The organism is Streptococcus sp. HF-100 (genome assembly GCF_015594635.1).
In the GTDB taxonomy this organism is placed as follows: Bacteria; Bacillota; Bacilli; order Lactobacillales; family Streptococcaceae; genus Streptococcus; species Streptococcus vaginalis.
On record NZ_JADNQV010000004.1, the window covers coordinates 115,343 to 173,013 of the forward strand.

48 protein-coding genes, 10 pseudogenes and 1 riboswitch (1 of these 59 cut by a window edge) are annotated in these 57,671 nt (G+C 40.2%); of the genes and pseudogenes, 13 read left to right on the forward strand and 45 right to left on the reverse strand.

From position 1 onward, the window contains the following. Positions 1-69: 69 nt before the first annotated feature. Both trxA and IYQ23_RS05295 read right to left on the reverse strand, forming a co-directional pair. A complete protein-coding gene (gene trxA / locus IYQ23_RS05290; RefSeq protein ID WP_020999813.1) occupies positions 70-384 on the reverse strand; it encodes a thioredoxin in 315 nt (104 codons plus the stop codon). A gap of 15 nt (positions 385-399) precedes the next feature. After that, positions 400-621, reverse strand: a complete 222-nt coding sequence (locus IYQ23_RS05295; protein WP_003026254.1) for a DUF4649 family protein — start codon at positions 619-621, stop codon at positions 400-402. Between the two features lie 307 nt (positions 622-928). Between IYQ23_RS05295 and IYQ23_RS09580 the strand changes: the two are divergent. Beyond that, positions 929-1,310, forward strand: a pseudogene (locus tag IYQ23_RS09580) (transposase); the annotation flags it as partial. Positions 1,311-1,317: 7 nt separating this feature from the next. Beyond that, on the forward strand, positions 1,318-1,431 hold the full coding sequence (locus tag IYQ23_RS09730; RefSeq protein ID WP_162614544.1) for an IS3 family transposase: 114 nt from the start codon (positions 1,318-1,320) through the stop codon (positions 1,429-1,431). A 141-nt stretch (positions 1,432-1,572) separates the two neighbouring features. On the opposite strand, the gene argH is transcribed toward IYQ23_RS09730, so the two are convergent. The 14 genes from argH to IYQ23_RS05375 form a co-directional block, all read right to left on the reverse strand. After that, positions 1,573-2,955: an argininosuccinate lyase gene (argH, locus tag IYQ23_RS05310; protein WP_195674312.1), complete on the reverse strand. Its 1,383-nt coding sequence runs from the start codon at positions 2,953-2,955 to the stop codon at positions 1,573-1,575. A gap of 14 nt (positions 2,956-2,969) precedes the next feature. Continuing rightward, a complete protein-coding gene (locus tag IYQ23_RS05315; RefSeq protein ID WP_126467647.1) occupies positions 2,970-4,169 on the reverse strand; it encodes an argininosuccinate synthase in 1,200 nt (399 codons plus the stop codon). 741 nt (positions 4,170-4,910) lie between these two features. Further along, positions 4,911-5,180, reverse strand: a complete 270-nt coding sequence (gene rpsO / locus IYQ23_RS05320; RefSeq protein ID WP_003026255.1) for a 30S ribosomal protein S15 — start codon at positions 5,178-5,180, stop codon at positions 4,911-4,913. Positions 5,181-5,314: 134 nt separating this feature from the next. Beyond that, positions 5,315-6,043: a pseudouridine synthase gene (locus tag IYQ23_RS05325; protein WP_003030921.1), complete on the reverse strand. Its 729-nt coding sequence runs from the start codon at positions 6,041-6,043 to the stop codon at positions 5,315-5,317. Beyond that, complete coding sequence (locus IYQ23_RS05330; RefSeq protein WP_195674313.1) at positions 6,030-7,202, reverse strand: MFS transporter; 1,173 nt, start codon at positions 7,200-7,202, stop codon at positions 6,030-6,032. The genes IYQ23_RS05325 and IYQ23_RS05330 overlap by 14 nt, the downstream gene beginning before the upstream one ends. A gap of 121 nt (positions 7,203-7,323) precedes the next feature. After that, positions 7,324-8,601: a DUF4832 domain-containing protein gene (locus tag IYQ23_RS05335; RefSeq protein ID WP_324253117.1), complete on the reverse strand. Its 1,278-nt coding sequence runs from the start codon at positions 8,599-8,601 to the stop codon at positions 7,324-7,326. Between the two features lie 101 nt (positions 8,602-8,702). Continuing rightward, positions 8,703-9,374 carry a DUF4956 domain-containing protein gene (locus IYQ23_RS05340; RefSeq protein WP_195674315.1) on the reverse strand — a complete coding sequence of 224 codons (672 nt, stop codon included), beginning with the start codon at positions 9,372-9,374 and terminating at the stop codon, positions 8,703-8,705. Between the two features lie 14 nt (positions 9,375-9,388). After that, complete coding sequence (locus IYQ23_RS05345; protein WP_195674316.1) at positions 9,389-10,123, reverse strand: polyphosphate polymerase domain-containing protein; 735 nt, start codon at positions 10,121-10,123, stop codon at positions 9,389-9,391. Continuing rightward, complete coding sequence (locus tag IYQ23_RS05350) at positions 10,110-11,885, reverse strand: CotH kinase family protein (RefSeq protein WP_195674317.1); 1,776 nt, start codon at positions 11,883-11,885, stop codon at positions 10,110-10,112. The genes IYQ23_RS05345 and IYQ23_RS05350 overlap by 14 nt, the downstream gene beginning before the upstream one ends. Next, the gene (pelG, locus tag IYQ23_RS05355; protein WP_195674318.1) at positions 11,878-13,323 is read right to left on the reverse strand and encodes an exopolysaccharide Pel transporter PelG; all 1,446 of its coding nucleotides are present in this window, start codon (positions 13,321-13,323) and stop codon (positions 11,878-11,880) included. The genes IYQ23_RS05350 and pelG overlap by 8 nt, the downstream gene beginning before the upstream one ends. After that, positions 13,323-14,729, reverse strand: a complete 1,407-nt coding sequence (gene pelF, locus IYQ23_RS05360; RefSeq protein ID WP_195674319.1) for a GT4 family glycosyltransferase PelF — start codon at positions 14,727-14,729, stop codon at positions 13,323-13,325. The genes pelG and pelF overlap by 1 nt, the downstream gene beginning before the upstream one ends. 20 nt (positions 14,730-14,749) lie before the next feature. Further along, entirely contained in the window at positions 14,750-16,582 is a 1,833-nt protein-coding gene (locus IYQ23_RS05365; RefSeq protein WP_195674320.1) for a DUF2194 domain-containing protein, read from the reverse strand. A gap of 12 nt (positions 16,583-16,594) precedes the next feature. Next, positions 16,595-17,494 carry a hypothetical protein gene (locus IYQ23_RS05370; RefSeq protein ID WP_195674321.1) on the reverse strand — a complete coding sequence of 300 codons (900 nt, stop codon included), beginning with the start codon at positions 17,492-17,494 and terminating at the stop codon, positions 16,595-16,597. Positions 17,495-17,497: 3 nt separating this feature from the next. Then, positions 17,498-19,279 carry a hypothetical protein gene (locus IYQ23_RS05375; protein ID WP_195674322.1) on the reverse strand — a complete coding sequence of 594 codons (1,782 nt, stop codon included), beginning with the start codon at positions 19,277-19,279 and terminating at the stop codon, positions 17,498-17,500. A gap of 256 nt (positions 19,280-19,535) precedes the next feature. Between IYQ23_RS05375 and def the strand changes: the two genes are divergently transcribed. After that, positions 19,536-20,150, forward strand: a complete 615-nt coding sequence (gene def / locus IYQ23_RS05380; RefSeq protein ID WP_143876703.1) for a peptide deformylase — start codon at positions 19,536-19,538, stop codon at positions 20,148-20,150. 498 nt (positions 20,151-20,648) lie between these two features. On the opposite strand, the gene IYQ23_RS05385 is transcribed toward def, so the two are convergent. The 3 genes from IYQ23_RS05385 to IYQ23_RS05395 all read right to left on the reverse strand — a co-directional run bounded on the left by IYQ23_RS05385 (position 20,649) and on the right by IYQ23_RS05395 (position 25,752). Further along, positions 20,649-20,879 carry a GlsB/YeaQ/YmgE family stress response membrane protein gene (locus tag IYQ23_RS05385; RefSeq protein ID WP_003039588.1) on the reverse strand — a complete coding sequence of 77 codons (231 nt, stop codon included), beginning with the start codon at positions 20,877-20,879 and terminating at the stop codon, positions 20,649-20,651. A gap of 17 nt (positions 20,880-20,896) precedes the next feature. Next, complete coding sequence (locus IYQ23_RS05390; RefSeq protein WP_037590389.1) at positions 20,897-21,094, reverse strand: hypothetical protein; 198 nt, start codon at positions 21,092-21,094, stop codon at positions 20,897-20,899. A gap of 263 nt (positions 21,095-21,357) precedes the next feature. Continuing rightward, complete coding sequence (locus IYQ23_RS05395; protein ID WP_195674323.1) at positions 21,358-25,752, reverse strand: PolC-type DNA polymerase III; 4,395 nt, start codon at positions 25,750-25,752, stop codon at positions 21,358-21,360. Between the two features lie 99 nt (positions 25,753-25,851). Here IYQ23_RS05395 and IYQ23_RS05400 point away from each other — a divergent pair. Next, positions 25,852-25,984, forward strand: a pseudogene (locus IYQ23_RS05400) (ISL3 family transposase); the annotation flags it as partial. Positions 25,985-26,028: 44 nt separating this feature from the next. Here the strand turns inward: IYQ23_RS05400 and IYQ23_RS05405 are convergent. The 15 genes and pseudogenes from IYQ23_RS05405 to IYQ23_RS05465 form a co-directional block, all read right to left on the reverse strand. After that, entirely contained in the window at positions 26,029-26,886 is an 858-nt protein-coding gene (locus IYQ23_RS05405) for a 5'-nucleotidase, lipoprotein e(P4) family (RefSeq protein WP_195674324.1), read from the reverse strand. A gap of 176 nt (positions 26,887-27,062) precedes the next feature. Further along, a pseudogene (locus tag IYQ23_RS05410) lies at positions 27,063-30,362 on the reverse strand (pullulanase); the annotation flags it as partial. 383 nt (positions 30,363-30,745) lie between these two features. Then, positions 30,746-30,875 (reverse strand): annotated as a pseudogene (locus tag IYQ23_RS09735) (YSIRK-type signal peptide-containing protein); the annotation flags it as partial. Between the two features lie 187 nt (positions 30,876-31,062). After that, a complete protein-coding gene (locus IYQ23_RS05415; RefSeq protein WP_195674326.1) occupies positions 31,063-31,998 on the reverse strand; it encodes an IS30 family transposase in 936 nt (311 codons plus the stop codon). Between the two features lie 183 nt (positions 31,999-32,181). Then, complete coding sequence (locus IYQ23_RS05420) at positions 32,182-32,550, reverse strand: EXLDI protein (protein ID WP_195674327.1); 369 nt, start codon at positions 32,548-32,550, stop codon at positions 32,182-32,184. A gap of 136 nt (positions 32,551-32,686) precedes the next feature. Continuing rightward, positions 32,687-33,253, reverse strand: a complete 567-nt coding sequence (locus IYQ23_RS05425) for an NAD(P)H-dependent oxidoreductase (RefSeq protein WP_174721433.1) — start codon at positions 33,251-33,253, stop codon at positions 32,687-32,689. Further along, positions 33,250-33,846, reverse strand: a complete 597-nt coding sequence (locus IYQ23_RS05430; protein ID WP_195674328.1) for a TetR/AcrR family transcriptional regulator — start codon at positions 33,844-33,846, stop codon at positions 33,250-33,252. Before IYQ23_RS05430 ends, IYQ23_RS05425 begins: the two co-directional genes overlap by 4 nt. A 143-nt stretch (positions 33,847-33,989) precedes the next feature. Then, positions 33,990-34,298 (reverse strand): hypothetical protein, encoded by a 309-nt coding sequence (locus IYQ23_RS09585; protein WP_229311946.1) that lies wholly within the window; start codon positions 34,296-34,298, stop codon positions 33,990-33,992. After that, a complete protein-coding gene (locus tag IYQ23_RS09590) occupies positions 34,295-34,879 on the reverse strand; it encodes a LacI family DNA-binding transcriptional regulator (RefSeq protein ID WP_324253120.1) in 585 nt (194 codons plus the stop codon). The genes IYQ23_RS09585 and IYQ23_RS09590 overlap by 4 nt, the downstream gene beginning before the upstream one ends. A gap of 66 nt (positions 34,880-34,945) precedes the next feature. Next, positions 34,946-35,765: pseudogene (locus IYQ23_RS05440) on the reverse strand (HAD family hydrolase). Positions 35,766-35,957: 192 nt separating this feature from the next. Next, a complete protein-coding gene (locus IYQ23_RS05445; protein WP_195674329.1) occupies positions 35,958-36,431 on the reverse strand; it encodes a sigma-70 family RNA polymerase sigma factor in 474 nt (157 codons plus the stop codon). A gap of 216 nt (positions 36,432-36,647) precedes the next feature. Then, positions 36,648-37,073 carry a transcription antitermination factor NusB gene (nusB, locus tag IYQ23_RS05450; RefSeq protein WP_003037723.1) on the reverse strand — a complete coding sequence of 142 codons (426 nt, stop codon included), beginning with the start codon at positions 37,071-37,073 and terminating at the stop codon, positions 36,648-36,650. After that, positions 37,066-37,455 carry an Asp23/Gls24 family envelope stress response protein gene (locus tag IYQ23_RS05455; RefSeq protein WP_003037725.1) on the reverse strand — a complete coding sequence of 130 codons (390 nt, stop codon included), beginning with the start codon at positions 37,453-37,455 and terminating at the stop codon, positions 37,066-37,068. The genes nusB and IYQ23_RS05455 overlap by 8 nt, the downstream gene beginning before the upstream one ends. A 109-nt stretch (positions 37,456-37,564) precedes the next feature. Beyond that, positions 37,565-38,125 (reverse strand): elongation factor P, encoded by a 561-nt coding sequence (efp, locus tag IYQ23_RS05460; RefSeq protein WP_003026309.1) that lies wholly within the window; start codon positions 38,123-38,125, stop codon positions 37,565-37,567. 58 nt (positions 38,126-38,183) lie between these two features. Continuing rightward, entirely contained in the window at positions 38,184-39,245 is a 1,062-nt protein-coding gene (locus IYQ23_RS05465; protein ID WP_195673320.1) for a M24 family metallopeptidase, read from the reverse strand. A 147-nt stretch (positions 39,246-39,392) separates the two neighbouring features. Here IYQ23_RS05465 and IYQ23_RS05470 point away from each other — a divergent pair. After that, positions 39,393-40,148 (forward strand): annotated as a pseudogene (locus tag IYQ23_RS05470) (hypothetical protein). Between the two features lie 37 nt (positions 40,149-40,185). On the opposite strand, the gene uvrA reads toward IYQ23_RS05470, so the two are convergent. Next, on the reverse strand, positions 40,186-43,011 hold the full coding sequence (uvrA, locus tag IYQ23_RS05475) for an excinuclease ABC subunit UvrA (RefSeq protein WP_195674330.1): 2,826 nt from the start codon (positions 43,009-43,011) through the stop codon (positions 40,186-40,188). A gap of 122 nt (positions 43,012-43,133) precedes the next feature. On the opposite strand from uvrA, the gene IYQ23_RS05480 reads away from it, so the two are divergent. Next, positions 43,134-44,078 (forward strand): magnesium transporter CorA family protein, encoded by a 945-nt coding sequence (locus IYQ23_RS05480; RefSeq protein WP_195674331.1) that lies wholly within the window; start codon positions 43,134-43,136, stop codon positions 44,076-44,078. Positions 44,079-44,093: 15 nt separating this feature from the next. Further along, complete coding sequence (locus IYQ23_RS05485; protein WP_117644765.1) at positions 44,094-44,771, forward strand: DUF1129 domain-containing protein; 678 nt, start codon at positions 44,094-44,096, stop codon at positions 44,769-44,771. 179 nt (positions 44,772-44,950) lie between these two features. Here the strand turns inward: IYQ23_RS05485 and rpsR are convergent, their stop codons facing one another. The 3 genes from rpsR to rpsF are packed head-to-tail and all read right to left on the reverse strand — an operon-like array spanning position 44,951 to position 46,021. After that, entirely contained in the window at positions 44,951-45,190 is a 240-nt protein-coding gene (gene rpsR / locus IYQ23_RS05490) for a 30S ribosomal protein S18 (protein ID WP_000068664.1), read from the reverse strand. Between the two features lie 36 nt (positions 45,191-45,226). Continuing rightward, positions 45,227-45,718 (reverse strand): single-stranded DNA-binding protein, encoded by a 492-nt coding sequence (locus tag IYQ23_RS05495; RefSeq protein WP_003026323.1) that lies wholly within the window; start codon positions 45,716-45,718, stop codon positions 45,227-45,229. Positions 45,719-45,730: 12 nt separating this feature from the next. Next, positions 45,731-46,021, reverse strand: coding sequence for a 30S ribosomal protein S6 (rpsF, locus tag IYQ23_RS05500; protein WP_003026325.1), 291 nt, complete (start codon positions 46,019-46,021; stop codon positions 45,731-45,733). A 267-nt stretch (positions 46,022-46,288) separates the two neighbouring features. Between rpsF and IYQ23_RS05505 the strand changes: the two are divergent. The 3 genes and pseudogenes from IYQ23_RS05505 to IYQ23_RS05515 all read left to right on the forward strand — a co-directional run bounded on the left by IYQ23_RS05505 (position 46,289) and on the right by IYQ23_RS05515 (position 48,468). After that, a pseudogene (locus IYQ23_RS05505) lies at positions 46,289-47,331 on the forward strand (GtrA family protein). Next, positions 47,328-48,050 (forward strand): annotated as a pseudogene (locus IYQ23_RS05510) (phosphodiester glycosidase family protein); the annotation flags it as partial. The pseudogenes IYQ23_RS05505 and IYQ23_RS05510, both read left to right, overlap by 4 nt. 7 nt (positions 48,051-48,057) lie before the next feature. Further along, a complete protein-coding gene (locus IYQ23_RS05515) occupies positions 48,058-48,468 on the forward strand; it encodes a hypothetical protein (RefSeq protein ID WP_195674333.1) in 411 nt (136 codons plus the stop codon). Between the two features lie 235 nt (positions 48,469-48,703). Here IYQ23_RS05515 and IYQ23_RS05520 read toward each other — a convergent pair whose 3' ends face one another. From IYQ23_RS05520 to metE, 7 genes and pseudogenes are all read right to left on the reverse strand, one after another. Further along, the gene (locus IYQ23_RS05520) at positions 48,704-49,306 is read right to left on the reverse strand and encodes a histidine phosphatase family protein (RefSeq protein ID WP_195674334.1); all 603 of its coding nucleotides are present in this window, start codon (positions 49,304-49,306) and stop codon (positions 48,704-48,706) included. Further along, positions 49,303-49,896 carry a histidine phosphatase family protein gene (locus IYQ23_RS05525; protein WP_195674335.1) on the reverse strand — a complete coding sequence of 198 codons (594 nt, stop codon included), beginning with the start codon at positions 49,894-49,896 and terminating at the stop codon, positions 49,303-49,305. Before IYQ23_RS05525 ends, IYQ23_RS05520 begins: the two co-directional genes overlap by 4 nt. An 11-nt stretch (positions 49,897-49,907) precedes the next feature. Then, positions 49,908-50,750 carry a Cof-type HAD-IIB family hydrolase gene (locus tag IYQ23_RS05530; RefSeq protein ID WP_195674336.1) on the reverse strand — a complete coding sequence of 281 codons (843 nt, stop codon included), beginning with the start codon at positions 50,748-50,750 and terminating at the stop codon, positions 49,908-49,910. 12 nt (positions 50,751-50,762) lie between these two features. Beyond that, positions 50,763-50,873: a hypothetical protein gene (locus IYQ23_RS09740; RefSeq protein ID WP_195674337.1), complete on the reverse strand. Its 111-nt coding sequence runs from the start codon at positions 50,871-50,873 to the stop codon at positions 50,763-50,765. 23 nt (positions 50,874-50,896) lie between these two features. Further along, positions 50,897-51,396, reverse strand: a pseudogene (locus IYQ23_RS09700) (family 1 glycosylhydrolase); the annotation flags it as partial. Between the two features lie 307 nt (positions 51,397-51,703). Next, the gene (gene metF, locus IYQ23_RS05545) at positions 51,704-52,570 is read right to left on the reverse strand and encodes a methylenetetrahydrofolate reductase [NAD(P)H] (protein ID WP_070812333.1); all 867 of its coding nucleotides are present in this window, start codon (positions 52,568-52,570) and stop codon (positions 51,704-51,706) included. A 202-nt stretch (positions 52,571-52,772) separates the two neighbouring features. Continuing rightward, positions 52,773-55,024: pseudogene (metE, locus tag IYQ23_RS05550) on the reverse strand (5-methyltetrahydropteroyltriglutamate--homocysteine S-methyltransferase). 265 nt (positions 55,025-55,289) lie between these two features. Beyond that, positions 55,290-55,377, forward strand: a riboswitch (TPP riboswitch). 82 nt (positions 55,378-55,459) lie between these two features. Between metE and IYQ23_RS05555 the strand changes: the two are divergent. The 3 genes in view from IYQ23_RS05555 to IYQ23_RS05565 are tightly spaced (at most 1 nt apart) and all read left to right on the forward strand, a layout consistent with a single transcriptional unit that may run on beyond the window. Beyond that, positions 55,460-56,020: an ECF transporter S component gene (locus tag IYQ23_RS05555; RefSeq protein ID WP_195674338.1), complete on the forward strand. Its 561-nt coding sequence runs from the start codon at positions 55,460-55,462 to the stop codon at positions 56,018-56,020. 1 nt (position 56,021) lies between these two features. Continuing rightward, a complete protein-coding gene (locus tag IYQ23_RS05560; protein ID WP_195674339.1) occupies positions 56,022-57,356 on the forward strand; it encodes an ATP-binding cassette domain-containing protein in 1,335 nt (444 codons plus the stop codon). Then, a protein-coding gene (locus tag IYQ23_RS05565) for an energy-coupling factor transporter transmembrane component T (RefSeq protein ID WP_195674340.1) crosses the window boundary here: on the forward strand, positions 57,353-57,671 show its 5' end (the start). 335 nt of this gene lie beyond the right edge of the window; 319 of the gene's 654 nt are visible here — the first part of the coding sequence; its start codon is at positions 57,353-57,355; its stop codon lies beyond the right edge, outside the window. The genes IYQ23_RS05560 and IYQ23_RS05565 overlap by 4 nt, the downstream gene beginning before the upstream one ends.

The following is a 57,671-nucleotide window of genomic DNA, read 5'->3' on the forward strand; positions in this document are numbered from 1 at the left end:
AAGTATCCTAGTGACTAAAAGTTTTCAGGCACCTAAAAATCCGCTTAAAAACTAAGCGGATTTTATGCTTTATCCTAATTCTGTCATGATTTGCTTGATTTGTGCTGCTGTATGTACCCCGGCGACTTGTTTCACAACCTGGCCGTCCTTTTTAAATAAGAGAGTCGGGATACTCATAATACCAAATTGTCGTGCGGTATTTGGATTTTCATCAACGTCTATCTTCACGATTTTCAATTCATCTTCTGGAATTTCTACGGAAAGTTTTTCTAGAATAGGAGCTTGCATACGACAAGGTCCACACCAAGTAGCCCAAAAGTCAATAAGAACAAGACCGTCCTTTGTTTCTGCTTCAAACGTTGCATCAGTAATAGCTTTTGTCATCATTTTACCTCACTTTTATTTGTATTGATTTAAATCTTGCTTCATTAGATAAAAGAAAACATCACCGTAAGTCCCTTGGTAATCCAATTCGTGTCCATTAACAAGCAACTTTTGAACTGGATAATAATCTGCCACATTGATCAAGCAGGCTTGCTGCGATTGCTCAAATTCTTGATAGCTTTCAAACGTTATAACCCTCTCTTGCTTACTAGCATCTAAATAAGTGATTTCAATCATGATCATTCTCCTTTTTATCATTCGATTACGTTTGTAATTTATTTTTGCAAATGTATTGTATCAATAGCTGTTACAATAGTCAAGGGATATGCTTAAGGACAATATTAGTTATCTCTCTATCTAGCCAACTAAAAAGTTAAGAACTGGAAACATGCTACCAATTGTATTAACGGTATATTCTAACAAACTTGTTAAAGAATCATGTCATTCAAAACTAGTAAGAAAAGACTATTCCAAAGTGATATACTCCCCATATAGTAGACAGTGAAAAAAACAAATTCACTAAAAACTAGAGGGGCGTTTTCCTATGTCCAAAAGAAGTCCAAAGTCAGTTGAAGAGAAATTGGAGGTTGTCCTGCTGTATCTAGAACAAGGGAAGTCAATAGCTTGTCTGTATAGGAAGTATGAGGTTCTATCATTGGATTCGTAAATACAAACAAGATGGAATTGATGGTCTAGTAAGTCGAACTTGGAAGAAACACAATCAAAAGCTGAAAGAACAGACTGTCTTAGACTATCTCAACGGTTTAGGAAGTCTGGATAACATTATCGAAAAGTATCATATTTCTGATAAAAGTGTTCTTAAACGTTAGATAAACCAATATACTGGTGGTAAAAATTTAAAAGCTACTAATAAAGAAATATCACGTATGAAAGAGAGACATAAGACAAGATTTGAAGAACGGGTGCTACGATTTGAAGAAGTACAAGACCTTTAAGGAGTTAGTCACTGATATTGATGACTACATCCATTTTTACAATCATGAACGTTTTCAAGAGTGCAACAACAGCCTTGCCCTCTTGAAATGAGGAACAAGGCCGTTGCCTAATCTTTTATGATTTCATTGTCCACTTGACAGGGAGCAAATCAACTTGATTCCAAGCCTTTTTGCGATAATCATCTTGCTTATGACTCTAATGATAATTTGATAATATCCCTTCCTGTTTGATTTATGACTGGAGTTCTTGTCTGGCTCTGTCCAGCTCCAGACGGATTTGCTCAAATCCTGTACCACCTAGGGAGTTTCGTCTTTGGACAGCTATATGGGATTCCAGAGCCTGATAGATATCTGGCTCGATTAAGACAGATACTTCTTGATAGCGTTCTAGTGGGATGTCCTGCAGATAGACGTCGGACTTGCTGCATTCCAGGACCAATTTGCCAACGACCTCATGGGCTTCTCGGAAAGGTAAGCCTTTCTTGGCCAGATAGTCTGCCAGCTCGGTCGCATTGGAGAAGTCCTGCTGGGTGGATGCCAGCATGCGCTGGCTGTTGACTGTCATACTGGCCAGCATACCCGCCATGATATCCAGAGACTTCTGGATGGTATCTACCGTGTCAAACATGCCCTCCTTGTCCTCCTGCAGATCTTTATTATAGGCCAAGGGCAGGGATTTCATGACTGTCAAAAGGCTGATAAGATGACCGTAGACTCGGCCGCTCTTCCCCCGAATCAGCTCAGCCATATCGGGATTTTTCTTTTGCGGCATGATGGAGGAGCCGGTGCTGAAGGTATCCGACAGGCTGACAAAGCCGTATTCATAGCTGCACCAGTTGATCAGCTCCTCACAGAACCGGGACAGGTGCATGATGAGAATACTGCTGTTGGACAGAAATTCCAGGATAAAGTCTCGGTCGCTGACCGCATCCAGGGAATTATGATAGATGCCCTCAAAGCCCATGAGCTCAGCTGTCCGCTCCCGATTGATAGGAAAGGTCGTGCCGGCCAAGGCCGCTGCTCCCAGGGGAGACAGGTCCGTATGCTGGAGATTAAAGGCCAGGCGCTGGCTGTCCCGGCTGAACATATGATAGTAAGCCAGGAGATGATGGGCGAAGCTAATAGGCTGGGCATGCTGCAGGTGGGTATAGCCCGGCATGACCGTCTCCACATGCTCCTCGGCCAAGTCCAGCAGGACCTGGCGCAGATGGAGGAGCTTGCCTCCGATCTGCTGGAGCTGATCCTTGAGGTAGAGGTGCATGTCAGTCGCCACCTGGTCATTACGAGAGCGGGCTGTATGGAGTTTGCCGGCCACTGGACCGATTTTTTCGGTCAGCAGGGCCTCCATGTTCATATGGATGTCTTCATTAATCACATCAAAGCTGATCTGTCCCGCCTCGTATTCCTCCAAGAGCTGGGTCAGGCCGGCCTGGATGGTCTGGGCTTCGTCTGCGTCAATAATCCCGGTCTCTCCCAGCATCTGGACATGGGCCAGACTGCCCTTGAGATCATAGGGGGCCAGGCGGTAGTCAAAGCCGATACTGGCTCCAAATTCCTCTACCCAGCCTTCCAAAGAAGCCTCAAAACGGCCGCCCCATAATTTGTGATTTGCCATAGCTGCCTCCCATTCTAGTCTTGCTTGTGGGCCTGGACTTCGGCATGCACCTTGGATGGCAGGCCCCAGAGCTTGATAAAGCCGATAGCCGCGTCCTGGTCAAAGGTATCCGCACTGGTATAGGTGGCCAGGCTTTCATCATAGAGGGAATTGTCCGACTTGCGGGCCACGACGGTGGCAGAGCCCTTATAGAGCTTGACCTTTGCCGTCCCATTGACCAGCTGCTGGGTTGATTTGAGATAGGCGATCAGGGCTTCTGTCGCTGGATTGAACCAGAGTCCATTGTAGATGAACTGGGAGAGCTCCTGCTCGATCAAGGGCTTAAAGTGAGCCAGCTCTCGGACCATGGTCAGATCTTCGATTTCCTTATGGGCAGCCAGCAGAGTCACAGCTCCCGGACACTCGTAGACTTCTCGGGACTTGATACCGACCAGACGGTTCTCCACATGGTCGATTCGGCCGACCCCGTGCTTGCCTGCCAGGTCATTGAGCTCCAAGATCAAGTCTGCCAGCTTAAAGGCCTGACCGTTGAGGGCGACTGGCACTCCTGCCTTAAAGTCAATCTCAACAAATTCTGGACTGTCAGGAGCATCTTCTGGAGCCACTGTCAGGTCGTAGGCATCTTCCGGGGCGATGTTCCAAGGATTTTCCAGCACACCACATTCATTAGCCCGGCCCCAGAGATTTTGGTCCACTGAGTAGGGACTGTCCAGATCAGCTGGAATAGGCACTCCATTTTCCTTAGCATAGGTGATTTCTTCTTCCCGAGACCACTTCCACTCTCGGACGGGTGCGATGACCTTGATCTGGGGGTCTAGCGAAGCGATAGCCACTTCAAAGCGGACCTGGTCATTGCCCTTGCCGGTACAGCCGTGGGCAATGGTGGTTGCTCCAGTCTGATGGGCAATTTCGACTAGTTTCTTGGAGATGAGCGGTCGGCTAAGGGCGGACACCAGAGGGTATTTTTGTTCGTAGAAAGTGTGTCCTTGCAGGGCAACCAAGACATAGTCTTCCGCAAATTCATCCTTGACATCAATGACGTGGGATTCGATAGCGCCGACCTTGAGGGCCTTGTCATGAATAAAATCCAGATCATTGCCTTCTCCTACATCCATACAGACCGCGATGACATCATAGTCCTTGCTCAGCCAGGTAATGGCGACAGATGTATCCAAACCACCCGAATATGCTAAAATGACTTTTTCCTTGACCATACGATTACCTCTTCCTTCTTCATATTTTTTTATTTTTATACATTCTACTGTATGAAAATGCTTATGTCAAGAGAAATTCTAATATTTATTCAAATAAAATAATTTTATCGATTTTTATTCATAAACATTATATTATAAGCTAGATATAGAGAAAACAAAAGGAGTCAATCAAGACTCTCTATTGTACTCGATAAAAAACATCTGGATGATTGGAAATACTTTGTGTAATGATAAAGCGGTCCTGACTGATATCAGTTGGATCCGTTCCATTAACAGCAAGGAATGGTCTTTTGTTTGCATATATTTAACTAAACATGACCTAAAAGTATTGAGAGTTTGAAAAAGCACCCTCAAAGCGAGAGTGCTAATTGGAGCTCGGGCTAAATCCTAGTGAAAAAGATGAAACTTATTGTGTTCATCGAACACTGCGTTATTTCTCTATTTTCATACGGATTTTTATGCCTTTAGCATCAGGATTTATCTTGTAATTTAAAACGGCTCTGTTACTAGACAGCAAGTCGCAGATTATACTTGGGTATATCAAGACGAGCTAACAACGTAGCAGACCGTTTTAAATACAAAAGACCCCCCTATAACAGAGAAGCCTTATGTATGACAAGATATGCTCAACTGAACACGACCTAAAAGCGGCGAAAAAAAGATAGATTTTCTGGTGTGCATTGCACACTGCGGCAATCTCCTATTTTCTTCTTGCTTTCTTAACGGTCTTTGTATCTTAAATTAACGACGAAGTCCGAGTGAGTTGATCAATTCACGGTAACGGTTAACATCGTTCTTACGCAAGTAGGCAAGAAGGTTACGACGGCGACCGATTTTTTTCATCAAACCACGGTAAGTAGCGTGGTCTTTTTTGTGTACCTTGATGTGTTCGTTGAGGTGATTGATTTCCCAAGTAAGAACAGCTACTTGTACTTCAACTGAACCTGTATCACCTTCGTGACGTGCATATTGTGCAATAATTTCATTTTTTTTCTCTTTTGAGATTGCCATGATAGACTCCTTTTCTTTACGCTTCATCCGAGTGTTAGGCTTGGCCCACCTAATACCAAGAAAAAGTTATTTGTCTTTAACGACATCCTTATTCTACCAAGAAGGAAAGGTTTTGTCAAATGGGACATTCCGACTTAGAGTTCTACACCAAAAATAGTGAGTTTTTCTAATTCTTCTTTTGTCAAACGACGGAAAGCCCCTAATTCCAAACGCTCATCCAGCATAAGCGGTCCCATAGAAAGGCGTTCCAAATCTGTTACCGTTTTTCCGCAAGCCTGAACCATTCGCTTCACTTGGTGAAATTTTCCTTCAGAAATTATAATCTCCACCAGAGAAGTTTGCTGCTCTTCATTCACTTCTAATATGGTCAGTTTTGCAGGCTGACAGGTAAAGTCTTTGAGCTCTATCCCTGCTTCAAAACGCTCTGCATCTTTTTCAGTCATAATCCCATCTACCTTTGCACGGTAAACTTTTGCTACATGCTTTTTAGGAGACAGCATAGCGTGAGCCAAAGCTCCATTATTGGTTAATAACAAAAGACCATGAGTATCAATATCGAGCCGTCCAACTGGAAAGACTTCTTTCTGACGTGCATTTTCATCCAGCAAATCCAAAACCGTTCGATGCTTATCATCTTCAGTAGCAGAAATGACACCTTTGGGTTTATTTAAAAGATAATAGACAAATCTTTCATAGACTAGAACTCGGTTATTGACCGAAATTTCGTCCTGATTTTCATCTATTTGCACTTTCGCAGATGTTTCTATTTTTCCATTCACCAAAACTTGCTTCTTTTTCAATAGTTGCTTGACTTCTGTTCGTGAGCCAAAGCCCATTTCTACTAAAAACTTATCTAATCGCATCTTTTTCCTCATTTTGTTGATGAGTGACAAAAACAGCTAAAATGGATACTGCTATCATGAGAACTCCTAATACACTAAAAATAAAGGTTAGAACAGAAGAAATGATTCCAATCAAGGATAGGACGAATGTTGACACCGAAGCACCACTACTGCAACCCAAGACAACAATCGCTGTTGCGCGATTGACCAAATGGGCAGGAATTTTCTCTGATACAATATGAAATACAGCTGTTAGAGATACGCTATAAGCAAAACCAGCCAACAGAGCACTTAAACTTAAGAACCAAATGTGGCTCGAAAAGCCAATCATCACTTGACTGAAACCAAAAACAATTCCCGTTACTGTCAATAAGCGATTTTTCAGTAAACTCACTAGACTAGCAAAGCTAACACCAGCTAAAATCCCGATAAGCTGCATACAGCTGAGAATCAAGCTCGCTGTTTCAGCACTTCCCATTTTATTCTGTAAGATAAGACTTGGAATACGTAAATTGATAGCGACATTGGTACATACAATCATTCCAGCTATAAAAGCCAACAATATGCTTAAACGCACTTGTTTTGTGGTCATTTTTTGAGCAGACTTGAGATACTTATGTTTATCGACTTTGCTTTTTTCATAAGGAACAAACAAAAGATACAATGCTAAAACAATAAAGCCAACTGTATAAACCAGAAAAGTAGTTGTCCAACCAAAACGCAAGAGTTGCCCGACCGCTAAAGTCAACAAAGCCATCCCAACAACTTCTGCTGACCCACGGTAGCCCAACATCTGCACACGCTCTCTCCCTTGGAATCGCTCACTAATAATCGCAATTGCTCGAGGGTTCATCATCCCTAGCCCTAAACCAAAAATAAATCGCGAAGCAAAAACGAGACCATAAGCTTGATTGAAAAATGGGATGAGGCCACAAAGAGAAAATAACAATAGCCCTAGTATAATCATTTGTCGCTCAGATAAAAAACGCTCTAAAACACTATTAAAAATCAGCAAAGACATAATCCCAATGGACGGCAAGGAGACTAATAACTCTACTTGACTAGAGGAATAATTCTTATAAAACTGAGACATTGCTGGTAAGGCGCTGGAAATTGAAAATGCCGTTGTTAACACAAATGATAAAGCCAGAATACTAGCTTTCTCCATGAATCTTTTCATCTTATCTTCTTTCTAAAATCACACTATCCCTATCATACAGTTTTTTATGAAAAGACGCAATCTAATTCTGACATAAAAAACCAACGCCGTAAATAAGAATACAACGTTGGTTTGCTTAGTCTCAATCTTCATACAAAGTCATCAATTTTTCTCTTTCCTGTCCTTTATTGGCAAATCGAACAGCTGGTTTCTTGGTGAGAGGAGAAACTATTCCCAAAGCGATTTTGTATCCATTTCCTTCACCAGTCACGTTAACAGTTGAAAGGGAAATTTGCACCTTTTGTTCTTTATCAGGTAAGATTTTTGTTAAAGCAATCGGTACGGTTTTACTTTCAATAATAGCACCCATTCTGTTGAGCACATAAATTTTCACTTTCCAATTGCGATAAAAGGGGGCAACTCCTTTATTTGCTAATGTCATCGTCAACTGAGTAGATGTCTTACCAGATGTCAAAGTCATCTGAGGAACCCATAAACGATAGCCCATGTTTTTCAAGATTTCATTATAGCCACTATTATCATTGTCTATCATTTCAGCAATTTTAGGACCCAAAAAAGTAGTATGAGATTCCTGAAGTTCTTTGATGATCTGTTTCAGCTTTTTCCCCATGAGAGTTTTCATAGTAGCTGAACTGGTTAATTCACCACCTATAGGAGCAGTTTGCCAGGCATTTGGCATAGGGACTAAACCATTTTTTGCATTTTCCTGATCATAATCTCCACCAGATTGAATCCAATTTAACCAAACTTTTTTACTTTCTTCGTCTCCAACCACATCATTATAAAGACCAAACCCATATTTTTTAGCTACTGTAAACGGACGCCGCATTAAAATATTCGCTTCTGGGAAAGCATCTATCCAAGGGGTAATATATTTTTCACGAATAGCCGCTTCTGGCAACTTCCGAATATTGGCTTCGTCATTCACATGCCACTCTCCCCAATGACCTAGTCCCCCTAGCTCAATAAAAGAAATTTGTCCTGAATCAGCCCATCTCTGCCCCATCGCCTCAACTGCTTTTTGATAATATTGAAGAAGTTTTTTATCCTCATAATTAGGAGAAAAACCTTTTCCATAGGAAGAAGTATAGCGGTCTCCCGGATCAGACATTTCTTTGATTAACCAAGAAGGAATATCCTCATGAGTGGTTTTCCGAGGATAGTCCAAAACAAAGCGAAAAACAACATGCTTTCCTTCTTTTAACCAGCGTTTAAGCTGATTTTTTGCTTCTAAGGCTTCCCAAGCATATACCCCTTTTTTAGGCTCCAATTCTTTCCAAGTTACATCCATATAAACCAACTGAACATCCTTAGTTACTTCTGATTCCTTAGCTGAAGGAGCATAGCCCATCAGAGGATTGGCTAGTGCTTTATCAGAGTAAGTAAAATTCTGCTCCACTCGTTTTCTACCTTTTTTAAAAGAAGGAGAAAAAAGCACTACACAAATAAATAGGAGGGCTAAAACACCTAAACAAATTGGTATTATTCTGTTCATTCTCATCATCCGTGATATTCACCATTGTATTGAATCAGAGTCACATCCGAAACTTGCTCAATATTCCGGATTTGCTCTACAAAAACAAAATTCTCTTTTTGACAAAAGACCTCTACTGCCATTTCGACAGTATCTCCTCGCATCGTTTTTGACTTAACAAAATATTTCATTTTTCCAAAAGCCTGAATAATTTTATCGCCCGTTTCATCACCTTTATAATGGATAACAGCAATATAGACTTTTCCTTGCCCCTGCATTTTGCTAAAAATGATTAACATTCCAAAAATGACAGTTGCCGTTACAATTGCCAAAATGTACATGCCCGCTCCAACAGTGATTCCTGTTGTAATAGCCCAGAACAGATAAAGCAAGTCCATCGGATCCTTAACCGCTGTACGATAACGAACGATAGACAGCGCCCCTACCATACCAAGTGAAATAACAATGTTGGAGCTAATAGCTAGTGTTACCATCGCTGTTAAAATAGACATTCCAACTAAGGTCATGGCAAAACTTCTAGAATAGACAACGCCGGTAAAAAATCGTTGATAAACAAAGTAAATGAAAGCTCCTAGTGCAATGGCTAATAGTAAGGTCGCAACAATTTTCCCAATATTTTGGGTTGTGAAATTTTCTGATTGTAAGACAGATTTTTTAATGATATCTTGAACACTCATCTTTTTCTCCTCTACTAGTGGTCTGTATCATACCAGTATCCGAAATCATGTAAGTAGGCTGTTTTTTCATAACACAATACATATTTGGATACGGCAAGAAACTCGGAAGCTTGTGGCGGAATGATAGTTTTTATAATTTGCGGTAGTAATTCTGTATATTTGACTTCAAAAACCAATTTACCTGGCTGCAATATCGGCAGCGTCGGCAACGATGGATCAAATATATCATAGCTACCAATAGCAGCTCGAACATTTGAATCAAACGTCAATCGAACTGTTCCTGTGTCATAAACCCAAGGTTCTCGTTCATAGTCTACTATAACACGAGGTCGCATCATATTTGCCACACATTCAACATAAAATTCTCTACACAACAAATAGGGGCTATGGAGAAGAAAATTATAGTTACCATCAAGAATTTTTTCTACCTCTTCTCGTGTTAAAGGAGCTGCTTCTTTATAAATATACTGTCCAAATTTCTTTTTGCGCTCCAATTTGATACTTCGGTCACTAAAATTATAGATCCGAATACGGTATTTTTTACGCATCAAAATTCCCGCTTCTTTTTCCTCATAAGCACTATTCCAGTAATCATCAAAGTACAGACTACGAATAGTATACCCACCATTTTGAGCATGTCTATCCAAAGATAGGATGGAGCCAAAGCGTTGCGTCAATAGTTCTTTTTCTTTCAGACCAATCAGGTATTTCCCTTCATGACGAAACTGTTCTTCTTTATTTATTTTCATAAACATCAACCTTTATCTTACCATCTTCCATCACATAAAAACTTAAAACGCCAAAAAGACTGGTAGTATCCACACGATATTGTTCAAAAGAAGCCTGAGATTTACCATCAGAATTTGTAGCAATCACGCGCATAAAATATTGACCTTTTGGAAGATGTTTTGTAGTGACACTTGTCTCTGTTAGACCTTTCTTGTCAAGGATCTTATCTTTAAAGTTAGGCTCCTTAGCTAATTCTACATGATAAGTGATTTCTTTATTGTTAAAATCGTATGATGACATCCACTTAAGAACCAGTTCCCCATTCTCAACTTTTGGCTGGTCAATATAAAATGGTTGAGGAGACTGCAAACTATTTTTATAATCTTGATAATTTTTTTCAACTTCCTTTGGTAATTCATTTAAAATCTTGTCATATTGCTCCTCTTTTATAGGCATACGCTCCACATCTGGCATACGACTTAAATATGGTTTGACAATATTCGCATATTGCTTGCTCAAGTCACCGATACTGTTAGGACTAAGTTGATTTCTATATAATTTATCAACCACTTTATCCAAACCCGTTCTAAATCTTTCAGATTTTAGCAATCGTTGAAAAAGGAGATTCCCCCAATAATTACTCACACCATAACGCCAAGAATTTTGTCCCAGCGCACCCGACCTACGAAGTTCTCTCTCGCCTTTCCGTAAAGAATCGTCCAAATCCCAAGGTAAAATATACCAACGAGTTCCATTTTGTGGGCTATAAAGGAACATATTCCGATTTTGACTGTCAATGTTTCCCATTAAAATCTGAAAAGCTAACCAATATTGGATGTTTTCGGCATCAAAATATTTTTCTAACATTTTATCGCCTGTCGTTGACTTATCATTCAATTTATCCAACATATCAATAAGTTTGGTATGATCGTGGTCCCCCTTAACTTCTAAGAGTTCTTCAAATTTTTTCTTATCGAACTTTGGGTCATTTTCCTTTCGAATCGCATCTGCCTTCCGATAAAATTCAAAGTTGTTCAACTTATAAAGTTGACCAGCTCTATCTAATCCATGCGCTTCAAGAGCTGTTTTATTCAGTTGTTCAACTTGTGTATATAGTCCATAGTCCTCAAAATTCTTTGAACCTAAACCAGTTTCATCTTTTACATACAAATGGACAAATTGAGTGCGAAGTCCAACAATTTGCGGAATGCCCTCCATCAATTTAAAAGCTAACCTATTTCGAAAACGAAGAGATTCATAAGGATGCTTATTCAAATTGATCGTTCGCTGTCCTTCCCAAGTACCTTTATTTTTTTTGATTTCTATCTTATAACTTTTCTGCTTTGAACGGCTGGAGCTTTGTCCTCGAATTTGAACGGTCGCATTTGGAACTTGCTCCTCAAATCCAAATTCACCCGCAACAGGACCTTTTTCATTTCCTACTTGCAAAAGACCCACAACCTGATAGCGTTTCACCCCCATTTTTTCATAATCATAGGCAGAATATTGATTGATTTCTCGCCAAGAATGATTGGTATTCTCCGCAGTATTCCCACGTCTTACCGTTAAATACATGGTAATTACATCTGGGTCTTTTTGGGCATACAAAGATTCTTTATCTCGAAGATGACGATCGTTGATGTTTGCCACTTTTTCTTTTTTTACATGTTTTGTAGTTGGTTGCTTCGTTTTGTTTCCACCACTATTAGAAATAGCTAAAACAATAAATGCAAGTACCATTAATCCAAAAACCAGTAAAAATTTAGTCCATTTATTATCCATCCTTCGACCTCGCTTTCAAAGTAGTGAATAACCTCGTAAAGAAGCCTTCCTCTTCACGAGAAACGACTTCTTGACTTCCTAAGATACGATAGGGGAGATCTTTTGTATATTCGCTCAATCGCGTACTCGTCGTAAGATAAAGTACAAGAGCAGCTAATAAGAAACCATATCCAATAAAAGATATATCCATAAATTGGGTAAGGATACTAAAAATAACAGAGATTCCTGCAAACCATCTCGCACATTTCTTTGCCCCTTCATAATCAACAAAGTAAAGCAGCATCAATAGATTGATATTTCCTACAGCATAAAGCCCATAACCTAAGCAAAGCGTTTGAAAATAACCTTTCATCTGACTGTTAAAGCCAAGTGGTAGAACTGTCAATAGAACAATTCCTACAAACATGGCTAATAAAGTAGCCAGAAGCTGTTTCCATGATAAATATTTTAATTCATTCCGAAGAACATTCATCATTTCCATTTCGCTCTGGTTGATTTTCTTAACGCTTCCCACCCCTTCATACATATGGTAATATTTCCTAAATTTAGGATAAAACTTCACCTCAACAGAGACAACAAAGTTTACAGTTGATACTAAAGTAACCAGATAAGCTAACATGGCAGGGACATCGTAAACAGGTGCTGTATGAAACAATCCTCCGATTCCCTTGCTGAGTGGGCCAAACCAATTGATGACGATATGAGAAAAAAGTCCTATAAACATATAAATCCCTACTTTGAAAAGATCTAAATATCGATCAAACCAAATTAAGAATTCAAAATTAGCGGCATAATTCTTTGGGAAGTGCCTGTACAAAATGCGAATCATTTGCACAAGAATGAAGCCATAAGATATACAAACACTAAGGAGCAAACCATACGAAATAGCCAATGCTAGTGCCACCAAACCAACCCCAGCAGTAATACCTATTGTTATAGCAAAAGTTTTTAGAATACTACGGTAATCTTTTACAGCCGTTAAGTAATTCACAGCATTCCAAATTAGGCATAACTCACTAAACAAGACCAAATTTAAGATGATTTCTAACAAAGGAATACCTGAAACAAAGAGGAAAATTCCATAAATCACAAATCCCAATCCTAACATGACCGCCCCAGAAGAAAAATAAGAAGATAGTACTTTTTCAAACTTTTTCTCATAAAGCATATCTGCTACATAGCGGGTAACAATCATTGAAAAGAGGTTGGTAATTGCTAAAGAGGCTAAGATAGAATACGAAATTAAGCCCAGCAAATGATCGCGTTCACCATTCCCGAAGTGGCCTAAAACACTTAGACCGACAACCGACAAGATAAGCAAGATCCCAAGAATCATCGGCCCAACATATACAACTCCTGCATAACCATAAGCTTTTTGTTTTGCAAGGAAGTTACCTTTATTATATACTTTTCGCAGTTCAAATCCCAGACCTGCCATTATCTTACATACTCCTTATATAATTGTCTATATTGTTCAATCATTTGATGATACTGGTAAAATCGCTCACTTCTCTTTTTAGCAATCTGTCCCATTTTTAGACGTTTTTCTTCTGAACTCGCCACAACAAGCATAGCATGAGCTAAACTCGTTAAATCCGTTGGCGGCACGCAGTAACCAGCTACTCCCAGTTCATCATCCTCGCGCCCCTCTAATAATTCTTTGCAACAGCCGACATCTGTTGTAACACAAGGTTTTCCAGCAGCCATTGACTCCAAAATAGACAATGGCTGACCTTCTGATATACTTGTTAGAATCATGAAATCCATCTTTTTTAAATATTCCTTGACATCTACACGTCCTGTAAAAATCAGATTTTCTAATTTTAATTTACGAGCTAAAGCGTAGCATTCTTCTGCATAAGCTTTGTCATCTACCCCACCCATGATATAAAGGCGAACATTCGGCATTTGTGCTGAAACTTCATAGAAAGCATAAATCATCGTTTTAATATCTTTAATTGGCGCCATTCTAACAGCAGCTCCGATGTTAATCCAACTATCATCATTTTTGTCAAAAGGAATGTTAGAAAAACTTTCATAATCAATACCATTTGAAATAACGCGACATTTGCTCGGCTTACAGCCAAGCTCAATCTGTGTTTCCCGAGCTTTTGAAAATAAACTTGTAATGCAGTCCGCCTTAGAATAAATCGCGTCTGATAACATATAAAAGAAATCAATCCATTGCTTACGCATAGAGGGCAAGATCCAATCTGCACGAATAATTTCTTCCTCACGTTCACGTGTATAAATACCATGCTCAGTTAGAAGTAACGGCTTTCGCATACGTGTGCTTGCTAATGTAGCTAGAATGCCACCATACCCTGTAGAAATAGCATGATACGCATCCGCAGACGGAATACTGCTTGATAAGAGGTTCAACAAAGGAAAAAGCATGGAACGAATGGTATGAAAGACATCTGACATAGGCTGTGCAACATATTTTTCTTCACATAGCTCTTGAATCATGGAAAAGAACTCTTCGCTCGCTAAAAAATCATCTCGCTGAATTTTTCCATCTTGCAACATATCAAAAATAAGTGACCAATCAGGCTTGGTACAAAAAACTAACTGTTTTAAAGCTTCATATTCTTCACCAGTTAATTCTTCAAGACCTGTATCTGTCATTTCGGAATTACCTAAGCTATCCAGAAATACTTCATGAACTTCTACGACATTTTCAGGGAATTCATAGACAAATTTTCCCTTTTTTTCTTCATTGGCTCCAATAACCCAAATGATAAATTCATGTTCTTTCATTTCTGTGATATATTGGTGCATCCAAGTGGATACACCACCATGTACATAAGGGTAAGAGCCCTCTAAAACCAAACAGATTCTCATTTTTAATTTCTTTTCTCTTTTTATTTCAATTCAATCGCTACTTTTGCAGATGTAGCATGCAATAAATAAAGATTACCAGTCAAATGCTCTAATTTCCCACCTGTCACTTTTCCTGGTTTTCCTTCATTCAACCGAAGCATCACGTAAGCATTATCATGGAAATTCTCAAGATTTAATTCCAAACCAGTATCAGTCTTCTGTTGCTGAACACTTAAAATACCATAGCGTTGAATGGCCCCCGCCATTTCCGAACCGGTCAAATCTCGGATATTTGGTGCCATTTTATCAAACCATGCAATCTCATCGCTAAAATCTTTATATAATTTTGCCCAGCCAAGTTTTGCACCTCGATCTTCATCCATCACATCATCTGGATGGAGGAAATGGGTCATTACATAATGCATATTCAGCTCTGAGAAAACAGTTAATTTAGAATAATTGTCCCATGATGCACCTGAAACAATCCGTGGTTGCTCAATCAGTCCATCATCAGCTACCTCAAATTCTTGAGAATAGGTAAATCTTCCTGGGAAATAGTTACTGGCAATGCTTTTAATCTCTGGGAATTTCGCTCTCAGCACTTCTCTTCCTTCTTTTGAAAGGACATTTGAAGGTGGAATATAGACAGACTTTTCGCCTTTTGGAAAGAGCTCCTTCGTAAATCGAATCAACTCACGAATAGAAGATTCCATTGCTTTTTTGTCTTTCCAAGTCTTGTATGTTGGAAATTCATCTCCATAATCAACATCCTTCGGAGAAAGTGGCTGATGATTATAACCGTGGTAACTAATCTCTCCGCCATTTGCTAAAAGAGATTTCCCAAAATACTTAAAGCGCTCTATATCTTTTTGTGCCGTTACATTTCCTGATGTATCATCTTCATAATTTTCAATGACACCACCAGTATACTTGATACCATACTTTTCAGATAACTTCAATAAATCCGGCCACCAAATATTTGTATAAAAATCAGAAATACTTGTATTGTAATCTCGCTTAATGTAGGTAGCATCTCCTGCTGGTACTGGTGAAGGGAAATCATCCAAATAGAACGTAGCACCATTAATTACTGGATAAGCTGTTGCTTCTGTCAACAAGCTATAAGAAGCTGCATAAATCCCACGAACTGCTCTTTCATAAATTCCAAAATTATCTACGACAAACTTCCCTTTGCCATACTTTTTCTCCCAAACGAGAGGAATACGCGCTTCATTATCTGTCCAAGCATGAACTTTGGTGTCTGATGAAAGAGAGACTGTCCAAGCCGATTCAAATCCTCCATCAATTGGATAACTTTTCCCACCACCAATCATGAAGTCTTTATCAATATACATTTTGTTTACTGCAGAATTTTCAAATTTGGAATTTGTAACACCCAATTTTTGTTCAATGGACGCAGAAGCATTATCCTTGACTAGCGTAACACCAAAGAGAACATTTCCTCCCTGCTCAACCCAGTCAACCATTTCCTGCGTTTTTTCTCCCAGAGCTTCTAAATCGCTTAAAAGTACGATAACTTTTTTATAATTTGAAAAACTAGGAAGAGAATCTTTTGAAATATCAACCAATTGATAGCCTTGCTTCATGTCTTTAAGAATCTGCGAGAATTGTTCTTTCGCTCGTCTACTGGTATCATTGCTCTCATCATAAAGTACAAGATTTTCTTTTGCCAAGCTTTCAAAAACTGTTTTAGAAGTAGGAATATTCCCTTTTAGATAGGTATTTTTACTTGTAACAACCGTATAACGCTCCCCACTTTTTTGAATCCATAAAAATGCGGCTAACAAAAGAAAAATAACCACCACTATAATGGATTCTCTTGAATAAGCCAACGTTTTCTTCTTCTTTTTCATTCCTTCCAACCTTTAAGACTGCCAAAAAGCTAATTGTTCTCGATTCTCTTTTGAGATGTAATTTGAATCTTCCTTTATAGCCTTTACTAATTCTTTTATCCTTTCCCCTTGTTTTGTTTCATAATAATATTGCAGATATAACATATAAATGTCTTCTTGTTGTGTCCACTTTTGTGAAATCAAATCTAAATAATCTTTAACTCGATCATAATGTTTGAGCAATAATTCATTTTTAATGAAGTTCAGATAATCCGACAACTCTTCTTTTTGTTGTATCTTTTTCTCCAAAAGATTTGAATAATCTGTTCTAAGTAGTTTTTCCAACCGTTTAGTGACAAGTCCCTTTTGCAAGTAACTTGCTAAGGTAGCACAATACTCTGTTAAAACTTGGAAATCATTAGGATTTTGACGATACTTTTTATTTAAATTTTGTAAATGAACATCGTACTGCCGTGACACTTCCGCAATCAGGGTCGTAGCGTAATGTACTACTTCTGTATCTTCATCTTTGCGAGCCAAAAACAACAAATCAATAAAACGATCTGGAGTCCGACTAACCATTTCCATTAACATCCACCGTGCTGTCTCCTTATCTTGCAACAACAGCGCTTCTTCTAACGGAATGAGTTCTTCGACATCCTCATATGCATTTCCTAGTTCGTTCTTGTTTTCAATTCCACTTATCTCCGTCCAAACATCTGCCTCTTTTGCCAGAAGAGACACATTTGATTTATCGTCATGTCTGGATGGATTTAAAAGCCAAAGCAAAAGATAACCTAAAAACGGTATTGCAATGGGAAAAACAATATAAAACAACGGTAGTTTGATTTTTTTATATTTGAGCAAATAGTAAGAATGAATACATAGAATCAAATCTAAAATCACACAAAACATAGAAATAATGTATTCCATTTATCAACCTCCGTGTTTGATTGAGTCAGAATTATTCTCCAAGGACATCGTCTTTTTAATGTTTGCAAATGCTTGATGATAACCCGCTTTATCTAACATGGAAGCTGCTACTCCACCAATCATTTGCAAAAAGTGGAGGCGAGAGAGCGATAAACGATTATAAGAGACATCTTCAATCCACAGGAGGTACTTTAATCCTGAAGCAGCTTTTATTTCTAATGCATAAAATGGGTAATCTGGAAGAAGATTCTTATTTATCCAAACTTCATCATTTTTTAACTCTTCTGCTAATGTCGGGTAGTTACTTAGATTGAAGTCAGAAGAATTAGATAATGAATAAATGTTGACTTTATTTGCTCCCAATTGCTCCTCAATAACTTTCTTCGTTTCATTTAAAACAGCTTCTACTGTCGGCTTATCTAATTGTTGAAAAATAGAGAATAGTTTGCTCGCACCATTTTGATTGCTAACGACTTGCTGAACGAGCTTTTCACGATCATAAACTGCATCCTCATAGGAGATAGATAAGAGTTCATTTCTTTCATTTAGCAGCTGATTTTCTTTTTCTAGCATTTCTTTCTCATCTTGGTACTTCATCTGGATAATCCCACAAATAAGAGCTACGAACATATAAGCCGCAAAGGAAATCCACCTATCGGTATTATAGACGATTGATTGCCAGTTTCCTCCCGAGAAGATATTAGCTGCAAATAACCCTAGTATCGAAAGGAGACCAGCAAAAATACCATATAAAGTTCCAAAGATTGTACTAATCAAGGTTACAAAAAATAAACGAATATCAATCATTTTGAATTGATTGAAACCATTTAATAACGTACTCAAACCTTCTGATAGTAAAAAAGCAAGCAAAATTTCAGCTACCTTTTGATAAACCTTATGAGACCGCATCAGATAAATAGCTTTTTTCAAATGCTTGAATTCCAGATGATTAGACGTCTTATTTTCTTTTACGAAATCTTTGTAAAAATCTGATAGATCATCTAGAACCGAGTAACGAATAAACCAGCCATAACGTTGTCTTAAATTATCTTCATCTGTCGAGCGATAAAGATAAGGTTCAGTTGACTTTGAATCAATCTCTATTGCACTTTTAGAGAGAGACAGTTCTTCTAATTTCGCCGCAAATTGCTGAAATGTAATCTGAAAGGGATTATAAATAGTTAAGATTTCTGTTTGGTCATCCCAGCTATCAAAAATTTTGCTGATTAGCTCTGCTAAATCTTCTGAATTGATAAAATTCGCAATTTCATCTGGATGTTCTCCAATATGAACTGTTTTATTTTGGTGAAGACTGTCAAACAACTGATACAAATAATCTTCTGGCAACTTGGAAGAATACATATAAGAACTGCGAACTATTTTTAGAGATCGCCCATTTGTCTTGGACCAATTGAGGCAAATCTCCTCTGCCGCCCTTTCTAGCTCCTGAGGATCATTAAGCACTTCTGGTCCTGTCACATAAAGAATTTTCGAATGAGATAATTCTTTGGTACGATGTAAAAAAGTTTGCAGCCGTTCTAGCTCCCCTACTCGTTGATTCTTATAAGTTAGCAAATTAGAAAGATAAAGAATTTGGTCAAATTGATAGGTTCTTAAAACTTCTACTAAAATGGTTTCTTTTGTTTTCGGAAAAACTGTCAATTTTAATTTTTTTGAACTTTTTAAATCTGTTTCTCCCAAAAGATAAACCGTATCCTTTGGAAAAGCTTCTTGTATAAACTTTTTGGTTACATATCCCGTATTTCCAAATAGTAGAATTTTCAATTTTTTGTCCCTCCTAAAAAGTAATTTATTTTGTTACTAATAATATTTTAGGTATCCAACTAAACATCATACATATTTTTGCTAAAAATATCAAGCAAAATAGACTAATTTTTTACTAATTTATTTCGTGTTTTCTCCACATATTCATTACACGCTATTTCGATTTCTTTCTTTCTCCTTTATTTTGTGTTATATTTATCATATACAAAGAATTTAATTTGGAATAGAAATCCATTTTTAGAACGAAGGAGAAAACATGTCTGTTATTGAAAAATTAACAAAACCAGCTCACTTGATTGATATGAATGACATCATTCGCGAAGGAAATCCAACGCTTCGGGCAGTCGCTAAGGATGTCACCTTTCCACTTACAGAGCAAGAAGTTATCTTGGGTGAAAAAATGCTCCAATTTTTGAGAAATTCACAAGACCCTGCAACTGCTGAAAAAATGGGACTTCGTGGTGGCGTTGGTCTAGCTGCACCTCAGCTAGATCTGTCAAAGCGGATTATTGCTGTATTGGTACCAAACCTGCCAGATAAAGAGGGCAATCCACCAAAGGAAGCCTATGCTTTGCAAACGGTTATGTACAACGCTAAAGTAGTGGCACATTCTGTTCAAGATGCTGCACTAGCTGAAGGGGAGGGCTGCTTGTCAGTTGACCGCGAAGTACCTGGCTATGTCGTGCGCCATGCGCGTGTCACTGTTGAATATTTTGACAAAGAAGGTGAAAAACACCGTATCAAACTCAAAGGATACAACTCAATCGTGGTTCAACACGAGATTGACCACACCAACGGCATCATGTTCTATGACCGCATCAATGAAAAAGAACCCTTCGCAATCAAAGACGGTATGTTAGTGATTGAATAATAAATAAAAGGGAATCTCTGATATAATAGCATTCCCAATTAAAATTTCTTTATAAAAGCACTATAACTCAAGAATACAAATAAAAAGAACAACTTTGGCTTCTGATAAACAGAGAATCAAGGTTGTTCTTTTTTGTAGTTATCGTGTGAATCTGTCTCAGACTCATGACTTTAGGATGACAAGCAATTTTAACGCAACTGCTATCGCACAAAACAAAGCACTATTTTGAGGTGGTAGATAGAACTTGTGAAGCAAGTCTCATCTTCATTCGCCTTTGAAACTCCAAAGAGCAATTTTGATGAAACCTTCGTTTTTTGCATTCACTATCTAAACAGTCTGAAAAACAGTTAAGTCGCCTTGTGGGGCGAGACTATACAGAACATTTTGTACCGAAGCCTTGAAATAAGAAAGCTGAGATTAACATTTTCAAATGTTAATTCCTTTGTGGGCGACTACACTAGCAATCGTAAGTATCGGTCTCAATCCTATTTTTAGAAGTCAGCTTCCCCTTTCCCAGAAAATAGCTAAAAGAATAATCGCTCCCAACACAGATGGAATAATCGCTGTATCTGACAGATGAGGTCCCCAGTTACCAAAGAGCATTTGCCCAAGCCAGGCTCCAAACCAACCTAGCAAGATCTTGCCAATACAGCCCATTCGTTCTCCACGATTAGTGATTGCTGCTGCAATTAGACCAATAATGAAGCCGACAAACATACTCCCAATCATTTAGTTATCCTTCCTGATTATTTTATTATTCTCACTTTTGCACTATTTTTATGCAAACAGCAGCCCTTCTTCTTTTTGGAAGAACAGGCACGACTTGCTAATACAGCCAAACTGACCAACGCCACCGAAGCAAGTACTACTTTCCCAGAAAATTCTAGTGAATAATGAAAATCTCTTAGGGATTTTTTATCTTCAGCTGAAATCATTAACTTCATAATGTATCCTTTCTAGTTGTAAATAGCTTACAAAGAACAACAAGAATCTATAAATTTTGTAAAAAACTTTATAAATAGTAAAATTTCCACTCTACTTTGAATATTTTAGTAGAACCTTTCAAAAAACAGCTAGCTACTCGCAATAAATCATTACCATGAAAGATTGCAAAATCAATAATATTTCGCAAATGAATAAGCAAAAATTCTAGTCTAGTGGCAGCTGCCTCTGATGAAAGTTTCCCACATTCATCAAAGAAGAGGTCTTAAAATAAATCATCAAAGAGACTGAGCTGATTGTCTTCTGGCATATTGCCTAGAATCCCCATTTCATCCATTTTATCGACTAGAGTAGTGGACAAGCTGCCACGCTTGCGCAATTCGGTTTTTGAAAGAAATTCTCCTTCTGCACGCGCTTTAACCAATTGTTTTGCAACGTTGTCTCCCAATCCATCCATAGCAGAAAATGGAGGAATTAAGCTATCTCCGTCAATAAGAAATTCTGTCGCATCACTCTTATACAGATTGAGTTTGCCAAATTTGAAACCTCTTTCCAGCATTTCATTGACAATTTCTAGAGTTGTATAAAGGTCAATTTCAACGTTGGAAGCTTCATTATTTTTGCGTTTTTCAGAGATTTCGTTCATCTTGCGCTTCACTGCATCCAGTCCACTACTCATGACTTTGATGTCAAAAGCTTTGGCACGGATAGAGAAATACGCACAGTAGTAATAAATCGGATGATGCACCTTGAAGTAGGCTACCCGCAGGGCCATCATTACGTAGGCAGCTGCGTGAGCTTTGGGAAACATGTACTTAATCTTTCCACAAGATTCAATGTACCACTCAGGCACATTATTTTCCTTCATAGCAGCGATGTAGCCATTTCTTTCCTCATCAGAAATTTTGAGCCACATGCCTTTCCGCACCCGTTCCATAATGGTAAAGGACATCTTGGGCTCCAGCCCCTTGTGCATCAGATAGACCATGATGTCATCCCGACAACCGATAACAGTAGACAGGTCGGCAATTCCCTGCTTAATCAAATCTTGCGCATTGCCTAGCCATACATCGGTACCGTGAGACAAACCTGACAATTGGAGCAATTCCGCGAAGGTCGTTGGATGAGTTTCATCCACCATGCCCCGCACGAAGTTGGTTCCAAACTCAGGAATCCCCAGCATACCGGTCGGCGTACCTATTTGCTCTTGTGTCACTCCGAGAACATCTGTTCCAGAAAAGAGAGCCATAACTTCTTGGTCATCCATTGGGATTTCATTTGGGTCAATGCCTGATAAATCCTGCAATTTCCGAATCATGGTCGGGTCATCATGACCGAGTACATCTAGTTTTAGGACATTTTCATCAATATCATGGAAATTAAAGTGAGTGGTTTGCCATTCGGCAGTCAAATCATCCGCCGGATACTGAACTGGTGTGAAATCATAGACATCCATATAGTTTGGAATAACCACAATTCCTCCTGGGTGCTGTCCAGTCGTTCGTTTAACACCTGCCGCACCTTGCGCCAATCGTTCTACTTCTGCATCACGATAAAATTTATTGTAATCCCGCTCATAGCCTTTCACAAAACCATAAGCTGTTTTGGCAGCGACTGTACCAACCGTACCAGCACGAAAGGCATATTCCTCACCAAAAATATCTCGGACATCCAAGTGGGCACTCGGTTGATCTTCACCAGAAAAGTTCAAGTCAATATCAGGCACTTTGTCACCATCGAAACCAAGGAAGGTTTCAAAGGGAATATCTTGTCCATTTTTACTCAATTTATGTCCACAATGTGGGCAATCTTTATCTGGCATATCAAAGCCTGAACCGTAAGAACCGTCCGTAATAAATTCTGAATACTGGCATTTGCCACAAACATAGTGAGGAGATAAAGGGTTTACCTCAGTAATCCCAATCATGGTCGCCACAAAACTAGAGCCGACCGAACCACGTGAACCCACCAGATAGCCACGCTCATTTGAACGCTGTACCAACATTTGCGAAGCCAGATAAATCACGGCAAATCCATTCCCCAAAATGGAGGATAATTCCCGCTCAATTCGTCGGTCTACAATATCCGGCAGCGGATTTCCATAAATTTCAAAAGCTTTGGCATAAGTCATCTCAGCGACTTTTTCCTCTGATTTGTCGATAAATGGTGTATAAAGGTCACCTTTCACCACCTCAATCGATTCAAAGGTTGCTGCCAATTGATTTGGATTGTCAATAACCACCTGCCGAGCTAATTCTTCACCTAAGAAGGCAAATTCATCCAACATTTCATTGGTTGTGCGGAAATGCGCTTTTGGAAGTGGAGCTGGTTGAGCTTTTTCGCCATGCCCAATGGGACGGTTAATCATCGCTCCTTGCCCTAAACTACGGACAATAATTTCTCGATAAATTTCTTCTTCAGGCTCGATATAATGCACATCACCTGTAGCAAGAACAGGCTTGTCTAATCGATTTCCAACTTCAATCAAATTTTTGATAATGGTGTGAAGCTCTTCGACATCCTTGACCTGCTCTTTGGCAATCAACGGTGCATAAATTGCTGGAGGCATGATTTCAATAAAATCGTAGTATTTTGCGACTTCCACTGCAGCATCAACGCCTTGCGAAACAACCGCGTCAAATACTTCTCCTTCCGAGCAGGCTGTTCCTAAAATCAAGCCTTCTCGGTGCGCATCCAAAACTGTTCGTGGAATCCGCGGTACGCCCTCAAAATACTTTGTATTAGACAAACTGACTAATTTAAAAATGTTCTTCAAACCCGTTTGATTTTTTACATAAATCGTAGCGTGTTTGACCCGCGCTTTTTTATAGGAGTTTTCATCCACCAAATCTGTGTTTAGCTTTTGAAGATTGGTGACACCTCGTTTTTCTGCCGCATCGTTAATGAAAATAAAGAGTAGGCGTCCTGTCGCTTCCGCGTCATAATTAGCCATGTGATGATGATCAAGCGATACTTGGAAACGCTTAGTTAGTGGCCCCAAACCGTGACGCTTATACTCTGGGTAGAGATTACGGGCAAACTCCAAGGTATCAATGACTGGTTGCGTAATCCGTGGCAACCCATGCCGTTCATAATTGACATTCATAAATCCCACGTCAAAGGTAGCATTATGGGCAACAAGTACCGTATCTTGACAGAAGTCTTGAAATTCTTGCAAGACCTGCTCGAGTGGCTTCGCATTTTTGACATGCTCGTCTGTAATCCCCGTCAAATCTGTCGTAAAAGCACTCAAAGGATGACCTGGATTGATAAACTCGTCAAACTCAGCAATGACATTCCCCTTGTACATCTTACTTGCCGCGACCTGAATCAAGTCATTGTAAATAGCAGACAAACCGGTAGTTTCCACGTCAAAGACAACATAAGTGGCTTCCTTGAGCTCCATATCCACTTCGTTATAGGTAATAGGAACTCGGTCTTCCACGATATTAGCTTCCATGCCGTAAATCAGCTGAATACCAGCTTTTTTAGCAGCTTTATAACCATGCGGAAAGCTCTGTACATTGCCGTGGTCAGTAATCGCAACTGCCTTATGTCCCCACTTAGCGGCTGTCGCAATCAATTCCTCCACTTCTGGAAGAGCATCCATGGTTGACATATTGGTGTGCGCGTGAAATTCAATCCGCTTCTCACCTTCTGGCATCAAGTCTTTCCGCTCATAATGTGTCACTTCTTGCACATCTTGGACATTCATGGTCAAGTCATGCGTGAAGTTATTCATTTCAATATTCCCACGCACACGCAACCAAGAATTTTTCCTAATGATGTCAAATTTTTTGGCTTCTTCTTCGTTTTTAAACCATTTCTGAAGGGCAAAACTAGAAGTATAATCAGTCATCTTAAAGTTAATCAGCACACGCCCTGTGCGGGTAACTTTTTGCTCAAGATCAAAGACCATACCTTCAAAGACAATGCGATTTTCCTCGGTCTGGATGTCAATCATCTGCGTAATCTCTGCCTTGTCCAGCTTTGGTCGGGCAGCCACTTTTCGTGCTTGAAAATCAGAATAGTTTGGTTTTTCCTCAGCTGGTGGTGGTGCCATTTGCTGCAGTGCTTCGATAGCTTTTAGCGCCTCGTCATTAGCCGCTTGCACAATCTTTTCTTTTTCAGCTTGGAAAGTCTCAACCTGTTGCTGAGTCAAGGCGTCACTTGCTTTGACCTGACAGTGAAAATGCGGAAACCCAAACTTCACCAATTGCTTGGCTAAATTGGGCAAATGGATTTTCCGAAAATGCTCCGTATCAATACTGGATGGTCCCTCAATCCAGAGCTGATCGCCGTCCGCATGCACCTTTAACTGTTGGTACATACTACGAAAGCCCTGACTGGCACAAGGTCCTTCTGTAAAAGCCTCTTTGTAATAAGCCTGCAACAGCTCCTCTGTAAAATCTTGATTGGCAGCCTTAATTTCAAAAATAGCTTGGTTGCCCGTCTTAGAAAATTCTTCATTTAAACGTTTTTTTAATTCTTGAAACAACTCAATGGGTAAAATTTCTCCAAAAGCAAACTGAAATTCCCAGACATGACTGACGGTATGCACTAAAACTTGCTCAATTTCTGCATGTAAAAAGGCACTTGATTGTCTCATATCAAGTGGCATATCAATTTGATTCATTAAAATTTCAAACGTAGATGACATCTTTTTTCCTTGTATTGTAATGAAACTATTTTACCACAAAACAAATGAATTTTCGATTAAAAAATAAATAAGGAATATCCCTCATTGTTTTTAATATAAACCAATCATCTCATCAAGGACGTCAAATGCTAAGCTTTTGGTTTCTCGGAACTTTGACAATTTTAAAACGAAAGTTCTCATCGCTTTGAACATCAAAAAAGAGAGAACCAATCTGATTCTCTCTCGCAGTTAGCGATAGGTTACCCACTACAGTTGACATTGAGTCTGTTTTCCCTTTTATTTTTTATATCCTTCTAATGCTTTTTGACGTTCTTCAGTTTGACCTTTCGCATCTAATTTTTTACCTTTATAAACAGTGCTTTCCCATGAACCGTACATTGGATTTGGGAAGATGATGAACTTTCCACCGAATTCGTTCTTTAATTCTTCTAATTTCTTACTACGTTCTTCTGCTGATGTTTTTGAGAAATCCGCAAAGTCAACGAGGTTATCACCTAAAAGCATGGCCAAATTCGTCGTTTCTTGTACTTTCTGACGGCGACCTTCTTTTGATTTCACACCTTTTTCTAAGAACATCAAATGGTCTTTCCCTTGTACTGGAATGCCTTCTTTTTCCAAATTCTTAATTGTCGCATCTACCTGACTCGCATCACGGTCAGAAACATAGTAGATTTGAACACCGTTTTGATGTGCATACTGGAGAAATTCTTTGGCACCAGGAACCGCCTTAGCTGAAGCCTTTTTCACCCATGCATCCCAATTTTTAGGATTAAAGGCCGTACCGTCTTTGACATTTTGAACTTGATAAGGACTGTTGTCTAATACTGTTTCATCTAAGTCAAGAACGATTGAGTAAGGCTTATCTGTCGGTTTTTGCAGCAATTCTTTCAAACGATTTGTTGCAACATTATAACCTTGCAGGTACAGCGCTTTAGCTTCATCTGACTTTTGATACCAAAGAGTGGACATGGTATTTTCCCTTGACCGCAATTGGTCATAAGTCATGGTGACTTTACTGTCAGATGTGTTACTTTGCGCAGCCTTATTGTCTGTCGTCTTCGTTCCACAGCTGGTCAATAAAATAACTGAAGCAAGAACAGAGAAAATTGTGATTGTGGCTTTAGATGATTTCATAAAACCAATCCTCCTAATATTAATCTATCAAAATTATAGCGTTTTCATAAAGACATTTCAAGATATCTGTCTAAATGTAGGAGAAAAATAGATTTGCAAAAGACAGTTAACAAGTTCATCTAAAATAATGAGCTGTAAGGAGCTTAGAATCCCTACAGCTCATGAACCTTCAATCTTTATTTCTTTTTCTTAAGGACAACTACACTTGATAACAACAAGCCAATTCCTGCTAGCACGCCAGCAATGGAAATTGTCGTCCCTGTGGACGGTAAAGTCTTATCTGCTTTTCCAGCTCCTGCTTGCTGTTGCTGCGTCTGACTAGCTGAAGTATTTGACTGTGTTGACGAAGTCGTTGTTTGACCAGACTCTCCTTTCGGCGTAGAAGGCTTGGTTTGATTTTGTTCTTCTTTTGGTTTTTCTTGATTTGGTTTGCTATTTTTTTGAATGCGTAAAATCGTCGCTGTCAATGGTGCTAAGGTAACCCCATCTGCTCCTAAGGTCACACCAGCTGGATTTGAAATAGCCGTTACCCCTGCGGTATTGCTGTCTGCCACGACTTGAGCATTTGCCAAATGCTTGTAGGCTTCGCCAAAGTTAAACTTCCGCTCCTTGTTATCCGCATTAACAAAGACAGCGTAAATGTCTCCATTTGAAGCCACAACTTGGTAGCCAAGAATTGTATCCTCTTTTTCAACCCCGTCTTTACCCGGCTGAGTGATTAAAGTAACATTTTGATCGACTTCGGCTTTGGTCTTGCGTGTAAAGGCATCTGTTGACTTCCGCAAAGCAATCAGCCCTTTCACATAGTCGCGGCTCTTCGTATTTTCAGGGAATTCGTCACCGTTTGTTGCCTTTGTCCAGTCAAAATGATTGACCGCATCGCTCGAATCATAAGAGTCGTGGATAAAGTAAGGATATTCAAATGGTGTTCCGTCCGCATTGGTCAGCAGGTGTGATTTATTTGGTACTTTGTCTTCTGAAACCGTATATTTATAAGCTGGGTCACGGAATTGCTTGGTTCGTCCGTATTCTTGCCCAGAGTGAAGGAATGGCGTACCTTGAGAAGTAAGGACCATTAGATTGCCCAAACGCAGGCGACGGTGAATTTCTTGATTGTTCGCTGCGATAGCTGGATCTTTTTTAATAGATTGGGCAATCACATCAAAGAGGGTCAAATTATCATGCGCAGCAATGTACTGAATCACATCTCCCGGATCATCTGCTTCAAAATTCGTTGGTTGTGCTTTGATGTTTTTGAAAACATCTTCGACATTGCGTTTTCCACCTGTGATAAAGGCAGGCGCTCCTTCGTTCGGATAACCAGATTTCAAAGTATTTCGAATATCATCTGAGAATACACCGACTGTATCGGTAGATTTCATCCAAGATTGATCCGCTGGTTGGACTGGTTTATTTTCATCTCCAGCGTAAGTCTTCCACCCCTCACCTAGCATCACCAGATTTGGATTGAGCTTTTTAGCCTCCTCATACGCTTTTTGAATGGATTCTGCATCGTGATCTCCCATCATATCAAAACGGAAGCCATCTACTTTGTATTCGCTCGTCAAATATTTGATAGAATCCACCAAAACACGACGGCTCATGTAGTGCGTCGTCCCCAAACGTCCGCCACCAAAACTAGTTCTAGGAGTGCCGTCTGCATCCATAAAGTGATAGTAATTCGGCTCTAAATCTTCAAAAATAGAGGCCTTTGCCGTGTGATTATAAACCACATCCATAATCACACCCATTCCGCGCTTGTGAATTTCATGAACAAGATTTTTAAATTCTTCAATACGCTTAGCTGGATCTGTCGGATTGGTTGAATACATTCCTGTCAAGGAGAAGTAGTTTTGTGGATCATAACCCCAGTTGTAGTTGCTATTGCTAGAAGCATACTTGTCCAATCTTTCGGCATTTTTCAATTCATTGACAAAATAATAACTTAAAACCGGCAGCAACTGAATATGAGTAACCCCAAGTTCTTTTAAATAGTCCAATTTTTCAACGAAAGCTGAGAATGTTCCAAATTGAGACTTCAAATCCTTAGAAATGGCTGCGTCAGAAGTAAAATCACGGACATGCGCTTCGTAGATAACTGCATCCTCCCTACTCTTGAAGCCTGGAATGTTCGCATAGGTCAGATTTTTCGGACCAAGCTCACTTGGGTCAACAAAAGCTGCCTTTGCAATCTTGTAAGACTCACCTTTTTCGGCATCTTCGCTGTTCCAAGCTGCCAAAGATTTGGCATATGGATCCAAAGCTAGTACTTTTTTATCACCGCGCGTAATTTCATAATGATAGAAATAACCGCGATAATCCTTAATTCCTAGATTTATTTGCGATGTCAATGTTGTCTTCCAAGTACCAGCTTCTCCTTTTGTCATCGCTACCTTACCAACTACTTTGTTCTGATCATTTTTATCATAAACAACCAAATCTACCTGATCCGCACTTGGTGACCAAAAGGTAACATCCACTTTCGTGCCTTTTTGGCTAACACGCGCACCCAATTCACCATCATATTTGTAGAGACTATCCTTCAACTGCCAATTCATACTGGTTTTAAATTGGTCGTTGCCATACTTTACCGTATAAGGAGCTTGCGCTTGTCCAAAGTCTCCTATGATTTTTGCTTTCTTTGTTTTGGGATCAAGCACAATGTCTTTCACAACCACTTCTTTACTGTCCTTATCTGTAATTTTTAGATTCTTAAGAATATCTTCCTTTTTGGCATTTTCAAGGGTTGAGAAAGTTGCTTCAATCTTCGTCAAGCTGACATGCTGAGCACCTGTCATGCGGATATCATTGACAAAATACGGATTGGTATAAATATTCGGATCTGCGTCTCGGAGGAAAATTTGACTGTTTTTCTTCAAATTTGTCAGATTATAATCCTGCGGTTGAATCTTCACATCGTCACCTGATTTGCTTTCATCTAAAAGCAGAAAACCAATTGCTTTTGCAGCATCTTTTAAAGGAACATCTACATAGCGACCATACTTGCCTGTTTTTTCGAAATCCACTCCGTCAGGCCAATTTTTGCTAGGATTTTCTACATCTCCCCAAAGCCAAAGAGACTTCTTGTCATAATTCCCGTCTGTCCGATAATAATTGATTCGTACCATGCCCTCTTTTAGAGGCTCATAGGTATGAAGATTGTAATCCTTGTCAAACCAGACCTCGTTCATATTCGGGCTGAGCAATTCAATCGTCTTGTCACCTGTTAGATTTGTACCTGCTGTATTATTGATTAAGAGACTAATTTTACTCCGTTTTTGTGCCATTTTGACATCAAGATAATAGCCATAATCATCCTTTTTAGCCATTGAAAAGCTAGTTGCTCCTGTCGGCCAGCTGCCTTTTTGGCTGGAAGGTGTCTCCACATCATCCCAGGTCCACAAGCCAAGACTAGCTAAATTCTCCGACGGAAGTGTCTTAAAATGCAGACGAATGCTGCCCTCTTCAATTTTGTCTTCTTTAGCTGGTGTCGCATCTGATGCAACTTTCTCAACAGGCTTCGTTGCCGTTTTTTCTTCTGCTGCTTGTGCAGTTTCCTTCTCCGTAGATTGAACTTCCGTACTTGAATCCGTCGTTGAAGCTGGGGTATTTTCTCTTACGGAGCGAGCTTGAGTCAAGTTAAGTTTTTCTGATGAGCTTTCCTCAGTTGAAGCTGTACGTGAAGAATTGGCAACACTAGATGTTGACAAAAGCGAGCTGCTTGCTTGCTCTTGATTTTCCGAAACGACTGCTTGATGATTCGTCACTTCTACTCCATCAGACTGCTCACTTGTTGGTGATGTTGGTTGCACCGTTTCAATAGATGTGTTTTCGACACTATTTGCTTCCTCTGCTTGCGCTAAGACATTCCCCGCCAAAAAGACACTAGCAGAAATAGCAATAGACGCTACCCCTACTTTTAATCTGCGGATTCCAAAATGCTGACGCTTCTCAGCTGTTCGAGATTGTAAACGATAAACTTTCTTCATAAAAAGAAAACTCCTTTATTTTTTAGTTGCACAAATATTTTTAGACTAGTGCAAACGTTTTCTGTAGATATTATATACATTTATCAACAAAATGTAAAGGTTTTCAAACAAAAAATCTCTGTTTTTTTGACAGAGATTAAATGTGTTTTCTATTTTATTTGATAAATTGCAATAAAAAGTGCAACGTTTACTCGTACTCATCCACTAGAGCTTCACGAGCAGTTCTGTAAGCTAAACATTTTCGTGGTCGGTGATTGATATCATATAAGGCCTTGTTCAAAGCCTCATCAGAGATAGCGGCTAAATCTGTTTTCTTTGGAAAATATTCTCTTAGTAAGCCATTGGCGTTTTCATTGCTTCCTCTCTGCCAGGATGAATAGGCGTCCGCAAAGAAAAAGGAAATTCCTAAATTCTCTACCAGAGGATAGCAGGCAAACTCTTTTCCCCTATCTGAAGTGAAGGTTTTAAGAGCCTCTTTTGGAAATAGCTTATAAAGTTGTTCGATGGCTGAAAACATGGATTTGGCTGTTCTGTCTGGTATCTTGAAAGCTAAGTAAAAGCGCGTTTTTCGCTCCAGAAAGGTCGCTAAACAGCCCTTGCTTTTGCCTCTGGAAGACACCACAGTATCGAGCTCCCAGTGACCAAAGGTCTCACGATTCCTGACCTCTTTAGGACGTTTGGCAATCGATGTGCCAATCCTAAATCTTCCACGTGTTTCTTTAGGTTGTCGAGTTTTTCCTTTACGACGAAGGACACTCAAATCCAGATCAATCAAACCAGCATAGAGCCAGTTATAGATTGTTTTAAAAGCTACCATCGGCCTTTGTTCAAGCTGATAGCGGCCACAAATCTGTTCAGGCGACCAGGAGGATTTTAAACCGTCCTCAATTTCCTTTTTCAACGTTGGTGTCAAACGAGACTTCCGACCTTTTTGCTTAGCCCTGTGGTCATACTGTTCCTGTGCTAGGGCTGCGGAGTAACCATTTTGGCATCGTCTTAACTCTCTTGAAATGGTAGACTTATGGACGCCAAGTTTACTTGCAATTTGGCAAGGTTTCAAACCTAATTCCAAGTAGGTTTCTATCTTTATTCGGTCGGTTATGGTAAGATGGAAGTAGCTCATAGTTTTTCCTCGGGATTCTGTTTGTGTGGTTACTTACAGTTTACACCAATGAAACGCTATGAGTTTTTTTGTTGCACTATATTTTACAATTTATCAATAACAAAAATAGACAAATGTCCTATGAAACAATGCAACTGACTTCATACAAAAAAACCAGTCCGTAAAGACTGGCTGTCTGTAAAGTTAAATATTCAAGGTTTCAATAAAAGCACCTGCCGCTAACTTTTGCTCCAACTTGTTGATAGTAGATTTGTCTAGGTAAGAGCTTAACTCAGCAAAAGCTTGGCAAATTTTGAAAACCGTATCTGCCTCTTGCTGATGGTAGAATGGTAGATCCTTATGCTTTCTGAGCCACCACTCTGAATCATAGTTGAGATCTTCTCTTTGATAGTAGACAAGGTTCTTCTTGGGTGTCAGATAAATCGTTTTATAGATTATTTTTTTCCTATCTTCAGAAAAACGGCTGTTATTATAAATCTTGATTCCTTTAAATTTTTTATACTCTCTGATTCCATGATCCACTAGCCTGCATTCCACTTCCTTATATTCCATCGTGACACCTCCTTAATTTTTCCACTTCCATTATAGCAGTTTTACGCAGGTTTTCAAGAAATGTTTCATAAGAAATGGATTATTAAGCTAGTTTTCAGCTGTATCGTACTATTTCTGCTTTACAATCGTCCTTATTTTAAATACGACGGGCTGTTTGAGTGATGGTTTCTAAGAATTGCTGGCGCTGTTCATCAGAAATTTTTTCAACATTTGTTAATTGTGTTAACTTAACCGGTGCGACAGCGCAGATTTTTAAAATTTGATTTTTCAGAACTTTGCCGTAATCCTGAATAAAAGGTAGCACAAAGGACGGCGTATTATGGGTGGTGATAATCCAAGCAGATTTTCCTTGTAAGTGCCCTTCAAGACCGACTTTTTTATAAGAATAAGCGAAACCAGCTGCAAATACTCGGTCAATAAATCCTTTGAGAATAGCCGGCATACCGCTCCACCAAATCGGGAAAATAAAGATTAGGTGGTCTGCCCAAGTGACAAGATCACGGTATTTCTCCATTTCAGGAACCTTAGCCAAATCGCGGCGTTTTTGATTTTCATCAAATCGTAAGATTGGATCAAACTGTTCAGCATATAAATCTAAGGTTTTGACAGAATGCGCTTCAGAAAGATTGGTTTGGACTTGCTTGAGAATAGCACCGTTAAAACCTTGAGGGTTTGGATGAGTAAAAACAATTAAGATTTTCATGACCGTTCTCCTTTTATATAGACATCAAGCATATGCTCAATGTTAGTCTGGATGGCTTTGTTGTCAAGGTCACGTCCAATGGGACTGTTCGCCAAAACAGCAAGACCTGAAATAAAACTCCAAAAGTGAAACAGTATTTCAGCTTCGCTGTTGGTAAAGCCTTCATCCTTACGAAGCTCTAAAACAATCCGTTTAAATGCAGCGAATTCTGGCAAATCAGAATCCAGCGAAATAGTATCCTGAGTGACTTTTATATACTTAAAAGGAAATTTAATAAAGAGGGCTTCAAAGAAATAGGGGTAAGCCTTCGCAAAGATGATAAAGTTAAAGCCCATTTGGGCCAGTTGATTTCGTGCATAAGCCTTCCAATCGATCTTTTTTTGGATCTCTTGGTTGAGAAAAGCAGAAAGGCGTTTTAAAACGACTTTTAAATAGTTTTCTTTACTTTCAAAATGCCGGTAAGGAGTGCCGTGAGTAACACCGCAGGATTTAGCGACAGTCCTCAGTGATAGCTGGTCGATACCATGTTTCTCAATCTCTTTAATCCCCGTCTGGATCAGTCTTTCTTTTAACTCTGCCGTATTTCGTTTCATTTTTTCCCTCAAAAAGTATACACTGTCTACTTTTTCTTGTCAATATTTTCTGTTTAGAAAAATTTCAGTAAAAAATCACCTTGATTTGAAAGGTGATTCTTCTTTATTAAATAAGTAAGCTAATTTGAAAAACAACAAGTCTCTTATCGCTGGATAAACTCTGATTTGAGAACAACGGTTCTTTTATCTTTAGACAACACTTGCTTGAAGCTTTCCTGACCTAGCTGGTAGGATTTGTTGTCAATGGTAGAAAGACCCAGAAGGCGTCCAGCCAGCATATTTTCTTGCCCCATAATGAAGGGTAGCTGTTTCCCGGCTTCCTCATAAACCTGCATAAACCCTGCTGCCATGTCATCCCCATTTGAAAAAATACAGTCAATCTCCGAGTGTTGCCAAAGTTCGGAAGCTTTCTGATAACCATCCTCTTCTATAGCAACTCCTTCGATAATCACCGGTTCATGCTCCAATCCGTAGACTTCATCATAAGCCTCTCTGACCATACGATAGGTGGAACTGCGTTTGTCTTTACGGGTGAAATAAGGGCTAAATGTTGATAACCCAGTTCCTTCAACCAGCGAAAAGCTTCTCTGCAAGCTGGTTTGCGATCCACATAGACACTACTCAGTTGAGAATGGTTTACCTTTTCTAAGCAGACAATATTTCCGTACTTAGCATAGGAAGCAATGGTTTCCAAATCTATGCTTCGTGAGGTGAAAATCAAATGATCAAAAGCCTGACCTCGCAATTGTTCCAGGTACTGAAGCTCTAGTTCTTTGTCATACTGAGACGGCAAAAGCAGCAAATTATAGGCACTCCTCTGCGCTTGATCCAACATACCGTTGATGAACTTGGTAAAATAAGTGTGACGCACATGAGGAATGACTACACCCACTTTATAAGTATTGCCCAAACTCAGTTCTTTTGCGACTAGATTTAGAGTATAGTCCAGTTCTCTGACAATTTGCAGGATTTTCCCCCGTGCCTCGTCTGACACATATGGGTGATTATTGAGCACGCGCGACACACTGGACACCGAATAGCCACTCAACTTCGCTATTTCTCAAATATTGGTCATCGAGTTCCTTTCTGATTTTCAAGCTTAACTGACGAGATACCTGTGAATTCCGTAACCAACTCCGTCCTCATCGTTACTCTTGGTAATTTTAAAAGCATGTGCCTTCACATCTTTAAAGGCATTGTCCATGACAATCGGAAAACCAACCATTTCTAGCATCGGAATGTCATTGTGACCGTCACCAAAGGCAGCTGTTTCTTCTTTTTTTAGATTTTCTTTCCGACTAATGTAATCAATCCCTGATGATTTTCGAGCTTCTTTGCTAATGATTTCTAAATAAAACCGACCAGAACGCAGAATTGTAACACTAGTTAGTCCTAGACTATTCAGATAAGTCTGCAAATCTTGCATTTCTTCCTCTTCAAAACTAATCATCATGATTTTAAACAGATTATCACAAGCTGAAAGAAAACAATCTTCATCATGAACCTGAGTCGGTGCCTGATGAGTCAAGTCGTATTCGTAACAAATTCTTTCATCTACTGTATCACAATACCAATGATTCAAGTCATAATAACTGAGACTTGACCTGCTGAAAATGCTGCCGCACCGCCTGTAAAATCGTTGCCGCGGTCTGCTTGAAAATAATCTTGATGTGCAGCGGACGAATTTGATGATTGACAACCTCATAAATCAAACCACCATTAAAGCCCACTTGCGGACCTTGCAAACCCAACAATTCAATAGCCTCACGCATCTCCATTGGCACACGCGCAGATACCAGCGTAATCGGAATAGCTGCTCTGCGAATGCGTCTGGCATTCCTTTCGGAAACTTGCCCCTTTGAATTTAAAAGCGCCCCATCCATATCAGTAAAAATACGTTTAATCGTTCTTGTTTGCATGATTTTTCTCTCCTTTTCTTTATGGATTTGCGCTCCACTCCGAGTTCAAATCTTATTTCTTCGCTAGCTTGACTTCATTGTACAATCTGGAACGCGTTCCATGTCAAGAGGAAAATGAAAAAAAGTGAATTAAATTTTTTAGAGGTAGCAAAATGAAAATGACCTTTAAAAAGGGAAAAGTTCTGACTTAGTTTAATCACTATAATCTTTTAAGTAGGCTCTTAATTCTCGAATCATAGCTTGGCGGCCTTTGAACCGTTCATCGGCTAGTAAGCGCTCATACTGCTCCTGTTTCTCTGGGCTCAGTTGAGCTTGATAGCTATTTAGCTGGTCTCGGAGAATCACCAATTCATCCAGATATAGTTCTTTTAGGCTGAGCTTGTGACCAATCTCGCTCACTTCTTCATAAGCTTGACGATTAAGTTTGCGTTTTTGACTTTCCTGTTTACGGAGGATGTCCAGGATATGATTGCGGAACTTGGTCTTATAGTAAACATAGAGCTGATGATCTTCTTCTACTAGCTGCGGATAGCGACTCACCAACTGATAGAGCACCAACATGCCCTCTTGTTCCCAATCGCTTAATTCCCACAGGTGGACATAATATTCCCTCCGACACTTCAGCACAATTCCTCTTACCTTGCTATATAACTCCTTGAACTCCATTTCCTTCTCCTTCCTTTTACTTACCTTTTAAGGATAACATGAAGGAGAACCCTTTGGTTTTCTTCTATCTATTTTTTATCTTAGTGCATCTCTTCTGGGTCTCGTGAGCAGCATCCCTGTCACTTCAGAGGTTTTCTGAAGCTGTTTAGCGGATAAAATTGAAAAAGAGAGAACGAAGTTCGTCCTCTCAATCCTGTATTCATTTCTTCTTAAAATTTATTCTATAACAAATTTACTTAAAATACCATTGATAAACTTGCTCGATTTTTCATCTGAGAATTTTTTAGATAGCTCAATTGCTTCATTGATTGCGACTAGTTGAGGTGTATCAAACTCTGTCATCTCAAACAATCCCAAGCGAAGAATATTTTTTTCTATCAATGTAAGACGTTCCAAAGTCCAACCTTCTTTTAGGTACTGGCTAAGCTTGTCATCCAACTCGTTTTTAGACTGTTCAACACCCGTGACGAGGTTCAATAAAAAGGCTGGAATTTCCACATCAGAATCGTTTGTCATATCTTTATCATAGAGATATGCAAAACGACACGCTTCTACAATATCTTTTTCATATTCCAAACTCATTAATGCTTGAAATGCACGTTCACGTAGTTCTCTTCTTGCTTCCAGTTGTACATCAGTCATTGAGGAAATCCTCATCGAACAAATCTTTTAAATCTGGTTTTGGTGTTTTTTCAGGCACAATACCCGCTACATGGATGTTCACTGCGGATAATTCAACTTCTGCCATATCAGAAACAGCACTTTTAACGGCTTTTTGAATAGCAACAGCTACTGCTGGCACCCCTACACCGTATTCTAAGTATAAATAAATGTCAACAGTTACTTCGCCATCACTGGCGGTATGAAGATAGACGCCACGTCCTAAAGAACGTTTTGCAAGACTGTCAGACATGCTTTTATTTGCGAAAGAGTAAACACCGTCCACTTTAGCCGTTGCAATGGCAATAATTTTTTCTAAGACACGCGGTGCGATAACGATTTCGCCTAATTGTTCAGTTGCCATAACTTGTCCTTTCTTAAGACACAAAGACATTCAAGGAGTCTGTTCAATATTTGTCAGGCTCTCAGTCTGAATTTGATAGTAATTAAGAACTTCTAGTTCTCAACATAAATTATGCACGAGAAACGTAAGTTCCTTCTTGCGTATTGATAATCAATTTTTGTCCAACTTCGATAAAGTCCGGTACGTTGACCACAAGACCTGTTTCAAGAGTAGCTGGCTTACCAGAACCTGTCACCGTTGCTCCTTTGATAGAAGGTTGTGTATCTGTTACGACTAATTCTACAGTCGTTGGAACTGTAACACCGATAACTTCGCTTCCGTAAAATTGAATTTTCACTTCTGAATTTTCAAGAATAAATTTCAATTCTTGCTCTACATTCGCTACTGGGATTTCATATTGCTCAAATGACTCTGTATCCATGAAATAGGCTGTATCATCCATTTGATACAAATATTGTGCTGGGCGGGTCTCGATAATCGCTTGTTCAAATTTTTCTTCTGGGCGGTAAGTTGTGTCAAAAGTTGAACCTGTGCGTACATCCCGTAATTTCATACGCATAACAGTATTCCCTTTACCTGGTTTATGATGGCTTGCTTCAAGGACACGAATCAATTTTCCGTCCGTTGTTTCAAACGTCATACCAGCTTTCAGCTTACTTGCTTCAATCATTATTATTACCTCTTTTAAAATAGATTTCTCTTTATTTTATCATAAACATTGACAATTCTCAAATAACAATTAACTCTTTTGGCGCAAGCGTTAAAAGCTCACAACCTGTGTCTGTGATGAGAATGTCATCTTCGATCCGCACACCGTATTTTCCGTCCAAATAAATACCTGGCTCATCTGTTAAGACCATACCTGCTTCAATCGGCTCAGAGGATTTCCCAAAATAAGGAATCTCATGAATATCAAGACCAATCCCGTGTCCAATCCCGTGTGTGAAATATTGTCCGTAACCTGCATCGTTAATCACTTTGCGCGGTACTTGATCAAACTCAATACGACTCATACCAGCTTTCGCCGCTTCAATCAGAGCTTGGTTGCTCCGTAATACAATATCGTAAATCTCGCGCTCCTCATCCGTCACATGACCAACATGAATGGTTCGTGTCATATCGCTAACATAGTGATTATAATAACAACCAAAATCCATTGTCAAGGTTTCACCTGTTTGAATGACCTTCTCGCTAGCTACTCCATGCGGCATAGCAGAGCGATAACCTGATGCAATAATAAAGTCAAAAGAGGCTCCCGATGCGCCCAGTTGCCGCATGCGAGCATCTAAAAAGTTCATAACTTGTAGCTCCGTTGTTTGCCCCGGCTTGATAAAATCCAAGACATCTAGAAAGGCTTGGTCAGAAATTTGACAAGCTTTTCGAATCGTGGCAATTTCTCCTTCATCTTTGATCATGCGTAGATTTTCAATGAAAGCAGTCATTGCTGTCAGCTTATAATCTGAAAAAAGTTCTTCGAGAGTTTTGAAAGAATGATAAGAAATTTCGTCATCAAATCCAATAGTCTTTATTTTATCATCTGCAATGATCTTCGCAATTTCTGACAAAGCATCACGCGTTTCAATAATATCAAATCCTTTGACCACACCTTTGGCAATCAAGGTATAGCGTGAGTCGGTCAGAAAAATTCGGCGATTCTTGCTGATAAAAACAGTTGCTTCAGTTCCGCTAAAACTCGTCAGATAATAGATATTTTTAAGATTGGTCACAAGGACAGCATCACAATCCGTTTGCGCAAGTGCTGCTTCTAATTTATTTACTCTTGATAACATAAAAATTCCTCCGTAAAATGATTCAATTTATTATAGCAAAAAAATACCGAAAATAATACAATCTATATAGTTAGGATTAGATGAAATTAACATTTGAAAGCGCTAAATGTATAATTTTTGTTATACAAGAAATGATGAGGTAACGATATGAATAAAACAGAATTACTGTTACAAAGACTGGATGAGATTGGTCAGTCTCTAAAAGATTCGAACCAAGCACTAGCTTTGCTGGCACTTGGTTCTTGCGCAACAGAAAGAGAACGATTGGATCAGTACTCAGATTTAGACTTCTTTGTTATTGTAAAAGATGGCTACAAGCAGACCTATATCCAAGACCTAACCTGGTTAAGTAAGCTAGAACCAATTGCATTTCACTACCAAAATACAGTAGACGGACATAAAGTTCTATTTGAAGATGATGTTTTTTGTGAATTTGCTGTCTTTGAAGCTCATGAACTAGTAAACATTCCCTTCGCTGAAGGCAAGATTATCTGGAAGGAGGTCGGTTTTGATGAAACAATCTGTCAGCCACAAAGACTGCCATCAAAAGAAAACAGAGACCGTGAATGGCTGTTGGGAGAAATTTCATGTAATCTATATTTAGGGCTAGGTCGCTATCAGCGAGGCGAAAAATTAGCTGCTTATGATTTCATCCAAAACAGATCCGTCAAGCTTTGGACTGAACTAATCAGTTTGGAAACAACTTCTCAATCTAATTTTATAGATATCTTTAATACCAACAGACGATTTGAAGAAGGTTATCCAAAGGAAGCCAAGCAATTGCCTCACTTTTTGCAAGGTTACGAACGCATTTCTGAGTCTGCTCAAGCACTCCTATAATATCTGGGTAAACACTATTCTCTTAACCCATTTATAAAAGAAAAAATTCGTAATTTATTATAAAAAAGACTCTGCCTAAAAAAGCAGAGTCTTTTAAATCTTATTTTAACTTTCCTTTTAGATACTGGCCAGTATAGCTAGCAGAGTTTGCAGCTACTTCTTCTGGTGTACCAGTAGCAATAATAGTACCTCCGCCAATACCACCTTCTGGTCCAAGGTCTATAATATGGTCTGCTGTCTTGATAACATCCAGATTGTGCTCGATGACGAGAACCGTGTTGCCATCATCTACAAAACGTGATAGCACTTGGAGAAGTTTCGCAATATCCTCCGTGTGCAGACCTGTAGTTGGTTCATCCAGAATATAGAAAGACTTACCTGTTGAGCGCTTGTGAAGTTCGCTGGCTAGTTTCATCCGCTGAGCCTCCCCACCAGACAGAGTTGTGGCAGGTTGTCCTAACGTTACATATCCTAGTCCTACGTCTTTGATGGTCTGAAGTTTCCGCTCAATTTTAGGAATATGCTTAAAAAATTCCACTGCATCATTAACTGTCATATCCAAAACTTGAGCAATGTTTTTCTCCTTGTAGTGCACTTCCAAGGTTTCACTATTGTACCGTGTTCCATGGCAAACCTCACAAGGGACATAAACATCTGGTAAAAAGTGCATCTCAATCTTGATAATCCCATCCCCAGAGCAGGCCTCGCAGCGTCCCCCCTTCACATTGAAAGAGAAACGTCCTTTTTTATACCCACGAATCTTAGCTTCGTTGGTCTTAGCAAAGAGATCGCGAATATCATCAAAGACGCCAGTATACGTCGCTGGATTGGATCTTGGTGTTCGACCAATCGGACTCTGGTCAATATCAATCAAACGATCAATATGCTCAATGCCTGAAATCTTTTTAAATTTTCCCGGTTTATCTGAATTTCGATTGAGCTTTTGCGCAATCGCTTTTTTGAGAATAGAATTAACCAGAGTGGACTTGCCAGAGCCCGAAACGCCCGTCACAGCGATAAATTTTCCCAGCGGGAAGCGGGCCGTGATGTTTTGCAAATTGTGCTCGCTCGCACCTGTGACTTCGATAAATCGGCCGTTTCCTACGCGGCGCTCCAATGGCACTGGAATTTCACGTTTGCCCGATAAATACTGACCTGTAATTGATTTCTTGCTTTTTGCAACTTGCTCTGGAGTGCCTGCCGCAACAATTTCACCACCAAAAACACCTGCTCCAGGCCCAACATCAATCAACCAATCAGCCTCGCGCATGGTGTCCTCGTCATGTTCAACTACGATGAGGGTATTGCCCAAATCCCGCATTTTTTTAAGACTGGCAATCAAGCGATTATTATCCCGCTGATGAAGACCGATAGAAGGCTCATCTAAGATATAAAGAACACCGCTGAGATTAGAGCCGATTTGAGTCGCCAAGCGAATCCGCTGACTCTCACCACCAGACAGCGTGCCTGCAGAACGAGATAGGGTTAGATAATTAAGTCCGACATTATTAAGAAATGTCAAGCGATCTCGGATTTCTTTGATAATCGGCGTTGCAATGGTCACCTCATTTTCAGTCAATGTCAGATGAGAAATCAATTCTAAATGATCCGCAATAGACAAATCAGACACTTGACCAATATTGAGACCATTCTCACCACCTACTTTAACAGACAAAGCTTGCGGATTCAGCCGATAACCTTGACAACTTGCACAAGTCAACTCATTCATATAAAGACGCATTTGGCTACGGGTAAAATCACTGTTAGTTTCATGATAGCGGCGGTTGATATTGGTTACTACTCCTTCAAAAGGGATGTCGATATCTCGCACGCCACCGAATTCATTTTCATAGTGAAAATGGAACTCCCGACCATCTGAGCCAAAGAAAATCAGCTGTTTTTCTTCCTCACTCAATTCCTCAAAAGGCTTATCCATCTCGATGCCAAAGGCTTCCATCGCCTGAGCTAACATTTGCGGATAATAACTAGAAGAAATTGGATTCCACGGTGCTAGAGCGCCTTCCCGCAAGGTTTTACTACTATCAGGCACTACAAGATCCAAATCAACCTCTAACTTGATACCTAAGCCGTCACAGTCAGAGCAGGACCCAAATGGGGCATTAAAAGAGAAAAGGCGCGGTTCTAGCTCAGAAACCGTAAAGCCACAGACTGGACAGGCATAGTGCTCGGAAAAAAGCAACTCCTTCCCATCCATCGTATCAATCACCACATAGCCTTCAGCCAGACGAAGAGCCGCTTCTACCGAGTCAAAGAGACGACTGCGTACACCGCCCTTAATGACAATCCGATCTACTACTACTTCGATATCATGCTTTTTCGTTTTAGAAAGCTCTGGGACTTCGGTTACATCATAAACGTCCCCGTCCACGCGCACTCGTACATACCCATCTTTTTGGATTTTATCAAATATTGTCTTGTGCTGTCCTTTTTTCTTACGGATAACTGGCGCTAGAATTTGTAATCGCTGACGTTCGGGCAATTCCAAAATTTGATTGACGATTTGTTCTACAGAAGAAGCTTTAATGGCTCCATGCCCATTGATACAATATGGAGTTCCCACACGTGCATAAAGCAAACGAAGGTAATCATTGATTTCCGTAGCTGTTCCAACCGTTGACCGCGGATTCTTGCTGGTCGTTTTTTGATCAATAGAAATGGCAGGGCTAAGGCCGTCAATAGAGTCCACATCTGGTTTTTCCATATTGCCCAAAAATTGTCGGGCATAGGCAGACAAACTTTCTACATAGCGACGTTGCCCCTCTGCATAGAGAGTGTCAAAAGCTAAGCTAGATTTGCCTGAACCAGACAAACCAGTCACGACAACCAGCTTGTCTCGCGGAATTGTGACATCAATATTTTTTAAATTATGAGCTCGTGCTCCATGAATGATAATTTTATCCTGCATTCTTACCACACTTTATTTTAAACTTCTTTTTATTATAACAAAATTTTCTACAATCTTTTACCCAAAAACTCGGAATTTTATAGTATAATAGTACGGTGTGCAAATAACTGAAGGAGGAAAACATGAAACAAGTCTTTCTATCAACAACAACTGAACTTAAAGAAATTGATACGCTTGAGTCGGGGACTTGGATCAATTTAGTCAACCCTTCTCAAAGTGAGTCTACTGAAATTGCCAACGCTTTTGATATTGACATTACCGACTTACGAGCACCGCTTGATGCAGAAGAAATGTCTCGGGTTACCATTGAAGATGAGTACACCCTGATTATCGTGGACGTTCCAATTACAGAAGAACGAAATAATCAAACTTATTATGTGACTATTCCGCTAGGAATTATCATTACCGAAGATGCGATTATTACCACCTGTTTGGAAAAGCTTCCTTTGTTGGATATTTTTATCAATCGACGGCTGCGTAATTTTTATACTTTCATGCGTTCGCGCTTTATTTTCCAAATTCTTTATCGCAATGCCGAGCTTTATCTGACAGCACTTCGTTCCATTGACCGTAAAAGCGAACAAATCGAAAGTCAACTGCACAAATCCACTCGAAATGAAGAATTGATTGAACTCATGGAGCTTGAAAAAACGATTGTCTATTTCAAGGCTTCCTTGAAAACCAATGAGCGTGTGATTAAAAAATTGACCAGCGCTACAAGTAATATCAAAAAATATTTGGAAGATGAGGATTTGCTAGAAGATACACTCATCGAAACTCAACAGGCAATTGAGATGGCAGATATTTATGGAAATATCTTGCACAGTATGACAGATACGTTTGCTTCTATCATTTCAAATAATCAAAATAACATCATGAAAGCTCTAGCTTTAGTGACGATTGTCATGTCCATTCCAACTATGATTTTTTCAGCCTATGGAATGAACTTCAAAAACAATGACTTACCGCTCAACGGGGAACCTCACGCTTTTTGGATTATTATTTTTATCGCCTTTGCGATAAGTGTTTCCCTGACTGTTTACCTTATTCACAAAAAATTATTCTAATTAAAAGGAGATCTTATGACACAAGTTTCTTTGGATAAATTAAGCAAAAAGAATCAAGAATTTGTCCGTATCGCAACTCACCAACTCATCAAAGACGGAAAAACAGACGAAGAAATCAAAGCCTTGCTAGAGGAGATTATCCCAACAATCCTTGAAAATCAAGCAAAAGGCATCACCGCTCGCGGACTTTATGGAGCACCAACTGTTTGGGCAGCAAATTTCTCAGAAGCAAAACAAAAAGAAGCTCAGACCGTCCAAGAAAATACCAACCCTTATCTTATGATTATGGATGCTTTCTTATTTGTCTTTAGTTTGTTTGCTATTTTAAATAGTAGTGTTAACTTATTCTCCAAAAATCCTAGCAATTATGGCGTTGTGACGATTGTACTTGGTAGCGCGGTGGGGGCACTCGTATTTTACGGAATGTACTACTTTATTTACCGTTTTTATTATGCTGACCAAGACCAAAGTCAAAAACCACCATTTTTCAAATCGCTTCTTATCATTTCAGCTGCTACGATTTTGTGGGCTGTTGTTCTTTACGGAACAACCTTCCTGTTGCCAGCAGTTTTAAATCCAAAACTGCCGAACTTATTTATCCTTGTGTTTGGTGGAGGAACTTTGGCACTTCGTTTCTATCTCAAAAAGAAATTCAATATCCGCAGTGCTTTAACCGCACCAAGACAACTTTAGTCATATTTTTATTTGAACATCCGCTTGTTTCAACAGGTGGATGTTTTAATAAGATCTAATAAGTATTTTTGACAACCGTTTCAAACAATTTTGAGCATAAGAAAAGCAACCTATTTAGTTGCTGATTGAGTTTTAAAAAATGAGCATGATTTTATGAAATTCATGCTCATTTTTATATTTTAGTCTTCGTTTACGAAAGGCATTAAAGCCATTACGCGAGCGCGTTTGATTGCTGTTGTTACTTTACGTTGGTTTTTAGCTGAAGTTCCTGTTACACGACGAGGAAGGATTTTCCCACGTTCTGAAACGAAACGGCTAAGAAGCTCAGTATCTTTGTAATCAACATATTCAATCTTGTTTGCTGCGATGTAATCAACTTTTTTACGGCGTTTAAATCCGCCACGACGTTGTTGAGCCATGTTCTTTCTCCTTTATATCATTATTCTGTTTGTCCATTAAAATGGTAGATCGTCATCTGAGATGTCCATTGGATTGGTATTACCAAATGGATTTTCATCACGAGAAAAGTTGGGTACTTGATTGGCAGAAGTTGAGTTCCCAAAGTTGGATGATGAATTTCCGAAATTATTAGAAGTGTAGCCACCAGAAGATTGACCTTCACGGCTGGCACGACTTTCTAGCAGTTGGAAATTGTCAGCTACCACTTCTGTCACATAGACACGTTGACCTTGCTGGTTTTCGTAGTTACGTGTCTGAATCCGACCAGTAATTCCGATGAGAGCTCCTTTTTTAGCCCAATTTGCAAGATTTTCTGCCTGCTGGCGCCAAATTACAACGTTAATGAAATCTGCTTCTCGCTCGCCACTTTGATTTTTAAAGTTGCGATTGACAGCAAGAGTAAAAGTTGCAACCGCTTGATTTTGCGGAGTATAGCGAAGTTCGGCATCTCGGGTCATCCGACCCACAAGTACAACGTTATTTATCATATGTAACCCTTCTTATGCGTCAAGTTTGACGATCATGTGACGAAGAATGTCAGCGTTGATTTTTGAAAGACGGTCAAATTCATTCAAAGCGACTGCGTCTTCAGCTTCAACGTTTACGATGTGGTAAAGTCCTTCACGGAAATCTTGGATTTCGTATGCAAGACGACGTTTTTCCCAGTCTTTTGATTCAACAACAGTTGCACCGTTGTCAGTCAAGATAGAGTCAAAGCGTGCTACCAAAGCGTTTTTTGCTTCTTCTTCAATGTTTGGACGAATAATATAAAGAATTTCGTATTTAGCCATTGATTTTTCCTCCTTTTGGTCTAATGACCCCCAGCCATTGCAAGGGGTAAGTGAGGTTTTCTCACGAATAACTATTATACTAAACTTTTTGGGAAATAGCAAGAAAAATTCGATTTTTGTTTTTGTAAAAAGCACAGTTTTTCCCTATACTCCATTACCCATTCCATTCCAAAACCTTAAAGAAAGCTGATATCAGTTACCTTTAAGCTAGCCTCTCTATACTAGTGTGTAACTTTTCTATCACTCTTCTAAGAAAGGAGTAAACCCATGAACTATTTAGTAATTCCCGCTTACAAACCCGACCTCAATCTCCTTCATCTTTTGCAAAAAGTGAAGGAAAAGAGTTCGCTGCAAATCATCGTGGTAAATGACGGCAGTCCGACTAGTTATGATTCGATTTTCCAGGAAGCTCAAAAATACGCTACGGTTCTATGCTATATGACCAACCAAGGCAAAGGGCAAGCGCTAAAAACTGCTTTTTCTTATATTGATTCCTTAGGTCAATATGGAACAGTGGTCACAGCTGATGCAGATGGTCAACACAAAGTGTGGGATATTTTCCGAGTGAGCAAAAAGGCTCAAGAAAACCCCAATCACTTGATTATGGGAGCGCGTTCTTTTTCTGGCAACGTTCCTTTGCGTTCGGCTTTTGGAAATAAATTAACACGATTTCTGTTTAAGCAACAGACTGGTGTTTCCGTGACAGACACCCAAACAGGACTTCGTGGATTTACAACCAACATGATTCCGTTTATGTTGGAGGTTGAAGGGCAGCGTTATGAATATGAAATGAATATGCTGCTAGCTGCTTCCAAAGAATATCCTATCATTGAAGTTCCAATCGAAACAATTTATATCAATGACAATCAAGCTTCTCACTTTAGACCGGTACGAGATGGGCTCATGATTTATAAAGATATGTTTAAGTTTGCTCTTTCTTCAATTAGTAGTTTTTTGATTGACTATATCGTCTATGCTCTCGCCCTCTTTGTGCTTGCTGCGGTACCAACTAGTCTCAAAATTTTACTGGCAAACGGAGTGGCTCGTGTCACTAGCTCGATTTTTAATTACTCCACAAACAAAAGATTGGTCTTTAAAAATAAAGACAGTGTTGTTAAAACGGGTACTGGTTATTTCGGGCTAGCCTTGGGCTTGTTTATCCTTGACACCCTTTTGATTAGACTCTTTTACGCCATCTTCGGTCTCAATTTGCTAATTATTAAAATCCTCGTCGGAACGCTGCTCTTTTGCCTATCTTGGCTCGTTCAAAAAAAATTATTTTCAAAGAAAGGACGCATACTTTATCATGAAGTTTTTCAAAAAATCCTATGCTTATGCTAGTCTCTTTGGTATGTTGTTGACAGGGGCGTTTACCTACTCAATGTTGAAAACTTTTGTTCTATCAGAAGCTATTACAACGGTCAAATCCTCTTCTGCCTCAACCAGCACAACAAGTACTAAAACAGCAACAAATGCGACAAAGACAAATACAAGCTATAAGGATGATAACATTTCTATTAACCTAACTACAAAAACCGTCAGCAACACGAAAGTATACATTGCAGATATTACGGTCAGCTCGCCAGAATATCTCAAAACCGCTCTAGCACAAAATACTTATGGAAATAATGTGACTGCTAAGACTTCTGTCACAGCAGCCAACAACAATGCCATTCTTGCTATCAACGGAGACTACTACGGAGCCAACACAACTGGCTATGTCATCCGTAACGGTGTCGTCTATCGAAATATCGTACGTGAAGATGCTAGCAATGGTGACTTAGCAATTTATAAAGATGGGAGTTTCGGAATTGTTTACGAAAATGATGTTTCTGCTGAAGACTTGGTTAAAAATGGTGTTGTAAACCTTCTTGCCTTTGGTCCGACTTTGGTTGAAAATGGTCAGATCGCAGTTTCAAGCAATTCGGAAGTAGGGCAATCCATGTCTTCCAATCCGCGTACAGCTATTGGAATGATTGACAAAAATCACTATATTATCGTTGTATCAGACGGTCGAACTTCAGAAAGCGCTGTGAGTGACATTGTCTACATCGGTTACTAAAGCAAGCAAAAAACGGTTCAAAAAGACAGCCGTTGTCTATGCCTTAATCACAGTATTTTTCTTCATTTTCAGTCGTATTTATGAACACTTCAGCTTTGGGGAGACTTCAGCCTATATACATTATCTCTTTGGAGTGCCACTGATAGGAGGGATGGTGCTTCTGATTTTTCAAAAAATCATCCCTAATCTTTCACGGCTCAGTCTCAATCTTTGGAATCCTGCGGTTGCAACCATTGCTACGGGCGTTCTCTTTCGCGGCATTGTCAACCTGCCTGGACGCTCCACCACAATGGACCTCCCCTACTGGTACGTAGGAATTGGACTTGCTGGATTCACCCTACTCTCCATGATCTTCACCAGAAGCGTGTGGGTAACAGAAGAATAGCTTTTATAATATTGCAAATCTTGAAAAATTCTTCGAGATTTTTCATAAAATACTTGAGCCCAGGATAGTTTACTAATGCAATCACCTACAGAAAAAGGAAAGTTAAGAAAATTACATATAAAAAGAAAGAAAATGATAGTTTTGGCCATCATTTTCTTTCTTTTATTCAACTATTAAACAGCCACTCTATACTATTTTCTCTATAAGAGATCAAGCGAGAACAAGTAAGTTGCCGTTACAAGTCATAGACCGTTTTAGCCAATGGGTCAATAACTTGTCGAAGCAGAAACTGGTCGTTTTCATATTGGTAATGACAAATAGCACAGTTACTGAAATAAATATTAGGATCAGGCAAATAACCCACTTTTAGATAAAAAGCCCACATAGCACCACCGTGGCTGACGACCAATGTTGGATTTTTAACAGCAGGCGTTTTTTTCATGACTTCTGTCAGAGTGGTCAGCATGCGTTCTCCTACTTGAGCCACATCTTCACCCCCATAAGGCACGTATAAATCTTCAAAAGACACCGCACCAGCTCGAAACTTAGGCTGCAATCTTTCTGGCTGAGCTTCAAAAAGCCCAAAATTCCACTCTTTCACTCCTTTGAGACGGGTGTAGTCTGTTCGACCCGTCACAATTTCCAAGGTATCAGAAGCCCTCTCTTGAGTGGAAGAGTAGATACCTCCAAATTCAATGCCATTTTTCTCGAAAAAAGCTCGCGCTTGCTTGGCTTGCTCTATACCTAAATCAGTCAGCGGTGAGTCACATACTCCTTGCACCAGCCCTTCTTGATTGAAAAAAGTTTGACCATGCCGCATTAGATATAAATCTTTCATTTTTCCTCCCAGCCACTAAAGTCATGACCAATCGCCTCTTCCAGATAAAATTGGTCAGCTTCAAAGGAAAACTTCAAAATACCACAGTTTGTCATGTGTCCTAGATTATCCAGCCGCCAGTTGTCTTCCCAAGCACGTGCAAAATTGGCCATAGCACCACCGTGAGATACCATGAGAACAGACTTGCCTTTCGTTTCTTGCATGAGCTGTAGGATAGTCGCAGCCATGCGCTCTCGAACTTGGTCTTGAGATTCTCCACCATAGGTCACAAAAAAATCTTCATATGGCAAAGGAGGATTGAGGTCCTCACTTTCTCCTTCAAAGGTCCCAAAATTCCATTCCTTGAGGCCTTTAACCCGCTTATAAGAAAGGCTACCATTTGTAACAATTTCTAAGGTATCGCAAGCCCGCTCAGATGTTGAGCTGTAAGCCGCATCAAACGTAATTCCTGCATTTTTAAAATACTGCCCAGCCACCTGAGCCTGATACACTCCTAAGTCCGTCAAAGGGGCGTCACACCAGCCTTGAATCCGATGCCGCTTATTGAATAAAGTTTGCCCGTGTCGCATCAAATAAAGTGTTTTTGTCATAAAATATTCCTCTAAAGAAGTTCTAATTTTTCAAAGGCATTGTAGAGACCATCCTCGGCCACATCATCTGTCAGCATATCCGCCATGGCTAATATTTCTGGGCCGCCATTACCCATAGAAACCCCAATTTGACAATATTCCAACATCGGAATGTCAATCTTGACATCTCCAAAAGCAATTGTATCTTCTTTTTTCGCCCCCAAATGCTCTAGCAGTACATCAATCGCATGTGCCTTCGTAATATCCTTAACTCCTAGATCGCCAAAGAGAGCTTCCTCTCCACGACCACCCCATGTACCAGCCTTGAGCTCTGGAAAAGCTTCCTTAGAGTCCAAGTGATCCTGATAAGAAGTGAGAATAAAGCTGATTTTATTCAGATCATCTCGGTAAAGCTCGCCACCAAAGACCATGCCGTACATCACATCTTCAACCTCTTGATGTTCAACTTCCGCATCTGTTTTTCCTTTTTTCTTGGCATAAAGTTTCATGACCGGACGCGCTGCATCACGGAAATGCTCACTAGCAAAGAGACCGTTGTTACTTTCTAAATAAAATTCCAATCCTCTCTCATGCAGCCAGTCTACCGCTCTCTTTTCCACCTCTAAAGGAATCAACTGATGCATGATGACCTGACCTTCATGCTCCACATAAGAACCATTCCCGCCAATCATACCGTCTAGACCGATAGCCCAGATTTCCTCTGGCATTTCCGCCTTACTGCGCCCTGTACAAACATAGACTAAATGCCCATTTTCCCGCGCCTGACGAATAGCCTGAATAGCAGATTCTGGAATACGATTGTCATAATCCACCAAAGTTCCGTCTACATCTAAAAAGATAATTTTTCTGCTCATCTGTTGACCTCTCTATTCTTCTAAGGCCGCTGCCCCGTTGGTTTCAATCACTTTCTGATACCAGAAGAAAGAATCCTTGCGGGAGCGGTCATAGCTTCCATTTTCCTCATCGTCTGCATCCACATAGATAAATCCATAGCGCTCAAAAAACCAATAACTCGGCGATTCTTCCAGCCACCGTACTCTAATGCCAAATGAATCGGTGTCTCATAGTGTGACAACGTCACTAAAGGCTCAATGCCATATTTCAAGAGTTCGTCAAAGACCGCATCGTAAAAAGCCAGCCCTTCTTCATTAGGCTCTACATCGTCTCCATTAGGGAAAATTCGACTCCAAGCGACAGAGAGGCGGAAAGTTTTAAAGCCCATTTCTGCAAAAAGAGCAATATCTTCCTTGTAACGATGATAAAAGTTAGAGCCCCAGCGCTTAGGATAGAGTCCTTCCTTATCATTAAGAGCAGCTTCTACTTTTTCTCTGGTCATGGGTGCGGCAAAACCTTCCATATTTTGACGCTCCTCAGGGCGTACAGCTTTGGCTGTATCAGACGTAGCCGGACCACGCCACCTAAATCCCAGCCACCTTCATACTGATTGGCTGCAGTCGCGCCACCTCACAAAAAGCCATTCGGAAACTGTTTTTCTGTCATTTCATTCACCTCGTTCTTTCGTTACTTCTATTATACTCTTTTTTGTAACCCCTTTCTTGTAAAATAGTCATAAATACTGATACTATTCTTTCCTAGAAGAATGAGCATTTTACACAATCATGAAAAAAGCTGGGACAAAAGTCTCCAGCTTCAAAGTACACAAGGTAGTGGCTGATTGCTTAAAACACTGCTTTGAACTTACAGATAGAGCGTACGAAGCAAGACTCAATGTTGTTCGCTTTTTAAACTCGGAAGACTACCTTTGACGAAAACTTTGTTTTCTTAGTCTCCCAGACTGTCTCACGCCCTAGCTTGACACTTTATTATTAAAGAATGTATGTGTCGCCTGATAAATTTGATGAGCAGTACTGGAATTGTTCATTGTATATAGATGAACACCTGCCACATCTTGAGTGACTAAGTCAACAATTTGGTCAATCGCATAGGCTAATCCTGCTGCTCTGAGTGACTCTGGATCGTGTTCATATTTATCTAAAATAGAGCAAAATTTTCGTGGTAAATAAATGTTTTCACAGGTTTTGAGCAAACGAAGAACCTGATTACGGTTTAAAATCGGTATAATCCCCGCATGAATCGGAACTTCAATCCCAGCCAGAGTACATCTTTCTTGAAAATCATAAAAACGCTCATTATCAAAGAAGAGTTGAGTGACCAAACTCGAACAGCCTGCATCTACTTTCTTTTTGAGATTCTTGATATTTGAAACTCGGTCTGGTGAATCAGGATGACCTTCTGGATAGCAGGCCCCGATAATCTCAAAGTGAGGAGCTTCTTTCTTAATATACTCAATCAAATCTGTTGCGTAGACGAAGTCCTTTTGGGGTTCCACATCTCGAAGGATATCCCCTCTGAGTGCCAATACTTTATGAACACCTATCTTATCAAGTACTGTCAGAGTTTCTGTAACCATTTCCTTAGTCAGATAAACCGCAGGCAGGTGAGCAATGGTCGGGATGTGCAGACCATTGCAGATGAAGTCCGCCAGACGCACCGTCGTTTCTTCGATATTGAACTTATTATTACTCGCTGTGACACTGATGAAATGAGGCGCCAGGTCCTGCATTTCCTTCAGGGCCACCATAATATTTTCATTGCCTACTGCTGGATTTGGAGGAAATACTTCAAAAGAGAGAGACGGGCTTTGGATAGACATGTTTTACAATTCCTTTCGATATTTACGAGAGTATGTGACAATCCCGCAAGTTATACTCTTCGAAAATCTCTTCAAACTTTGTCAACCTTCAACAATCTAGGAGATTGTTGAAGGTTGTGGATAGAAGTCGCAAAGCGACTGTCAAAGAAATTTGATTTTCATTGAGTATCAGAACCTTTGCAAGATTGTCAGTCTCTATTTTTTATTTCAAACCTTGGCGTGCTGCTTTGGCTGCCTCTACCAAGCGGACCAGACTAGCCTTGGTTTCAGTAATGCCACGCGTTTTCAGACCGCAGTCAGGATTGATCCAGAGCTTGCGGCTCGGCACCTTGGCCAGGATGGCCTCGATGGTGTGGTCGATTTCCCCTTCATTTGGTACACGAGGAGAGTGGATATCGTAAACTCCAGGTCCCACTTCTGTCTGGAAGTTCTTGGCCTTGAGCTCACCAGGATTTCCAGGTTGGAGCGGCTAGCCTCAAAGGAGATGACATCCGCATCCATGTTATCAATGGCTGGGATGATATCGGTAAACTCTGAGTAGCACATGTGGGTATGGATCTGCGTATCCGGTGCAACGGTAGAGTGGACCAGACGGAAGGCCGAAATGGCCCAATCCAGATAATCCTCATACCAGTCGCTGCGGCGGAGCGGCAGCTTTTCACGCAGGGCGGCTTCATCGATTTGGATAATCTTAACGCCGGTAGCTTCCAGGTCCAGAACTTCGTCCTTGACGGCCAGGGCAATCTGCAGGGTAGAGTCCTTGATGGGAATATCTTCCCGTGGGAAGGACCAGTTGAGGATGGTTACAGGTCCCGTCAGCATTCCCTTAACCGGCTTGTCAGTCCGACTTTGAGCATAGCTGGACCATTTAACAGTAATCGGGTTGAGGCGGGTTACATCTCCCCAGATAATCGGCGGTTTTACCCCACGCATACCGTAGGACTGCACCCAGCCGTTCTTGGAGAAGAGATAGCCGGACAGGTTTTGACCGAAGTATTCTACCATGTCATTACGCTCAAATTCCCCGTAAACCAGAACATCAAAACCAACTTCTTCCTGCCACTTGATCCATTCGTCGATCTGCTCAGCTAGGAACTTGTCATAGTCTTCCTGGGACAGTTCTCCCTTACGGAAGGCTAGGCGCTTGGTCCGAACTTCCTTGGTCTGAGGGAAGGAACCGATGGTTGTCGTCGGCAGAACCGACAGTTTGAAGGCTTCTTCCTGGATGGCCTCGCGTTCTGCGAAGGCCGGCAGGCGGGTGTAGTCGGCATCGGTCAGACCGGCCATGCGGGCCGCCAATTCAGCATTTCTACCGACACGCTCTGTCCCAAAGAGTTCCTTGTCGGCAGCCAGAGCTTCTGCTCCGCCGCCATTGCGGATGGCATCCAGATCCCGGATCTCATCCAGCTTTTCCACCGCAAAGGCAAAGTGCTTGAGGATGGCTTCTTCAAAGTCTTCATTGGCTGTGGTGAAAGGCACATGCAGCAGGGAGCAGGAGCTGGTCAGCACAAGCTTTTCAGCCGGAATCTGCTCCAGGACAGCCAGGCTCTTTTCATAATTATTGCGCCAGATATTCTTACCGTTGACAATCCCGGCATAGAGGGTCTTGTCGGCCGGGAAGCCGGACTTGACCAACTCCAGAGTTTTCTTGCCTTCAACGAAGTCCAGACCGATGGCATCAACCGGCAGTTCGATCAAATCGGAGTAGATATCCCGAACATCGCCGAAGTAGGTTTGGATTAGGACTTCCAGTCCTTTCTTGTCCGCCAGGATTTTCCTGTAGAGATCAAGGAAGAAGACCTTCTCTTCGGCAGACAGGTCCTTGACCAGAGCAGGCTCATCCAGCTGGATGCGGCCGGCACCAAGGTCGGCCAATTTGGCAAAGACTTCCTGATAGGTCTTGACCAGGGCATCCACAAACTGGGCAGGTTCTACCCCTTCTTCAAAGTCGGACAGCTGCAGGAGTGTGAAGGGACCTACCAGGACCGGACGGGTATCCAGACCTAGCTCCTTGGCTTCCGCAAATTCATCAAAGATCTTGCTGTCGGACAATTTAACCTGAGTATCCTTTTCAAACTTAGGCACAATGTAGTGGTAGTTGGTGTTGAACCATTTTTTCATCGGCAGGGCTCGAACATCCCCTTTTTCCCCTTGGTAACCGCGGGCCAGGGCAAAATAACGCTCCAGATCAGACAGGTCCAGGCCCTGAACAGAGGACGGCACTACGTTAAAGAGGAAGGCGACATCCAAAACATTATCATAGTGAGAAAAGTCGTTGGACGGTACTTCTGTAATCCCGTGCTCTTTGACGATATTCCAGTGCTTGGCGCGCAGGTCCTTGGCAGCAGTCAGGAGCTCTTGAGCTGAAATTTCATTCCTAAAGTATTTTTCAGCAGTGAATTTTAATTCGCGGAATTCTCCCAAACGCGGGAAGTCGATAATCGTAGTTGACATAGTCATCCTCCAAAATTTCTTGTTGACACTATCTTAACAGAAAATCTAAGCTCTGTATAATTGGAATTTCTAGGAATCTCATTATAGTTAAAAACTATAATGAGATTCCAAATATATATTAAACATTGATTTCATCGCGTGTCGTTTAACATTTTATGATTTGATATAGTTTAAGGCTATGGCGACCACATACATCAAAATTTTTGAAAATCCTTTGCTTGCTATTTTTGAAAAGAGATGTTAGAATAGCAACATAATAAAAAGCAAAGAACATTTGGGGTGCCGAGGCTGAGATTATACCCATGGAACCTGATACAGTTAATGCTGCCGCAGGGAAATGTATAAGAAAGACCAAACCGTTCTAATCATTTATGTGATTAGATTTTATTTTGTCGCGCTAAAACTCCTCATCTGCTCTGTTAGAAGGAGTTTTTTATGTTTCAAAAATGGAGTTTACGAGATGTTATCCTCTTAGCTCTTTTGGCTATTTTATTTGGAGGAATCTTTGTTGGTTCAGGCTTCCTTTACAATATTTTGACAGCTATTCTGGCACCTATCGGACTCGAGCCTTTTGCCAATGAAATTCTCTTTGGTCTGTGGTGTATGGCAGCTCCGATGGCGGCTATGTTACTGCGCAAACCGGGGAGCGCCACGATTGGTGAGCTTTTAGCAGCCCTCGCTGAAGTTCTGTACGGGAGCCAATTTGGGCTGAGTACTTTGATTTCTGGGCTCATTCAAGGATTTGGGAGTGAACTTGGTTTTGCAGCAACACGATACAAACGCTATGATTGGCTATCATTGATCTATAGTGCCATAGGAACGACCTGTTTGAGCTTTGCCTATGAATATTTTAAAATTGGTTATTATGCTTTCAAACCTGAGTTTGTTTTAGCATTGTTTGTTGTTCGTTTTCTTTCGGTATTCTTCTTCTGTGCTGTTCTGGTTAAAATCATTATGAATCTTTATGACAAGATTAACCAAGCCGCTGGTAAATAATATGGGATTAACATTAAAGCATATTTATCTTAGAGATGTCTTTGAAGACTTAACCTTTACCTTTGAAACCGGAAAAATGACACTCTTGATTGGTGATACCGGTGCTGGCAAATCAACTCTTTTTCGGATTTTAACAAATTTCAATGAATTAGACTTCGCTGGAGAGGTAAAGTTAGGTCATACATTGCTGTCTCATTTACCGATTCATGAACGAGTTACCTATCTTAGTATGATGTTTCAAAATCCAAGCCGTCAATTTACCATGACAACTCTTTATGAAGAATTGATTTTTACCTTGGAAAATCTCCAGACACCCGCTGACCAGATTGATGAAAAAATCCAGCATGCGATTGCACTTGGCAAAGTAGAGCACCTGCTTCATCGAGACTTTCTGACCCTATCTGGTGGAGAAAAGCAACAAGTCTCTCTGGCGGTTCTGTTGGCTATGGATTCACAGATTATCCTATTGGACGAGCCTTTTGCTTCTGTCGATCAAGAAGCACGCAAACGCTTGATTCATTTACTAGCAAACTTGACAGAAATGGGGAAAACGGTGATTCTGTGCGACCACGACCGCAGTCTCTATGCTGACTGCGTTGACCACCTTGTTGAATTAAAAAATGGGGAACTTTTTGAACGAGATGTAGCTCTTTTAAAAAAGGAACTCCCAAGCTATCAGCTGGCACGCGAAAATACCCAGCGAAATCCTCTCTTACAATTACAGCACGTTTCCTGTCAATTTGACTCAAAAATACTTTTTACGATTGAGGATTTTACTTTTCAGCAAGGTGTTACGACTCTCATCGGGTCTAACGGTGCCGGTAAATCAACTCTTTTTCGTGCTATTTTGCAATTGCAAAAATACAAAGGCAATATGAGTTATCAGGGACAAAAACTCAAGAAAAGCAAACAATTGTACCGCCATATTACTGCCGTTGTCCAAAATGCTGAAAAGCAATTCATTCGGACGACACCCGCAGAAGAATTAAACCTGTCCTCTCTTTCCAGCGAAAACCAAGCAAAGGTACAAGAAGCTTTGGATTTATTTGGCTTAGCAGACAAAATGGATTCCAGCCTTTTTCACTTGAGCGGCGGGCAAAAAAAAATCATTCAATTATTGGCTATCTTGACCTTGGAAACTCCTGTCATACTCATGGATGAGCCCTTTACTGGCTTAGATAAAAAAGCCTGTGATTTTTTTGCTAATTGGATTAAGGAAAAAGCTGCACAACAGAGCTTTATTATCATTTCTCATCGTTTGGAGCCCTTGGACGGCATTAGTGATCATTTGGTAGAGCTGACGTCTCACGGGCTGACAGAAAGGAGAGCGCTATGAAAAAAGAAGAAACAAATGTCCTAGCACTCTTGCTCCTTCTCATTGTATTGACGCTAGAAATTTCCTTTGTCCGATTAACATGGCTCAACTGCGCTATTGTCGCAGGAACACTTATCTACCTTACTTATATTAGGAAATGGTGGGGCATTTTCTGGGTGTTCCTTCTGCCATTGCTTCCGGCGTTAGCAAATTTTTGGGCTATTCAGCTTCACGGCGACAAAAGTCAAGCGATTGTTCTTTTTACACGTTCCTTTGCTTTAGCGGCTCTGGGAATGACCTTTTTATACGGCGTCAATCTCAATCAACTCTTGCGCT

What these genes read in the sequence shown, in the direction of transcription:
- trxA (WP_020999813.1), bottom strand. Translation starts at nt 384, where the DNA reads ATGACAAAAGCTATTACTGATGCAACGTTTGAAGCAGAAACAAAGGAC.
- IYQ23_RS05295 (WP_003026254.1), bottom strand. Translation starts at nt 621, where the DNA reads ATGATTGAAATCACTTATTTAGATGCTAGTAAGCAAGAGAGGGTTATA.
- argH (WP_195674312.1), bottom strand. Translation starts at nt 2,955, where the DNA reads ATGGCAAATCACAAATTATGGGGCGGCCGTTTTGAGGCTTCTTTGGAA.
- IYQ23_RS05315 (WP_126467647.1), bottom strand. Translation starts at nt 4,169, where the DNA reads ATGGTCAAGGAAAAAGTCATTTTAGCATATTCGGGTGGTTTGGATACA.
- rpsO (WP_003026255.1), bottom strand. Translation starts at nt 5,180, where the DNA reads ATGGCAATCTCAAAAGAGAAAAAAAATGAAATTATTGCACAATATGCA.
- IYQ23_RS05325 (WP_003030921.1), bottom strand. Translation starts at nt 6,043, where the DNA reads ATGCGATTAGATAAGTTTTTAGTAGAAATGGGCTTTGGCTCACGAACA.
- IYQ23_RS05330 (WP_195674313.1), bottom strand. Translation starts at nt 7,202, where the DNA reads ATGAAAAGATTCATGGAGAAAGCTAGTATTCTGGCTTTATCATTTGTG.
- IYQ23_RS05340 (WP_195674315.1), bottom strand. Translation starts at nt 9,374, where the DNA reads ATGAGTGTTCAAGATATCATTAAAAAATCTGTCTTACAATCAGAAAAT.
- IYQ23_RS05345 (WP_195674316.1), bottom strand. Translation starts at nt 10,123, where the DNA reads ATGAAAATAAATAAAGAAGAACAGTTTCGTCATGAAGGGAAATACCTG.
- IYQ23_RS05350 (WP_195674317.1), bottom strand. Translation starts at nt 11,885, where the DNA reads ATGGATAATAAATGGACTAAATTTTTACTGGTTTTTGGATTAATGGTA.
- pelG (WP_195674318.1), bottom strand. Translation starts at nt 13,323, where the DNA reads ATGGCAGGTCTGGGATTTGAACTGCGAAAAGTATATAATAAAGGTAAC.
- pelF (WP_195674319.1), bottom strand. Translation starts at nt 14,729, where the DNA reads ATGAGAATCTGTTTGGTTTTAGAGGGCTCTTACCCTTATGTACATGGT.
- IYQ23_RS05365 (WP_195674320.1), bottom strand. Translation starts at nt 16,582, where the DNA reads ATGAAAAAGAAGAAGAAAACGTTGGCTTATTCAAGAGAATCCATTATA.
- IYQ23_RS05370 (WP_195674321.1), bottom strand. Translation starts at nt 17,494, where the DNA reads ATGGAATACATTATTTCTATGTTTTGTGTGATTTTAGATTTGATTCTA.
- def (WP_143876703.1), top strand. Translation starts at nt 19,536, where the DNA reads ATGTCTGTTATTGAAAAATTAACAAAACCAGCTCACTTGATTGATATG.
- IYQ23_RS05385 (WP_003039588.1), bottom strand. Translation starts at nt 20,879, where the DNA reads ATGATTGGGAGTATGTTTGTCGGCTTCATTATTGGTCTAATTGCAGCA.
- IYQ23_RS05390 (WP_037590389.1), bottom strand. Translation starts at nt 21,094, where the DNA reads ATGAAGTTAATGATTTCAGCTGAAGATAAAAAATCCCTAAGAGATTTT.
- IYQ23_RS05395 (WP_195674323.1), bottom strand. Translation starts at nt 25,752, where the DNA reads ATGTCATCTACGTTTGAAATTTTAATGAATCAAATTGATATGCCACTT.
- IYQ23_RS05405 (WP_195674324.1), bottom strand. Translation starts at nt 26,886, where the DNA reads ATGAAATCATCTAAAGCCACAATCACAATTTTCTCTGTTCTTGCTTCA.
- IYQ23_RS05415 (WP_195674326.1), bottom strand. Translation starts at nt 31,998, where the DNA reads ATGAGCTACTTCCATCTTACCATAACCGACCGAATAAAGATAGAAACC.
- IYQ23_RS05420 (WP_195674327.1), bottom strand. Translation starts at nt 32,550, where the DNA reads ATGGAATATAAGGAAGTGGAATGCAGGCTAGTGGATCATGGAATCAGA.
- IYQ23_RS05425 (WP_174721433.1), bottom strand. Translation starts at nt 33,253, where the DNA reads ATGAAAATCTTAATTGTTTTTACTCATCCAAACCCTCAAGGTTTTAAC.
- IYQ23_RS05430 (WP_195674328.1), bottom strand. Translation starts at nt 33,846, where the DNA reads ATGAAACGAAATACGGCAGAGTTAAAAGAAAGACTGATCCAGACGGGG.
- IYQ23_RS05445 (WP_195674329.1), bottom strand. Translation starts at nt 36,431, where the DNA reads ATGGAGTTCAAGGAGTTATATAGCAAGGTAAGAGGAATTGTGCTGAAG.
- nusB (WP_003037723.1), bottom strand. Translation starts at nt 37,073, where the DNA reads ATGACTGATGTACAACTGGAAGCAAGAAGAGAACTACGTGAACGTGCA.
- IYQ23_RS05455 (WP_003037725.1), bottom strand. Translation starts at nt 37,455, where the DNA reads ATGGCAACTGAACAATTAGGCGAAATCGTTATCGCACCGCGTGTCTTA.
- efp (WP_003026309.1), bottom strand. Translation starts at nt 38,125, where the DNA reads ATGATTGAAGCAAGTAAGCTGAAAGCTGGTATGACGTTTGAAACAACG.
- IYQ23_RS05465 (WP_195673320.1), bottom strand. Translation starts at nt 39,245, where the DNA reads ATGTTATCAAGAGTAAATAAATTAGAAGCAGCACTTGCGCAAACGGAT.
- uvrA (WP_195674330.1), bottom strand. Translation starts at nt 43,011, where the DNA reads ATGCAGGATAAAATTATCATTCATGGAGCACGAGCTCATAATTTAAAA.
- IYQ23_RS05480 (WP_195674331.1), top strand. Translation starts at nt 43,134, where the DNA reads ATGAAACAAGTCTTTCTATCAACAACAACTGAACTTAAAGAAATTGAT.
- IYQ23_RS05485 (WP_117644765.1), top strand. Translation starts at nt 44,094, where the DNA reads ATGACACAAGTTTCTTTGGATAAATTAAGCAAAAAGAATCAAGAATTT.
- rpsR (WP_000068664.1), bottom strand. Translation starts at nt 45,190, where the DNA reads ATGGCTCAACAACGTCGTGGCGGATTTAAACGCCGTAAAAAAGTTGAT.
- IYQ23_RS05495 (WP_003026323.1), bottom strand. Translation starts at nt 45,718, where the DNA reads ATGATAAATAACGTTGTACTTGTGGGTCGGATGACCCGAGATGCCGAA.
- rpsF (WP_003026325.1), bottom strand. Translation starts at nt 46,021, where the DNA reads ATGGCTAAATACGAAATTCTTTATATTATTCGTCCAAACATTGAAGAA.
- IYQ23_RS05520 (WP_195674334.1), bottom strand. Translation starts at nt 49,306, where the DNA reads ATGAAAGATTTATATCTAATGCGGCATGGTCAAACTTTTTTCAATCAA.
- IYQ23_RS05525 (WP_195674335.1), bottom strand. Translation starts at nt 49,896, where the DNA reads ATGACAAAAACACTTTATTTGATGCGACACGGGCAAACTTTATTCAAT.
- IYQ23_RS05530 (WP_195674336.1), bottom strand. Translation starts at nt 50,750, where the DNA reads ATGAGCAGAAAAATTATCTTTTTAGATGTAGACGGAACTTTGGTGGAT.
- metF (WP_070812333.1), bottom strand. Translation starts at nt 52,570, where the DNA reads ATGTCTATCCAAAGCCCGTCTCTCTCTTTTGAAGTATTTCCTCCAAAT.
- IYQ23_RS05555 (WP_195674338.1), top strand. Translation starts at nt 55,460, where the DNA reads ATGTTTCAAAAATGGAGTTTACGAGATGTTATCCTCTTAGCTCTTTTG.
- IYQ23_RS05560 (WP_195674339.1), top strand. Translation starts at nt 56,022, where the DNA reads ATGGGATTAACATTAAAGCATATTTATCTTAGAGATGTCTTTGAAGAC.